The sequence below is a fragment of the Streptomyces sp. NPDC059255 genome, assembly GCF_042752355.1.
Taxonomy (GTDB): domain Bacteria; phylum Actinomycetota; class Actinomycetes; order Streptomycetales; family Streptomycetaceae; genus Streptomyces.
Map to the genome: position 1 here is coordinate 1 of NZ_JBHYZP010000004.1, position 57,671 is coordinate 57,671.

The 57,671-nt window shown below is 72.3% G+C and carries 43 protein-coding genes and 2 tRNA genes (1 of these 45 running past the window's edge); 23 read left to right on the plus strand and 22 right to left on the minus strand.

Annotation, left to right across the window (positions count from 1 at the left end):
* Positions 1–77: 77 nt before the first annotated feature.
* From clpX to ACFXKG_RS07310, 5 genes are all read right to left on the minus strand, one after another.
* Positions 78–1,370, minus strand: coding sequence for an ATP-dependent Clp protease ATP-binding subunit ClpX (gene clpX, locus ACFXKG_RS07290; RefSeq protein WP_365813829.1), 1,293 nt, complete (start codon positions 1,368–1,370; stop codon positions 78–80).
* Positions 1,371–1,538: 168 nt separating this feature from the next.
* Positions 1,539–2,213, minus strand: coding sequence for an ATP-dependent Clp protease proteolytic subunit (locus ACFXKG_RS07295; protein ID WP_384833756.1), 675 nt, complete (start codon positions 2,211–2,213; stop codon positions 1,539–1,541).
* An 86-nt stretch (positions 2,214–2,299) separates the two neighbouring features.
* Positions 2,300–2,905, minus strand: a complete 606-nt coding sequence (locus tag ACFXKG_RS07300; RefSeq protein WP_329827430.1) for an ATP-dependent Clp protease proteolytic subunit — start codon at positions 2,903–2,905, stop codon at positions 2,300–2,302.
* Positions 2,906–3,300: 395 nt separating this feature from the next.
* Entirely contained in the window at positions 3,301–4,779 is a 1,479-nt protein-coding gene (gene tig / locus ACFXKG_RS07305) for a trigger factor (protein WP_384833759.1), read from the minus strand.
* Between the two features lie 181 nt (positions 4,780–4,960).
* Positions 4,961–5,037: transfer RNA gene (locus ACFXKG_RS07310), tRNA-Pro, on the minus strand.
* 140 nt (positions 5,038–5,177) lie between these two features.
* On the opposite strand from ACFXKG_RS07310, the gene ACFXKG_RS07315 reads away from it, so the two are divergent.
* Positions 5,178–5,251 (plus strand) — tRNA-Gly (locus ACFXKG_RS07315).
* An 88-nt stretch (positions 5,252–5,339) separates the two neighbouring features.
* Here the strand turns inward: ACFXKG_RS07315 and ACFXKG_RS07320 are convergent.
* Entirely contained in the window at positions 5,340–5,534 is a 195-nt protein-coding gene (locus ACFXKG_RS07320) for a hypothetical protein (protein WP_365813833.1), read from the minus strand.
* 313 nt (positions 5,535–5,847) lie between these two features.
* Here ACFXKG_RS07320 and ACFXKG_RS07325 point away from each other — a divergent pair, with 313 nt between their 5' ends.
* Positions 5,848–7,104, plus strand: a complete 1,257-nt coding sequence (locus ACFXKG_RS07325) for a cation:proton antiporter (protein ID WP_384833763.1) — start codon at positions 5,848–5,850, stop codon at positions 7,102–7,104.
* Between the two features lie 78 nt (positions 7,105–7,182).
* Here the strand turns inward: ACFXKG_RS07325 and ACFXKG_RS07330 are convergent, their stop codons facing one another.
* A complete protein-coding gene (locus tag ACFXKG_RS07330; RefSeq protein ID WP_384833765.1) occupies positions 7,183–8,364 on the minus strand; it encodes a PP2C family protein-serine/threonine phosphatase in 1,182 nt (393 codons plus the stop codon).
* A 106-nt stretch (positions 8,365–8,470) separates the two neighbouring features.
* Here ACFXKG_RS07330 and ACFXKG_RS07335 point away from each other — a divergent pair, with 106 nt between their 5' ends.
* A complete protein-coding gene (locus tag ACFXKG_RS07335; protein ID WP_384833768.1) occupies positions 8,471–9,718 on the plus strand; it encodes a GNAT family N-acetyltransferase in 1,248 nt (415 codons plus the stop codon).
* Positions 9,719–9,742: 24 nt separating this feature from the next.
* On the opposite strand, the gene ACFXKG_RS07340 is transcribed toward ACFXKG_RS07335, so the two are convergent.
* Both ACFXKG_RS07340 and ACFXKG_RS07345 read right to left on the minus strand, forming a co-directional pair.
* The gene (locus ACFXKG_RS07340; protein WP_384833771.1) at positions 9,743–10,663 is read right to left on the minus strand and encodes an Fpg/Nei family DNA glycosylase; all 921 of its coding nucleotides are present in this window, start codon (positions 10,661–10,663) and stop codon (positions 9,743–9,745) included.
* Between the two features lie 77 nt (positions 10,664–10,740).
* On the minus strand, positions 10,741–11,232 hold the full coding sequence (locus tag ACFXKG_RS07345; protein ID WP_384833774.1) for a ribose-5-phosphate isomerase: 492 nt from the start codon (positions 11,230–11,232) through the stop codon (positions 10,741–10,743).
* Positions 11,233–11,466: 234 nt separating this feature from the next.
* Here ACFXKG_RS07345 and ACFXKG_RS07350 point away from each other — a divergent pair, with 234 nt between their 5' ends.
* Both ACFXKG_RS07350 and ACFXKG_RS07355 read left to right on the plus strand, forming a co-directional pair.
* Positions 11,467–12,897, plus strand: a complete 1,431-nt coding sequence (locus ACFXKG_RS07350) for an amino acid permease (RefSeq protein WP_384833777.1) — start codon at positions 11,467–11,469, stop codon at positions 12,895–12,897.
* A 76-nt stretch (positions 12,898–12,973) separates the two neighbouring features.
* The gene (locus ACFXKG_RS07355) at positions 12,974–14,320 is read left to right on the plus strand and encodes an FAD-binding oxidoreductase (protein ID WP_384833780.1); all 1,347 of its coding nucleotides are present in this window, start codon (positions 12,974–12,976) and stop codon (positions 14,318–14,320) included.
* 49 nt (positions 14,321–14,369) lie between these two features.
* Here ACFXKG_RS07355 and ACFXKG_RS07360 read toward each other — a convergent pair whose 3' ends face one another.
* Entirely contained in the window at positions 14,370–14,954 is a 585-nt protein-coding gene (locus ACFXKG_RS07360; RefSeq protein ID WP_384833783.1) for a biotin transporter BioY, read from the minus strand.
* A 268-nt stretch (positions 14,955–15,222) separates the two neighbouring features.
* Here ACFXKG_RS07360 and ACFXKG_RS07365 point away from each other — a divergent pair, with 268 nt between their 5' ends.
* Entirely contained in the window at positions 15,223–15,864 is a 642-nt protein-coding gene (locus ACFXKG_RS07365) for a superoxide dismutase (RefSeq protein ID WP_384833786.1), read from the plus strand.
* Positions 15,865–16,043: 179 nt separating this feature from the next.
* Here ACFXKG_RS07365 and ACFXKG_RS07370 read toward each other — a convergent pair whose 3' ends face one another.
* The gene (locus tag ACFXKG_RS07370; RefSeq protein ID WP_384833789.1) at positions 16,044–16,682 is read right to left on the minus strand and encodes a DsbA family protein; all 639 of its coding nucleotides are present in this window, start codon (positions 16,680–16,682) and stop codon (positions 16,044–16,046) included.
* A 167-nt stretch (positions 16,683–16,849) separates the two neighbouring features.
* Here ACFXKG_RS07370 and pepN (ACFXKG_RS07375) point away from each other — a divergent pair, with 167 nt between their 5' ends.
* Together pepN (ACFXKG_RS07375) and ACFXKG_RS07380 are read left to right on the plus strand one after the other, a co-directional pair.
* Positions 16,850–19,429 (plus strand): aminopeptidase N, encoded by a 2,580-nt coding sequence (gene pepN / locus ACFXKG_RS07375; RefSeq protein WP_384833791.1) that lies wholly within the window; start codon positions 16,850–16,852, stop codon positions 19,427–19,429.
* A 154-nt stretch (positions 19,430–19,583) separates the two neighbouring features.
* The gene (locus ACFXKG_RS07380; protein ID WP_384833794.1) at positions 19,584–20,843 is read left to right on the plus strand and encodes a hypothetical protein; all 1,260 of its coding nucleotides are present in this window, start codon (positions 19,584–19,586) and stop codon (positions 20,841–20,843) included.
* 35 nt (positions 20,844–20,878) lie between these two features.
* Here the strand turns inward: ACFXKG_RS07380 and ACFXKG_RS07385 are convergent, their stop codons facing one another.
* Positions 20,879–22,063, minus strand: a complete 1,185-nt coding sequence (locus tag ACFXKG_RS07385; RefSeq protein ID WP_384833797.1) for a serine hydrolase domain-containing protein — start codon at positions 22,061–22,063, stop codon at positions 20,879–20,881.
* 89 nt (positions 22,064–22,152) lie between these two features.
* A complete protein-coding gene (locus ACFXKG_RS07390) occupies positions 22,153–22,644 on the minus strand; it encodes an NUDIX hydrolase (protein ID WP_384833800.1) in 492 nt (163 codons plus the stop codon).
* A 257-nt stretch (positions 22,645–22,901) separates the two neighbouring features.
* Here ACFXKG_RS07390 and ACFXKG_RS07395 point away from each other — a divergent pair, with 257 nt between their 5' ends.
* Positions 22,902–26,264 (plus strand): S8 family serine peptidase, encoded by a 3,363-nt coding sequence (locus ACFXKG_RS07395; protein ID WP_384833803.1) that lies wholly within the window; start codon positions 22,902–22,904, stop codon positions 26,262–26,264.
* Positions 26,265–26,457: 193 nt separating this feature from the next.
* On the plus strand, positions 26,458–27,486 hold the full coding sequence (locus ACFXKG_RS07400; protein WP_384833806.1) for an aspartate-semialdehyde dehydrogenase: 1,029 nt from the start codon (positions 26,458–26,460) through the stop codon (positions 27,484–27,486).
* Positions 27,487–27,538: 52 nt separating this feature from the next.
* Here the strand turns inward: ACFXKG_RS07400 and ACFXKG_RS07405 are convergent, their stop codons facing one another.
* A complete protein-coding gene (locus ACFXKG_RS07405) occupies positions 27,539–28,738 on the minus strand; it encodes an MFS transporter (RefSeq protein ID WP_384833810.1) in 1,200 nt (399 codons plus the stop codon).
* Positions 28,739–28,892: 154 nt separating this feature from the next.
* On the opposite strand from ACFXKG_RS07405, the gene pepN (ACFXKG_RS07410) reads away from it, so the two are divergent.
* From pepN (ACFXKG_RS07410) to ACFXKG_RS07420, 3 genes are all read left to right on the plus strand, one after another.
* Positions 28,893–31,472 carry an aminopeptidase N gene (pepN, locus tag ACFXKG_RS07410; RefSeq protein WP_384833813.1) on the plus strand — a complete coding sequence of 860 codons (2,580 nt, stop codon included), beginning with the start codon at positions 28,893–28,895 and terminating at the stop codon, positions 31,470–31,472.
* Positions 31,473–31,923: 451 nt separating this feature from the next.
* Positions 31,924–32,643 (plus strand): hypothetical protein, encoded by a 720-nt coding sequence (locus ACFXKG_RS07415; RefSeq protein ID WP_384833816.1) that lies wholly within the window; start codon positions 31,924–31,926, stop codon positions 32,641–32,643.
* Positions 32,644–32,784: 141 nt separating this feature from the next.
* Positions 32,785–34,392: a ricin-type beta-trefoil lectin domain protein gene (locus ACFXKG_RS07420; RefSeq protein ID WP_384833819.1), complete on the plus strand. Its 1,608-nt coding sequence runs from the start codon at positions 32,785–32,787 to the stop codon at positions 34,390–34,392.
* A 90-nt stretch (positions 34,393–34,482) separates the two neighbouring features.
* Here the strand turns inward: ACFXKG_RS07420 and ACFXKG_RS07425 are convergent, their stop codons facing one another.
* The 3 genes from ACFXKG_RS07425 to ACFXKG_RS07435 form a co-directional block, all read right to left on the minus strand.
* Entirely contained in the window at positions 34,483–34,716 is a 234-nt protein-coding gene (locus ACFXKG_RS07425) for a hypothetical protein (protein ID WP_384833822.1), read from the minus strand.
* A gap of 126 nt (positions 34,717–34,842) precedes the next feature.
* Positions 34,843–37,065: a 4-alpha-glucanotransferase gene (gene malQ, locus ACFXKG_RS07430; protein ID WP_384833825.1), complete on the minus strand. Its 2,223-nt coding sequence runs from the start codon at positions 37,063–37,065 to the stop codon at positions 34,843–34,845.
* 22 nt (positions 37,066–37,087) lie between these two features.
* Positions 37,088–37,321, minus strand: coding sequence for a hypothetical protein (locus ACFXKG_RS07435; RefSeq protein ID WP_384833828.1), 234 nt, complete (start codon positions 37,319–37,321; stop codon positions 37,088–37,090).
* Between the two features lie 315 nt (positions 37,322–37,636).
* Between ACFXKG_RS07435 and ACFXKG_RS07440 the strand changes: the two genes are divergently transcribed.
* A complete protein-coding gene (locus ACFXKG_RS07440) occupies positions 37,637–40,711 on the plus strand; it encodes a beta-N-acetylglucosaminidase domain-containing protein (protein ID WP_384833831.1) in 3,075 nt (1,024 codons plus the stop codon).
* A gap of 50 nt (positions 40,712–40,761) precedes the next feature.
* Here the strand turns inward: ACFXKG_RS07440 and ACFXKG_RS07445 are convergent, their stop codons facing one another.
* The gene (locus ACFXKG_RS07445) at positions 40,762–41,295 is read right to left on the minus strand and encodes an HNH endonuclease (RefSeq protein ID WP_382897608.1); all 534 of its coding nucleotides are present in this window, start codon (positions 41,293–41,295) and stop codon (positions 40,762–40,764) included.
* Between the two features lie 361 nt (positions 41,296–41,656).
* Between ACFXKG_RS07445 and ACFXKG_RS07450 the strand changes: the two genes are divergently transcribed.
* From ACFXKG_RS07450 to ACFXKG_RS07485, 8 genes are all read left to right on the plus strand, one after another.
* The gene (locus tag ACFXKG_RS07450) at positions 41,657–42,721 is read left to right on the plus strand and encodes a mechanosensitive ion channel family protein (RefSeq protein ID WP_384833834.1); all 1,065 of its coding nucleotides are present in this window, start codon (positions 41,657–41,659) and stop codon (positions 42,719–42,721) included.
* Positions 42,722–43,032: 311 nt separating this feature from the next.
* A complete protein-coding gene (locus tag ACFXKG_RS07455) occupies positions 43,033–44,439 on the plus strand; it encodes a hypothetical protein (RefSeq protein WP_384833838.1) in 1,407 nt (468 codons plus the stop codon).
* A gap of 11 nt (positions 44,440–44,450) precedes the next feature.
* Positions 44,451–45,515: a glutamate ABC transporter substrate-binding protein gene (locus tag ACFXKG_RS07460; RefSeq protein WP_384833841.1), complete on the plus strand. Its 1,065-nt coding sequence runs from the start codon at positions 44,451–44,453 to the stop codon at positions 45,513–45,515.
* A gap of 125 nt (positions 45,516–45,640) precedes the next feature.
* The gene (locus ACFXKG_RS07465; protein ID WP_384833844.1) at positions 45,641–46,969 is read left to right on the plus strand and encodes a hypothetical protein; all 1,329 of its coding nucleotides are present in this window, start codon (positions 45,641–45,643) and stop codon (positions 46,967–46,969) included.
* A gap of 55 nt (positions 46,970–47,024) precedes the next feature.
* On the plus strand, positions 47,025–49,859 hold the full coding sequence (locus ACFXKG_RS07470) for a tetratricopeptide repeat protein (protein WP_384833847.1): 2,835 nt from the start codon (positions 47,025–47,027) through the stop codon (positions 49,857–49,859).
* A gap of 3 nt (positions 49,860–49,862) precedes the next feature.
* Positions 49,863–51,245 (plus strand): protein phosphatase 2C domain-containing protein, encoded by a 1,383-nt coding sequence (locus tag ACFXKG_RS07475; protein WP_384833850.1) that lies wholly within the window; start codon positions 49,863–49,865, stop codon positions 51,243–51,245.
* A gap of 179 nt (positions 51,246–51,424) precedes the next feature.
* Positions 51,425–52,783: a VWA domain-containing protein gene (locus tag ACFXKG_RS07480; protein ID WP_384833853.1), complete on the plus strand. Its 1,359-nt coding sequence runs from the start codon at positions 51,425–51,427 to the stop codon at positions 52,781–52,783.
* A 94-nt stretch (positions 52,784–52,877) separates the two neighbouring features.
* On the plus strand, positions 52,878–54,167 hold the full coding sequence (locus tag ACFXKG_RS07485) for an FHA domain-containing protein (protein ID WP_384833856.1): 1,290 nt from the start codon (positions 52,878–52,880) through the stop codon (positions 54,165–54,167).
* On the opposite strand, the gene ACFXKG_RS07490 is transcribed toward ACFXKG_RS07485, so the two are convergent.
* Positions 54,148–55,188, minus strand: a complete 1,041-nt coding sequence (locus ACFXKG_RS07490; protein ID WP_384833859.1) for a methyltransferase domain-containing protein — start codon at positions 55,186–55,188, stop codon at positions 54,148–54,150. The two genes, ACFXKG_RS07485 and ACFXKG_RS07490, sit on opposite strands and share 20 nt — an antisense overlap.
* A 176-nt stretch (positions 55,189–55,364) precedes the next feature.
* On the opposite strand from ACFXKG_RS07490, the gene ACFXKG_RS07495 reads away from it, so the two are divergent.
* On the plus strand, positions 55,365–55,769 hold the full coding sequence (locus ACFXKG_RS07495) for a globin (protein ID WP_382887757.1): 405 nt from the start codon (positions 55,365–55,367) through the stop codon (positions 55,767–55,769).
* 64 nt (positions 55,770–55,833) lie between these two features.
* Here the strand turns inward: ACFXKG_RS07495 and ACFXKG_RS07500 are convergent, their stop codons facing one another.
* The 3 genes in view from ACFXKG_RS07500 to ettA are tightly spaced (at most 1 nt apart) and all read right to left on the minus strand, a layout consistent with a single transcriptional unit that may run on beyond the window.
* Positions 55,834–56,577, minus strand: coding sequence for a hypothetical protein (locus ACFXKG_RS07500; RefSeq protein WP_384833862.1), 744 nt, complete (start codon positions 56,575–56,577; stop codon positions 55,834–55,836).
* Positions 56,574–57,077: an acyl-CoA thioesterase gene (locus ACFXKG_RS07505; RefSeq protein ID WP_384833865.1), complete on the minus strand. Its 504-nt coding sequence runs from the start codon at positions 57,075–57,077 to the stop codon at positions 56,574–56,576. Before ACFXKG_RS07505 ends, ACFXKG_RS07500 begins: the two co-directional genes overlap by 4 nt.
* 1 nt (position 57,078) lies before the next feature.
* Positions 57,079–57,671, minus strand: partial view of an energy-dependent translational throttle protein EttA gene (gene ettA, locus ACFXKG_RS07510; protein WP_384833867.1) — the final stretch only. It continues 1,072 nt past the right edge of the window; 593 of the gene's 1,665 nt are visible here — the last part of the coding sequence; its start codon lies off the right edge, out of view; the stop codon is at positions 57,079–57,081.

Sequence of the window (57,671 nt, forward strand, 5' to 3'; positions counted from 1 at the left end):
ACGGCCCGGGGTACGACTATGGGGCGCCCGGCCGTATCGTTGCCGGCCGGGCGCCCCTTCGTCGTGCGCGGCGTGCGCTACGCGGACTTCTCGTGGCGGCCGTCGTTCTTGACGATCCTCGGCTCGCGCGGGACCAGGGTCGGGTTGACGTGGGAGTGGACCACGTCCTCCGTGATCACCACGCGGGCCACGTCCTTGCGGGACGGGACCTCGTACATCACCGACTGGAGGACCTCCTCCAGGATGGCGCGCAGGCCGCGCGCGCCGGTGCCGCGCAGGATCGCCTGGTCGGCGATGGCCTCCAGGGCCGGGCGGTCGAAGTCCAGCTCCACACCGTCGAGTTCGAAGAGCCGCTGGTACTGCTTGACCAGTGCGTTGCGCGGCTCGACCAGGATCTGGAGGAGGGCGGCGCGGTCCAGGTTGTGGACCGAGGTGAGGACCGGGAGACGGCCGATGAACTCCGGGATCATCCCGAACTTCACCAGGTCCTCCGGCATGACCTCCTGGAACTGGTCGCTCTCCTCGATCTCCCGCTTCGAGCGGATCGTGGCGCCGAAGCCGATGCCCTTGGCGCCCGCGCGCGACTCGATGATCTTCTCCAGGCCGGCGAAGGCGCCGCCCACGATGAAGAGCACATTGGTCGTGTCGATCTGGATGAACTCCTGGTGCGGGTGTTTCCGGCCGCCCTGCGGCGGGACGGAGGCCGTGGTGCCCTCCAGGATCTTCAGCAGGGCCTGCTGGACGCCCTCGCCGGAGACGTCACGCGTGATCGACGGGTTCTCGCTCTTGCGGGCGACCTTGTCGATCTCGTCGATGTAGATGATCCCGGTCTCGGCCTTCTTGACGTCGTAGTCCGCCGCCTGGATCAGCTTGAGCAGGATGTTCTCGACGTCCTCGCCGACATAGCCGGCCTCCGTCAGCGCCGTCGCGTCGGCGATGGCGAACGGGACGTTGAGCATGCGCGCCAGCGTCTGCGCGAGGAGTGTCTTGCCGGAGCCGGTCGGGCCCAGCAGCAGAATGTTGGACTTCGCCAGCTCGATCGCGTCGTCACGGCCGGACGCGCCGCCGTTCTCGCCGGCCTGGACCCGCTTGTAGTGGTTGTAGACCGCCACCGAGAGGGCCTTCTTCGCGGGCTCCTGCCCGACGACGTACCCCTCGAGGAACTCGTAGATCTCGCGTGGCTTGGGCAGTTCCTCCCAGCGGACCTCGGAGGTCTCCGCGAGCTCTTCCTCGATGATCTCGTTGCAGAGGTCGATGCACTCGTCGCAGATGTACACACCGGGACCCGCGATGAGCTTCTTCACCTGCTTCTGGCTCTTCCCGCAGAACGAGCACTTGAGCAGGTCGCCACCATCACCGATGCGTGCCACGAGGTTGCTTCCCCTTCGCCTGGGAGCAGCTTTGGTTCAGCGGCTCCTGTGCCTCATATCCGACGGTACCTTGCCCGGGCCCGGGTTCGGGCCTCCCTTGGCGCGGTTCACATGGTCGCGGGCAATCACCCGCGACCGTCACGAGCCGCGCCAAGGGCGCCGGGTGTGTCAGGCGGCCGCTGCGGCCGTGGTCTTGCGGGTCGACACGATCTGGTCGACGAGGCCGTACGCGAGCGCGTCGTCGGCGGTCAGGATCTTGTCGCGCTCGATGTCGTCGCGGACCTTCTCGATCGGCGTCGTCGAGTGCTTGGCCAGCATGTCCTCCAGCTGGGCGCGCATCCGGAGGATCTCGTTGGCGGCGATCTCCAGGTCGGAGAGCTGCTCCCGGCCGGTCTGGCTGGACGGCTGGTGGATCAGCACGCGCGCGTTCGGCAGGGCGAGGCGCTTGCCCGGGGTGCCGGCGGCGAGCAGCACGGCGGCGGCCGAGGCGGCCTGGCCCATGCAGACCGTCTGGATGTCCGGCTTCACGAACTGCATCGTGTCGTAGATGGCCGTCAGGGCCGTCATCGAACCGCCGGGGCTGTTGATGTAGATGGAGATGTCGCGGTCCGGGTCCATCGACTCCAGGCACAGGAGCTGCGCCATGACGTCGTTGGCGGAGGCGTCGTCGATCTGCACGCCGAGGAAGATGACCCGCTCCTCGAAGAGCTTCGCGTACGGGTCGTACTCGCGCACGCCCTGCGAGGTGCGCTCCACGAAGCGCGGGACGACGTAACGGTTGTCCACCTGCGGGCCGGTGTAGAGGCCGCTCGTGGGGAAGTTGTTCATGTGCGTGTTCACCATCCTGTGGCGTTCGGTGGGCTGGGCCGGGGTCGGAAGGGGCGTCGGGGTGGGTGCCCTCAAGGCGTGTGTCCTCGGGGCGCCTGCCTTCAGGCCCCGGTGCCGCCGCCGCCCGGAACGCCCGAGGCCGCGGTGATGATCTCGTCGATCAGGCCGTAGTCCTTGGCCTCCTGGACGGTGAACCAGCGGTCGCGGTCGCCGTCGCGGATGATCGTCTCTTCGGTCTGGCCGGAGTGGAAGGCGGTGATCTCCGCCATCCGCTTCTTCGTACGGAGCAGGTACTCCGCCTGGATCTTGATGTCCGAGGCGGTGCCGCCGATGCCGGCGGAGCCCTGGTGCATCAGGATGTCGGTGTTGGGGAGCGCGAAGCGCTTGCCCGCGGTGCCGCCGGTAAGCAGGAACTGCCCCATGGAGGCGGCCATGCCCATACCGATGGTGACCACGTCGTTGGGGATGTACTGCATGGTGTCGTACACGGCCATGCCGGCCGTCACGGAGCCACCGGGGCTGTTGATGTAGAGGAAGATGTCCTTGTCCGGTTCGGCGGCAAGGAGCAGCATCTGGGCCGTGATCTTGTTCGCGATGTCGTCGTCGACCTGCTGGCCGAGGAAGATGATCCGCTCTCCGAGCAGCCGGCTGTAGACCTGGTCGCCGAGGCCACCACCGAGGGACGGCTCACCGGCGGCGTAAGGCATCAGATTCGTCACGTATACACCTGCTCGTCTCTGACGGCTGCGGCCGTCTCAGCGTCTTCGTACCGGGGACGGGAGACTCCCCTGCCCTCGTATTCATGGACCCTAACGCGCTGGTCGGCGCGGGCCATCCCGCTTCCGTTGCTGTTCGCTGGGAGCGCAAGGTAGTTGAGGCTCCGGGCGGCCGCCACCGGGTCCTGTACGGGCCTGGGCGGGCCTGTGGGCCCCTCTCCCGGCCTCCGGCCGTCCCCGGGGGCACGGGGGCGCCACGGGGGCTCCGGGCGGCCACGGAGGGGCCCCGGCGGGCCGAGGGTCCGGCGGGGCGGACAGGGCGGGCCCCGGGCGCGTGTCGCGTCCGGGGCCCGATCCGTCGGTTCCGTCGGTCAGAGCGTGACCGCTCAGGCGCCGGGCTTGTCGGCCTTCTCGTCGTCGGCCTTCTCGTCGTCGGCCTTCTCGGCGCTGTCGGCCTTCTCGGCGGCGTCGGCCGTCTTCTCCTCGGCGGCGTCCGCCGCAGGGGCCTCGGCCGTCTCGGTGGCCTCGGCGGCGGCGGTCTCGGCCGCCTCCTCCTCGTCCTCCAGGTCGACCGGGTTGCCGTTGGTGTCGGTGACCGTGGCGGCCTCGACGACCACCGCGAGCGCCTTGCCGCGGGCGACCTCGCCGACGAGCATCGGCACCTGGCCGCCCTCGACGACGGCCTGCGCGAACTGGTCGGGGGACATGCCGGAGGACTGCGCGCGCCGCATGAGGTGCTCGGTGAGCTCCTCCTGGTTGACGTTCAGCTTCTCCTTGTTGACCAGCTCGTCGAGGATGAACTGGGTCTTGATGCCCTTGACCGCCTGCTCCTTGGTCTCGGCGTCGAACTCCTCCTCGGTCTTGCCCTGGATCTCCAGGTACTTCGCGAGGTCGAGGCCCATCTGGCCGAGCTGGTGGTGCTCCAGGTTGTGCTTGCGGGTGTTGATCTCCTCCGCGAGCAGCTTCTCCGGGATCGGCACCTCGGCGAGCTTCAGCAGCTCGTCGAGGACGCGCTCCTGGGCCTGGGTGGCCTGGTCGTACTGCTTGCTGCTCTCGAGGCGCTTGCGGCTGTCGGCCTTCAGCTCGTCGAGGGTGTCGAACTCGCTCGCCATCTGCGCGAACTCGTCGTCCAGCTCGGGGAGCTCGCGGGCGGCGACCTGCGTCACCTTGACGGTGACCTCGGCGGCCTTGCCCTCGGCGGTGCCGCCCTTCAGCTCGGAGGTGAAGGTGGCCTCGCCACCGGCCTCCAGGCCGGTCACGGCCTCGTCGATGCCGTCGAGAAGCTCTCCGGAGCCGATGGTGTACTGCACACCGCTCGCCACTCCGTCGGGCAGGACCTCGCCGTCGACCTTGGCCTCCAGGTCGATCGTCACGACATCACCCTCGGCGGCGGCGCGCTCGACCGGGTTGGTGGACGCGAAGCGGTCGCGCAGCTCCCCGACCGCCTTCTCGACGTCCTCGTCGCTGACCTCCACGGCGTCGACCGTGACCGCGATGCCGGAGTAGTCCGGGATCTCGATGACCGGGCGGACGTCCACCTCGGCGGTGAAGGAGAGCAGTTCGCCGTCCTTCAGCTCCGTGATGTCGACGTCGGGCTGGCCGAGGACGTTGAGCTCACCCTCGTTGACCGCGTCGGTGTAGAACTTCGGGAGGGCGTCGTTGACGGCCTCCTCCAGCACAGCACCACGCCCGAACCGCTGGTCGATGATCCGGGCCGGGATCTTGCCCTTGCGGAAGCCCTTCACCGTGACCTGCTGGTTGATCTTCTTGTACGCCGCGTCGAGGCTGTCCTTGAGCTCCTCGAAGGGCACCTCGACAGTGAGCCGAACCCGAGTCGGGTTCAGGGTCTCCACGGCGCTCTTCACGGTTCGGTCTCCTTGGTGGCTGATTCTGGGGTTCTGCCGGAATTCGCCGCACACGCGGCGCGGCCCGGCGGATTCGGCCCGGTTCTTCAGAGACTCTGCAGACACACGGGCACGCAGTTTGCATAGTAACCGCAAGCGGGAAGAGCCCCACAATGTGACCGGGCGACGTGATCTTGAACGATGGTCGGGGTGGCCGGATTCGAACCGACGACCTTCCGCTCCCAAAGCGGACGCGCTACCAAGCTGCGCCACACCCCGTCGGTGCGACACGAAGGGTACATCCCCGCAGGGGCTCCTCCGTCATCCTTGACCGGCGCTTTACGGGTGTGCGGCGAACGCCCGGGACCCGCTACGATGTTGTGCGTGCCCGGGTCATGCGGACCTGCGGCGCATGCTGTGCGGGCGTAGCTCAATGGTAGAGCCCTAGTCTTCCAAACTAGCTACGCGGGTTCGATTCCCGTCGCCCGCTCCACGGCCCCGGCCCGATCAGGTGCGTACGTCACCGGTCGGGCCGGTGGCGTTTTACGGGACCGGCCGGACCACACGGCCGGGCGGGCCGGTCAGAAGCTGATCTGATTGATGGTGTCGGCTATCGAGTTGAGGAACCGGTTGACCGACGGCGCCATGTTGGTGGACGCGAGGAAGAAGCCGAAGAGGATCGCGACGATCGCCGGACCCGCCTTGATCGAGCCACCGCGGATGAGCACCACGAGGATGACCGCCAACAGAAGCACCACAGACAGTGAGATGGCCACAACTGATCACACCCTCGGTCGGTCCGCCTAGCCCAGCCCCGCGGGGTCGTGTGCGACACCACGTACCCCGTACATCCTGCTCGGACCATCGTGCCATCAACCTTCCCGCGGGTGGGGGTCCGGCACTCCATCAATTCCGGCCAATTGACGTATAGATACCGGTTGTTGACGATTTGTGCTCGACGAACCTCCGCCGTCTTCCGTTACTCGGTAAATCGTTTGGTAAACTAATTACTGACGATTTCTTGACGCACCCTTGACTCGATCTCGACGGAGGAACGATCCCATCGGACACGCAGAGACCCTCATAGCCATGGGTGGCGCCTTCCTGGCCGCCGCCGTTCTCGCCCGACTGGGCGGCCGCATCGGTCTGCCCACGATCCCCCTGTTCATCCTGGCCGGGATCCTCCTCGGCCCGCACACGCCCGGCATCGTGCTGGTCAAGGACCCGCACGAGCTGGAGATGCTCTCCGCGCTCGGCCTGGTGCTGCTGCTCTTCTATCTCGGTCTGGAATTCCACCTCGACGACCTCAAGGCGGGCGGCCGGAAGATGGCGCTCGCCGGCGGCGCCTATCTCGTGCTGAACGTGGGCGCCGGGCTCGGCTTCGGCTTCGCGCTGGGCTGGGGCACCTCCGAGGCGCTGGTGCTCGCCGGTGTGCTCGGGATCTCGTCCTCGGCGATCGTCACCAAGGTGCTCGTCGACATGGGCCGCATCGGCAACCCCGAGACGAAGCCCATCCTCGGCATCATCGTGGTCGAGGACATCTTCCTGGCCCTCTACCTCGCCGCGCTCCAGCCGATCCTGTCCGGCGCCGACAGCGCGTCGGCGGCGATCATGGACGGCGGGAAGGCGTTCGGCTTCCTGCTGCTGCTCGCCCTGGCCGCCCGGTTCGGGACGAAGGTCATCGGCCGGGTCATGAACACCAAGGACGACGAGCTGCTCGTCATCAGCTTCCTCGGCGCGGCGGTCCTGGTGGCCGGTGTCTCCGAGTGGTTCGGGGTCGCGGACGCCATCGGCGCGTTCATGGTCGGCCTGATGCTGGGCGCCACCACGTCGGGCGACCGGATCCGGGAGCTCGTCCACCCCCTGCGGGACGCGTTCGGCGCGATCTTCTTCTTCGCCTTCGGCCTGTCGATCAACCCCGGTGATCTGCCGACCGTCCTGTGGCCCGTCCTCGCCGCCGTCGTCGTGACGCTGGTGATGAACGTCGCCGCGGGGGTGAGCGCGGCGAAGATCTTCGGCTTCGGCGCGGGACCGGCCGCCAATATCTCCACGACCCTGCTCGCCCGCGGCGAGTTCGCGCTGATCCTCGCCACGATGGCGGCGGGAGCGGGCCTCGACAGCCGGCTCGCGCCCTTCATCGCGGGGTACGTCCTGCTCCTCGCCGTCCTCGGCCCGCTGGCCGCCGGCCGCTCGCACTGGCTCGCCCGGATCCTGCCGGGCGGACGCCAGGACGGAGACGGAGACGGTGACGGACCGGGGAGCACCCCGGGGGCCGGTGGCCCGTCCCTCGCCGCCGGCCGGGGCAGCCGGGACGGCATGGACACAGAGGCGGCCGTGACGAGCTGACCGGCGATGCCCGCACTGTTACCGGACACCTGTTCCGCTACCGGATGTCCCTGCTTACCTGACGACCACCACGCCGGCTCAGGCCGGGAGGCCGGGCGGGCTCGACGGAGTCTGCCCGGCCTCTCTGCAGATCAGGAGCAGGGCGCGGTCGTCGTTCACGTCCTTCGCCACCGCCTCGATGAGATGCCAGGCCGCGCCGTCGAACCCCGGGACGACATAGCGGTCGGCCTCGCCGGTGAGGCGGTCGATGCCCTCGCCCAGATCCCGGCCCGGCGCCTCCACCAGGCCGTCCGTGAAGAGCATCAGCACGTCGCCGGGGCGCAGGGAGCCCTTGACCGGGTCGAACTGGGCCCCTTCGTACACCCCGAGCAGCGGGCCCTCCCCCGACTTCTCCTCCCAGCGCCCGCTGCCCGCGTGGAGCTGGAGCGCGGGGAGATGCCCGGCGGAGAGCAGCTCGTAGTCGCCGGAGTCCAGGTCGAGGACGAGGTGGATCGAGGTGGCGAAGCCCTCGTCCCAGTCCTGGCGGAGCAGATAGCCGTTGGCGGCGGGCAGGAAGGCGCCCGGCGGGAGCGAGCCGAGCAGCCCGCCGAAGGCGCCGGACAGGAGCAGGGCGCGCGATCCGGCGTCCATGCCCTTGCCGGAGACGTCGGTGAGGACGACCTCCAGGGTGCGTCCGCCGTTGGTCCTGGCGGCGACCACGAAGTCGCCGGAGAAGGACTGGCCGCCCGCCGGGCGGAGCGCCATCTCGCGGTGCCATCCCGTCGGCAGCCAGGGCAGCGCGCTCTGCACGCGGATCCGTTCGCGCAGGTCGAAGAGCATGGTCCCGCCGCGCCGCCAGGGTACCCCGACCCGCGCCCTGAACTGGGCGATCAGCAGCCCGAAGAGCCCGCAGGCCGCCACCACCAGCACCGTGCCCGGCGTGACCGTGGCCGCTCCGTCCGGGTACGGGCCGAGGACCATCGACTCGACGATCAGCGCGGCCGCGGCCGCCGCGTACAGGCTGAGCAGGCTCGCGGGGCGCAGCACCAGGCCGCCCGCCACGATCGGCAGGACGAGCGCGGAGGGCGCGCACCAGACGGGTATCGCCATCGTGGTCAGCGCGATGGCCGGGACGGTCAGCAGGAGCCCGACGAGCGCGATCCAGTCGGAGCCGTCACCGCGGAAGTAGTCGACGGCGGATCTGCGCACACCGATCCGGGCCCGGTGCAGCCTCCTGCGCATCCGGGCCGAGTACGCGTCCGCTCTTGCGACCTTGGCCATCGTGGTGGACCCTACCGAGCCGCCCGGCCGCCGCGCAGGGGGACCCCCGTGACATTGTGTTCGAAATCGGGTCGCCTCGGCGTCCGAGGCCTGGTACTGATGGCATATGACACTGGATCTGAGGGTGCCGAACCAGTCCGAATACGACTCCTGGCAGGGGGCGTTGGAGCTCGCGTTCGGGGGTGTCGAGGGAAGTGTCGGGGACCCGGACCTGCTGCGCGATCTGGCCGAGATCGAGCGGGCGATCGGTGTCTGGGACGGGGACGAGTGCGTGGGCACGGCCGGGGCGTACAGCTTCCGGCTCTCCGTGCCCGGGGGCGCGCAGGTGCCCACGGCGGGCGTGACGCGGGTCAGCGTCGCGCCCACGCACCGGCGGCGCGGGGTGCTCACCTCGATGATGCGGCGCCAGCTCGACGACGTCCGGTCCTGGGGCGAACCGCTCGCCGTGCTGACGGCGTCGGAACCGGTGATCTACGGACGGTACGGCTACGGCGTCGCGAGCCACGCGCTCACCGCGGAGATCGACACGTCCCGGGTACGGATCCAGGCGCCCGGGGGCGGTGACGGGCACGGCGACGGGATACGTCTGCGCCGGGTACGGCCGGACGACCCGGAGGTACGGGAGGCGTGCGAGGCGCTGTACGCGGCGGAGGTCGCCCGGCGCCCGGGGATGCTCGGCCGCCGCCCCGGCTGGGAGCGGCTGCCCGTCGTCGGCACGGGCGTGGCGCGCGACGGCCGCTCCCCGCTCCAGTGCGTGCTGGCGGAGCGGGACGGCGAGGTGGTCGGGTTCACGCTCTTCCACAACCGCCCGGAGTGGGACTCGGCGGGCCCGAAGGGCACGATCGAGCTGCAGGATCTCCATGCGGCCGACCCGGTGGCCTACGCCGAGCTGTGGCGTTTCCTCTTCGGGATCGACCTGACGTCGGCGGTACGGGTGCGCAGCCGGCCCGTGGACGATCCGTTCCGGTATCTGGTCTCCGACCCCCGCCGGTGCGCGCTGCGGATACGGGACGACCTGTATCTGCGGCCGGTGGAGCTGGCCCCGGCGCTGGAGGCCCGGACGTACCGGACACCGGTGGATGTGGTGCTGGAGGTGACGGACGCCTTCTGTCCCTGGAACGAGGGGCGCTGGCGGCTCAGCGGCGACGCGAAGGGCGCGACCTGCGCGCGGACCGCGGACGCGCCCGACCTGGTGCTCTCGGTGGTCGAGCTGAGCGCCGCCTACCTGGGCGGTACGTCCCTGACCGCGCTGGCGGGCGCGGGGCGGGTGCGGGAGGTACGGGCGGGCGCGCTGGACGCGGCGTCGGTCGCGTTCGGGTCGGACGTCGCGCCGTGGCTGCCGCACGGGTTCTGAGCGCCCGGCCCTCCTGAGCGGGCGCTACCTCCGCTGGCAGCCGGGGCACCAGAAGAGGTTGCGGGCGGCGAGCGTCGCGGTGCGGATCTCGGCGCCGCAGAGCAGGCAGGGCATCCGGGCGCGGCGGTAGACGTACACCTCGCCGCCGTGGTCGTCGACGCGCGGCGGGCGGCCCATCGCCTCGGGGGTGTGCTCGGGGCGGACGGTGTCGATGCGGTTGTGCCGTACTCCCTCGCGCATGAGCGCGACGAGGTCCGCCCAGATCGCGTCCCACTCGCGGCGGGTGAGGTCCTTGCCGGCCCGGTACGGGTCGATGCCGTGGCGGAAGAGGACCTCGGCGCGGTAGACGTTGCCGACGCCCGCGATGACCTTCTGGTCCATGAGCAGGGCGGCGACGGTCGTACGGGAGCGGGAGATCCGGGTCCACGCCTTCTCGCCGTGGCCGTCACCGGCGCCGTCCCGGACGCGCAGCGGGTCGGGGCCCAGCCGGTCGTGTACGGCCTGCTTCTCCGGAGCGGTGATCAGGGCGCAGGTGGTGGGGCCGCGCAGGTCCGCGTAGTGGCCGCCGCCGGCCAGTCGCAGGCGGACGGTGTCGGTGGGCGGCGGGGCCGGGTCCGTACCGAAGCCGAGTTTGCCGAAGAGACCGAGGTGTACATGGACCCAGCCCCAGCCGGCCGCCCCGGTGTGCCCGGTGTGCTCCGGCTCCCCTGCGTCGCCGGGCTCGCCTGTCCCTCCGGGCTCGCCTGTTCCTCCGGGCTCGTCCGCTCCTCCGAAGCCGAGGAAGAGGTGTTTGCCGTGCGCGTCGACGCCGGTCATCACCTGACCGTCGAGGAGGGCGGCGCTGTCGGAGAACTTGCCCTGCGGGCTGGAGACCCGTACCGGCCGGCCGCCGAAGCGGGCGAGATGGTCCTCGGCGAGGCGGTGGATCGTATGCCCCTCGGGCACGGTGGCTCCTCGGCTTCCTCTGTGGCGCGGCATGGCTGTGCCGCCGGGACGGGTCGGTCCCGGCGGCACGGGAAAAGCTACTTCTCCGGCTGCGGGTGGTGGGCCGGGACCGGCGGCAGTTCGTGGGTCGTCTCGTACGCGGTGAGCATGTCGATGCGGCGCGTGTGGCGCGCCTCGCCGGAGTACGGGGTGGCGAGGAAGGTCTCGACGAACTTGGTCGCCTCGTCCTGGGTGTGCATCCGGCCGCCCACGGAGATGACGTTGGCGTTGTTGTGCTCGCGGCCGAGCGCGGCCGTCTGCTCGCTCCAGGCGAGGACGGCCCGGACGCCCTTGACCTTGTTCGCGGCGATCTGCTCGCCGTTGCCCGAGCCGCCGATCACGATGCCGAGGCTGTCGGCGTCCGCGGCCGTGCGCTCCGCGGCGCGCAGGCAGAACGGCGGGTAGTCGTCCTGGGCGTCGTAGATGTGGGGGCCGCAGTCCACCGGGTCGTGGCCCTGGGCGGTGAGCCACTCCACGAGGTGGTTCTTGAGTTCGAAGCCTGCATGGTCGGAACCGAGGTACACGCGCATGGTGCGAAGTGTGGCACGCGTGACGGGGCCCGCGCATGGCTGGGGCACGGATGGGTAGCGGTGCTCCAGATCAACGCTCCATTACGGAGCGCCGGGCCAGGGTAAAGATACGGAATTGCCACTTCCGTCGACAGCCAGGCGAACGCTTGAATGCGGGAGCTCGTCATTCGGGTTACCAGTAGACGTAAGGATTCTCGCATGACCTCCCTGCCGTCCCCCACGAAGGAAGGCGGAATGCCCAGCGAGCCTGGGAATCCGAACTCCTCCGACGGCCTGCACGCCGGTCTCAAGAACCGGCACCTGTCCATGATCGCGATCGGTGGTGTGATCGGCGCCGGCCTGTTCGTCGGTTCCGCCTCCGGCATCGCGGCCGCCGGACCGGCCATTCTGCTCTCGTACGCCCTGGTCGGCGCGATGGTTGTGCTCGTCATGCGCATGCTGGGCGAGATGGCCGCCGCGCGGCCCAGCTCGGGCTCCTTCTCCGCCTACGCGGACCAGGCGCTGGGCCGCTGGGCGGGCTTCTCGATCGGCTGGCTGTACTGGTTCTTCTGGGTGGTGGTGCTGGCGGTCGAGGCGACGGCGGGCGCGCAGATCCTGGAGGGCTGGATTCCGGCCGTTCCGCAGTGGGCGTGGGCGCTGATCGTGATGCTCGTGCTGACCGGGACCAATCTGGCGTCGGTGTCGTCGTTCGGCGAATTCGAGTTCTGGTTCGCCGGGATCAAGGTCGTGGCGATCACCGGATTCGTCGTCGTCGGCCTGCTGGCCGTCTTCGGGCTGCTGCCGGGCTCGGACAACCCGGGTGCCGGATTCGGGCATCTCACGGACGCGGGCGGGTTCTTCCCCCAGGGGCCCGGCGCGATCCTGACCGGGGTGCTGATGGTCGTGTTCTCCTTCATGGGCAGCGAGATCGTCACGCTGGCCGCCGGTGAGTCCGCGAACCCGCAGCGCGCCGTCGCCAAGGCGACCAACAGCGTGATCTGGCGGATCGCCGTCTTCTACCTGGGCTCGATCTTCGTCGTGCTGACGCTGCTGCCCTGGAACGACAAGTCGATCACCAAGGACGGCTCGTACGTCGCGGCCCTGAACTCGATCGGGATCCCGCACGCGGGGCAGGTCATGAACGTCATCGTGCTCACGGCGGTGCTGTCCTGCCTCAACTCCGGCCTGTACACGGCGTCCCGGATGGCGTTCTCGCTCGGCCGGCGCGGGGACGCGCCCGCGTCGTTCGCGCGGACGACCGGACGCGGCGTGCCGCAGACGGCGATCCTGTCGTCGGTGGCCTTCGGCTTCGTCGCGGTCTTCTTCAACTACCAGTGGCCCGACACGGTCTTCGCGTTCCTGCTGAACTCGTCGGGCGCGGTGGCCCTGTTCGTCTGGCTGGTGATCTGTTTCACGCAGCTGCGGATGCGCGCGATCATCCTGCGGGAGTCGCCGGAGAAGCTGGTCGTACGGATGTGGCTCTTCCCGTATCTGACCTGGGCGACGATCGCGATGATCTCGTTCGTGCTGGTCTACATGCTCACCGACGAGGCGGCGCGGGAGCAGGTGCTGCTCTCACTGCTGGTGGCGGCCCTCGTCGTGGCGGTCGCGCTGGTGCGCGAGGCGCGGCAGCGGCGGTCGGACAAGGAGGCCCCCGTGGCAGCCGGTGACCAGGTGAATAGCTGACGGTTCCTGTCAGGTATCGCGTCGAGGCTCTCCGCATCGCATCTGTCCCACCCGAGCGAAGCGGAGAGCCTCACCCATGTCCGAAATCCCTCGCGCCGCCGTTGTCCTGCGCCCCGGCGACCGCGGTCACGACGCCGAACTCGCCGGTTTCCAGACCGGTTTCCCGGTCCGCCCCGAGCTGGTGGTCGGCGCCGCCGACGCCGGGGAGGTGGCGGCCGCGGTGGCCCATGCCGCCGCCCGGGGGCTGCCCGTCGCCGTCCAGGCCACCGGGCACGGGCTGGCGGGCGCGATCGAGGGCGGTGTGCTCATCACCACCCGGCGGATGGACGGCGTACGGATCGACCCGGTGGCGCGCACGGCGCGGATCGGGGCGGGGGTGAGCTGGGCGCGGGTCGTCGCGGCGGCGGCGCCGTACGGGCTGGCCCCGCTGAACGGCTCCTCGCCCGGGGTCGGCGTCGTCTCGTACCTCCTGGGCGGCGGACTCGGGCTGCTGGCCCGGGAGTACGGGTACGCCGCCGACCACGTACGCTCCTTCGGCCTCGTCACCGCGGACGGCCGGTCGCGCCGGGTGACCGCGGTGGACGAGCCGGAGCTGTTCTGGGCGCTGCGCGGGGGCGGGCCGGGGCTCGGGGTGGTGACGGAGGTGGAGACGGTCCTGGTGCCGGTCGCGCGGCTGTACGGCGGTTCGCTGCTCTTCGACTGCTCGGGGAGCGGTGCCGGCACGCGGGCCGACGAGGTCGTGGCGGCGTACCTGGAGTGGACCCGGGGCCTGCCCGACACCCTGACGTCGGGGGTGAGCGTGATGGTCTTCCCGGATCTGCCGATGGTGCCGGAGTTCCTGCGCGGCCGGTACACCGTGTCCGTACGGGTCGCGTACACCGGTACGGCGGCGGAGGGCGAGCGGCTGGTGGCCCCGCTGCGCGCCCTCGGGCCGGTCCTGGCGGACACCCTGCGGGAGATGCCGTACACCGACTCGGCGTCCATCCACAGCGACCCGGAGCAGCCGCACGCGTACTACGGGGACAGCGCGATGATCCGCACCCCGGACGCCGGGACGGTGCGCGAGCTGCTGGCCGCGACGGGGCCCGCGGCGCCGGTGATGTGCGTCGTCCAGCTCAACCACCTCGGCGGCGCGCTGGCGAAGGAGCCCGATGTGCCCGGCGCCGTGCCGCACCGCGAGGCGGAGTTCCTGGTCCGTGTGCTCTCCCCGCTGGCCGGCACGGACCGGGCGGCGCTGCGGGCGCTGTACGGTCCGGTCCTCGGGGCGCTCGCCCCGCTGACGGTGGGGCGCTCGCGCAACTTCTCGTTCGGCGACGGCGCCCGCGCGGAGGGGCTGCACGGGGCCGGAACGGCGGACAGGCTCGCCGGGCTGCGGTCGCAGTACGACCCGGCGAACCTGTTCGGGCGGGGGCTGGGGGTGTAGGCGAGCCCTGGCATCCTCCTGGCATCCCCCCGGCACCTCCTGCCGTCCGTCAGCCCTTGTTGCCGAGGAGCTTCCAGGCGGCGGGCAGCGCGCCCATGGCCAGCGCCGCCTTGAGGGCGTCGCCGAGCAGGAAGGGCACCAGGCCCGCGGAGAGCGCGGCGGCCGGCGACATCCCGGTGGAGAGCGCGAGGTACGGGACGCCGACCGCGTAGATCACGGCGGAGCCCAGCACCATGGTCCCTGCGGTGCGGAGTACGGAGCGGTCGCCGCCGCGGCGGGCCAGGGCGCCCACCACCGTGGCGGCGAGCAGCATGCCGAGGACATAGCCGAAGGAGGCGCCGCCGGGGCCCGAGGAGCCCGCCGAGAACCAGGGGACCCCGGCCATGCCGACCAGGGTGTAGACGGCGAGGGAGAGGAAACCGCGGCGGGCGCCGAGCGCGGTGCCGACGAGCAGCGCGGCGAAGGTCTGGCCGGTCACCGGGACCGGGGAGCCGGGGACGGGCACGGCGATCTGGGCCGCGAGGCCGGTCAGGGCGGCGCCGCCGAGGACCAGGGCGATGTCCCGGGTGCGGCTGGCGGGGAGGAGGTCGGCGAGAACCGCTCCGGTAGGGGGGGCTGCGGCAGCAGTGCTCATGGGGACTCCGCGGATCGGGTGTGGGCGTGGCGGGGCGCCGTGGTGGGCGCCGGGGACAGCCCGACCGTAACCCACGCGTGTCCGGCGTATCACCGTCAGCCGTCCACAAAGCGGAGGTCAGCGCGTTGTCGGAGGTGTCACACCCGCGCACCCGGGGCGCCGGGGGTGTGCCGCGCACCGCCGGCGATTCCCGCGCCCCCTTCCGGACCTCTTGCTGCTAGCGTGCAGTTGCATAAGATGTGCAATAAGAGAGCCGGAGGGGCCCGCCATGGCCGTGTACACACTTCCCGAGCTGCCGTACGACTACGCGGCGCTCGAACCGGTCATCGATCCGCAGATCGTCGAGCTGCACCACGACAAGCATCACGCGGCCTACGTCAAAGGCGCCAACGACACCCTCGAACAGCTGGCGGAGGCGCGCGACAAGGAGTCGTGGGGAGCGGTCAACGGACTGGAGAAGAACCTCGCGTTCCACCTCTCCGGCCACATCCTCCACTCCATCTACTGGCACAACATGACGGGCGACGGCGGCGGTGAACCGCTCGCCGCGGACGGCGTCGGTGAGCTGGCGGACGCCCTCACCGCGTCCTTCGGCTCCTTCGCGGGCTTCAAGGCGCAGCTCACCAAGGCCGCCGCCACCACCCAGGGCTCGGGCTGGGGCGTGCTGGCGTACGAGCCGGTCGGCGCGCGGCTGATCGTGGAGCAGGTCTACGACCACCAGGGAAACGTCGGCCAGGGCTCCGTGCCGATCCTGGTCTTCGACGCCTGGGAGCACGCCTTCTACCTCCAGTACAAGAACCAGAAGGTGGACTTCATCGAGGCCATGTGGAACGTCGTGAACTGGCAGGACGTGGCGAAGCGTTACGCGTCCGCCAAGGAGCGCGCCCACAGCCTCCTGCTCGCGCCGTGACTGCCGTGACTGCCATGACTGCGCGACTGCCATGACGCTGTAGGCACCTATGGACGTCCTGCTCGTGATCGTCTTCTCACCCTTCACGCGCGGACGGAAGGACGAAGGGCCCCCGCGAGGACATGACTCGCGGGGGCCCTTCGGCGATCGTGGACAGTGATCGCGGACGGTGTACGCGGCTACTCGAAGCTGGGGGGCGCCGTGCGGGTGCGCTTGATCTCGTAGAAGCCCGGAATCGACGCGACCATCAGCGTGCCGTCCCAGAGCTTCGCGGCCTCCTCGCCCTTGGGCGCCGGCGTGACCACCGGGCCGAAGAAGGCGATCTGCTCGCCGTCCGCGCCGGGGACCGCGATGACCGGGGTGCCGACCTCCTGGCCGACCTTGTCGATGCCCTCCTTGTGGGAGGCGCGCAGCTCGGTGTCGTACGCGTCGGAGTCGGCGTACTCGATGAGGTCGGCGGGCAGCCCCACGTCCGCCAGGGCCCCGGCGATGGACTCGCGGTTCGTCCCCTCACCCCGGTTGTGGATGCGCGTGCCGAGCGCGGTGTACAGCTTCCCGACGACCTCGTCGCCGTGGAGCTGCTGGGCGGCGACGATCACCCGGACCGGCCACCAGGTCTTGCCGCCGGGACGCATGTTCTCCTGGTAGGCCTCGGAGAGCTGGTCCAGTTTGTCCTCGTTGAGCACCCCCAGACTCATCACGTGCCAGCGGACCTCGATGTCACGGACCTTCTCCACTTCGAGGACCCAGCGGGAGGTCATCCAGGCCCAGGGGCACACCGGGTCGAACCAGAAGTCGACAGGGGTCTTCTCGGACATTTCTCTCCTCCATGGCGGGTGGACGCACCTCGACGTCGTCAACGCGTCGCACGGCCGAGGTCATTCCCCCGCTCCCCGTGCCGCCTCGTTGTCGGCGGCCCGTGCGAGGATCGTTGCTGTTTCGGAGAGCGAGACCCGCGACGAAGCACGCAACAGAGGAGAGACCCGTGCCCGGTGAGAACCTGTCCCGCGACGAGGCCCGCGAGCGGGCCGACCTGCTGTCCGTAGACGGGTACGAGGTGGCCCTCGACCTGCGTTCGGCGGTCGGCGAGACGGACGGGGACGGGCCACGGACCTTCCGCTCCGTGACCACGATCCGCTTCCGCTGCGCCGAGCCGGGCGCGGCGTCCTTCGCCGACCTGATCGCGCCGAGCGTGACGGCGGTGACGCTCAACGGCCTCGACCTGGATCCGGCGGCCGTCTTCGACGGTGCGCGGATCACGCTGGAGGACCTGCTCGCGGAGAACGAGCTGACGGTGGACGCCCAGTGCGCGTACAGCCGTACGGGCGAAGGAATGCACCGCTTCGTCGACCCGGAGGACGGCGAGGTCTATCTGTACACGCAGTACGAGCCCGCCGACGCCCGTCGAGTTTTCGCCAACTTCGAGCAGCCGGACCTGAAGGCGCCGTACCGCTTCGAGGTGACCGCGCCCGAGGGGTGGACGGTACGGAGCAACGGGGAGGGGACGCTCACCGACGGTACGTGGCGGTTCGCGGATACGAAGCCGATCTCGACGTACATCACGGCCGTCCTGGCGGGTCCGTACCACGAGGTGGCCGACTCCTACCGGCGTACGTTCGCGGACGGCACGGTGCTGGAGATCCCGCTGGCCGCGCTCTGCCGCAAGGGGCTGGCCCGGTACTTCGACGCGGAGGACGTCTTCCTCGTCACCAAGCAGGGGCTGGACTTCTTCCACGACCACTTCGACTACCCGTACCCCTTCGGGAAGTACGACCAGGCGTTCGTGCCCGAGTACAACCTCGGCGCAATGGAGAACCCGGGGCTGGTGACCTTCCGCGAGGAGTACATCTTCCGCGGCCAGGTCACCTCCGCGTCGTACGAGCGCCGGGCCAATGTGATCCTGCACGAGATGGCGCACATGTGGTTCGGCGATCTCGTCACGATGACGTGGTGGGACGACCTGTGGCTGAAGGAGTCCTTCGCCGACTTCATGGGCTCCTTCTCGATGGTGGAGGCGACCCGCTTCACCGACGGCTGGATCACCTTCGCCAACAACCGCAAGTCCTGGGCGTACCGCGCCGACCAGTTGCCCTCCACGCACCCGGTCACGGCGGACATCCGCGACCTGGAGGACGCGAAGCTCAACTTCGACGGGATCACGTACGCCAAGGGCGCGTCCGTGCTGAAGCAGCTCGTCGCGTACGTCGGACGGGACGCGTTCCTGGAGGGCGCCCGGCGTTACTTCAAGCGGCACGCGTACGGCAACACCCGGCTGGGCGATCTGCTCGCCGTCCTGGCGGAGACGTCCGGGCGGGAGCTGGCGGGCTGGTCGCGGGCCTGGCTGGAGACGGCCGGGGTCAACTCGCTGACGCCGCAGCTCACCTGTGACGCCGAGGACCGGATCACGGAGCTGGCCGTCGTGCAGGACGCGGCCCCCTCGCATCCGCAGCTCCGACCGCACCGGGTGGCGGTCGGGCTGTACCGGCGGACGGCCGACGGCGACCTGGTGCGGTACGCGCGCGCCGAGGCCGATGTGGACGGGGCACGTACGGTCGTCAAGGAGCTGGCGGGGGCCGAGCGGCCCGAGCTGGTCCTCGTCAACGACGACGACCTGACGTACTGCAAGATCCGCTTCGACGCCGGGTCGCTGGACACCCTCCGCGACCACCTCGGCGATCTCACGGATCCGCTGGCGCGCGCCCTGTGCTGGTCGGCGCTGTGGAACCTCACCCGGGACGCGCTCATGCCGGCCCGGGACTTCATCGGGCTGGTGTTCCGGCACGCGGGCCGCGAGTCCGACATCGGTGTGCTCCAGATGCTGCACGCGTGGGCGCGGTCGGCGCTCACCCACTACGCGGCGCCCGCCTGGCGCGAGGAGGGCGCGCTGCTGCTGGCGCAGGGCGCGCTGAGCGAGCTGCGGACGGCGGAGCCGGGCAGCCAGCACCAGCTCACGTGGGCGCGCTTCTTCGCGGCGGTCGCCGAGTCGGAGTCGGACCTCCAGCTCCTGCGGGGCCTGCTGGCGGGCACGGCGAAGATCGACGGGCTCAGCGTCGACCAGGAGCTGCGCTGGGCCTTCCTGGAGCCGCTGGCGGCGCACGGGCAGGCCGACGAGTCGGTCATCGACGCCGAACTGGCGCGGGACGACACGGCGTCGGGCAAGCGCCACCAGGTGCGCTGTCTGGCGGCGCGCCCGTCCGCGGCGGTCAAGGCGCAGGCGTGGGCGCAGGTCGTCGAGTCGGACTCGCTGTCGAACGCGCTGGTGGAGGCGACGATCGCGGGCTTCGCCCGGCCCGGTCAGCGCGAGCTGCTGGCGCCGTACGCGGCGAAGTACTTCGCGGCGATCGAGCGGGTGTGGACGGAGCGTTCGATCCAGATCGGCATGTACGTGGTGCGGGGGCTGTTCCCGGCGCTCCAGGACGACCGTACGACGCTGGAGGCGACCGAGTCCTGGCTCGCGGCGCACCGGAACGCGGCCCCGGCGCTGCGCCGGCTGGTCCTGGAGGCGGCGGACGACATGGCGCGCTCCCTGCGCGGCCAGGAGTGCGACGCGGCGGCCGCGGGCTGAGGGACGGTCCTGCCCGGGGCTGGGCAACGGGTGGAAAGACGGTCTGTCTGATCGGCAGTCGAACACCCTTACTTTAGTACGAGGTTGTCCGGATTTGCCGACAGATTCGTCACGGCGGTTAGTCCCCCCGCCTCGCGGGGGGAGACACCCGGACATGAACAACAACACCCCGGTCTCCCCCCGCCCCTTCCCTCCCAGCCCGCTCCCCCTGCTCTCCGCCGATGTGCGCTCCCGCGTGCTCTCGTCGGCGCAGCTCAGGGAGTACGGCGTACCGGCCGGGCGGGCGGCCGCGCGGTGCCGGGCCGGTGGCCCCTGGCAGCAACTGCTGCCGGGGGTCTTCCTGTTGCACGCGGGGCCGCCGACCGCGGAGGAGCGGCTGCACGCGGTGCTGCTGTACGCGGGCCGGCCGACCGCGGCGGCCGCCGGGGAGGTGCCCGTACAGCCGGGGCCTTCCGCCGCGCAGGCCACGGCTCCGGCCACGGCTCCCGGCCCGGCCCCGTACAGCACGGTGATGGTCACGGGGCTCGCGGCGCTGGCGCTCTACGGGTTCACGTCCGCTCCGCCGCTGCTCGCGCTGGAGCGGATCGACGTGCTCGTGCCGCGCACGCGGCGGCTGCGCTCCACCGGGTACGCCCGGCTGATCCGCGCCCATGTGCTGCCGCTGCCCGAGCTGATCGACGGGCGGCCGGTGGCGCCCGTGGCGCGCGCGGTGGCCGACGCGGTCGCCCATCTCTCGGACGCGCCCTCCGTGGTGGAGGTGCTCACGGAGGCGGTACGGAGCGGGCACTGCGACCCGGCGACGGTCGTACGGGAGCTGAGCCAGTCAGGGCTGCTCTCCCGTCAGCATGTGGTGGACGCGGTGGACACGCTTCTCACGGAGGGGCGGGCGCTGGCCGAGGGGCGGCTGTACGAGCTGGTGCGGTCGTACGGGCTGCCGGAGCCGGTGTGGAACGTCGATCTGCGGCTGCCCGGCGGCCCGCACCTCGGCGGGGTGGACGCCTACTGGCCGGAGCGGGCGGTCGCGATCGAGCTGGACACGCGGGCGCCGCGGCCGGGCGGCCGCCGTCCGGGCCCCGGGCGGGAGTTCCCGGCGCCGGACCTCCCGGCGTCCGGCCTCCCGGTGTCCGGTTCCGCGGTGTCCGGTCCCGCCGGACCTGACCTGCCCGGATCCGATCTCCCGGGGCCCGATCTCCGGGGGCCCGATCTCCGGGGGCCCGATCTCTCGGACGACGAGCAGTGGTCGGCGACGGTACGCAAACGCGAGCACCTGGAGCTGCTGGGCATCACCGTCGTCCATCTCACGCCGAAGAAGCTCCGTGAGTCGCTGGAGCAGCAGGCCACGGTGGTCCGTACGGCGCTGATGGCGGCGGACGACCGGGATCCGGCGGCGCGGGTGGTGGTCCTGCCGCGGTGAGCCCCGCGCCGGGGAGGGCCTGCCGCGGTGGGCCCTCAGCCGCAGAACTCGGCGTCGTTGACCTTCTGGATGTCCCCCGCCCAGTCGGCGTTGAAGTTGAGGGCGAGCGCGTGCCGGCCGTCCTCGGTCGTGACCGCGCTGGACTGCGAGCCGTGGATCTCCCCGTCGTGGCCCCAGACCTCCTTGCCGCAGGAGAGCTCCAGCCGCATCAGGCCGAGCCCGTAGCCCGGTCCCGAGGTGTTCGGCTTCCCGTCCGTCACCGACACGGTCTCCCGCATCTCGGCGAGCTGGCGCGCGGGCAGCAGTTCACCCTTGAACAGTGCGGTGACGAAGGTGTTCAGATCGGCCGTGTTCGAGATCATCTCGCCGGCCGCGCCCGCGACCGAGGGGTTCAGCTCGGTGACGTCCTCGACCTTCGGCACCGGGTCGGCGGTGAGGACGGCGTAGGCGCGGCCCGAGGGCATGGGCAGCCGGACGGCGGTGCCCGGCAGGCTGGTGGCGCGCAGCCCGAGCGGGCGCAGGACACGCCGCTCGACCTCGTCGGCGTACGGGCGTCCCGTCACCTTCTCCACGATCATCCCGGCGAGGACGTAGTTGGTGTTGGAGTACTTCCAGCCGGTACCGGGGGCGAAGTCCGGCCGGTGTGCCAGGGCGAGGTCGGCCAACTGGCGTGGCGTCCAGGTCTCGTAACGGTGGACCAGGAACTTCCCGGTGAAGATCCTGTCGCGGAACTCCGGGTCGGCGGTGTAGTTGAAGAGCCCGCTGGTGTGGTTGAGGAGTTGGCGGACGGTGACGGCGCGTCCGTCGTTGCCGTTGCCGCGCACGACGCCGGGGAGCAGCGATTCCACGGTGCCGTCGAGATCGATCCGGCCCTCCGCCTCCAGTTGGAGGACGACGGTGGCGACGAACGTCTTGGTGAGGGAGCCGACGCGGAAGCGGTCCGGCGCCCGGCGTTCGCGGCCGGTGGCCAGATCGGCGGTGCCCGCGACGCCGTACCAGGCGCCGCGCCGGTCCCTGACCTGCGCCAGTACCCCGGGCATGCCCTCCTCGACGAGGTCGTCGAGGGCGCGCTGGGTGGCGCGGTGCCCGGGGCCGCCGGGGCCCGTTCCTCCGCTCCCGGGGGGCGGCGCGGCCACGGCGGAGCCCGCCTGCGCGGTGCCGGCGAGCACTGCGGCCACCAGGGTCACGACGGAGGCGTAACGGACCCTACGTAATCTCATGCGAACTCCTCGTGTCTGCGGGCGCGGTCGGCGATCAGGACCCGGTCGGCACCCGACCGGCTGCCCGCCCAGCCGAGGTTGACCCGGTTTCAGCCGTTTTCCGCCCGACCCGGTTCGGCGGGGGTGTGCTCCGAACCGGTGACCCGGCCGACGGCCGGCCGTTCGCGCCAGAGGCGTACGCCGACGTCGACGAGCTCGACCCGGTCGAGGGCGCCGAGCGCGTCCAGCGCGTGCCAGGCGGCCAGATCGGTGGATCCCTGCGCCTCGGGGCGGAGTTCGCCCCCGGTGATCCGGCCCTCGTAGATGATGCGCAGCCCCTGGAAGTCGGCGAAGGCGCCCAGTTTGCGCGGGTAGCGGCGGCGGATCGAGTCCATTCCCAGGAGCGCCGTCATCTCGCTGAGGTGGCCGGTCTCCTCCTCCACCTCGCGTACGGCCGCGTCCACGGGGTCCTCGCCGTGGTCCATGCCACCGCCCGGGAGGGTCCAGCGTTTGGTGCCGTCCTTCGCCACCCAGCGCGCGAGGAGGATCTGTCCGTCGTGGACGCACACGGCATACGCGGCCACTCGTAGCTCCTGGTTCATTCCGTGAGCCTAGTGCCCCTCCCCGAGCAGCTCCGGCCGGTCGCGGCGCCCGTAGCGCGACCGGCCGCGCACGCGGCGCCGGTTGACCTGGTACCGATCGCCCGTTTGTTCCACCCTTTGGCGCAAGTGACGCGGTGGCGGATCTCCGCCATGACTCAAACGCGCCCCTGGCAGCTCTCCACAAAACCCCGACTTATACGAAAAGCTGATCGGTCATCCGGTACCGAAATCCGGACTGCCTCTTTCACCGAACAAGGATGCTGATGACCATCGAATCCAACAGCTCCATATCCGGGCCGAGACGCGTGGCCCGGGTCGCGGCGGCAGCCGGCCTGGTGGCCGCGCTGATGGCCGCCGGCACGGTGCCCGCGTTCTCCGCGACGGGCGCCGACGACCCGGCCGCCCCCGCGCCCGTGAAGTCGTCCGCCGGCTCCGACAAACTGGGCGCGGCCGACGCCGATCTGCTCGCCAAGGCGAAGGCCGAGGGCGAGAAGAACGTCACCGTGATGATCGCCACGGCCCCCGGCGCCACCGAGCAGGTCGTCGGCCAACTGGACGCCGTCGACGGCGTCGTGGTCGGCAAGACGTACGACAAGCTCGGCTACGTCCGCGCGACACTGCCCACCGGCAAGGCCGACGCGGCGATCAAGGCGGCGCAGAAGCTCTCGTCGGTCCACGGCATCGATCTCCAGCAGGAGATCGAGCTGGACGACCCGCGGCCCGCGGCGGACACCGCGCCGGGCTCCGCGTCCAAGAGCTCCGCGGCCAAGAACTCCGCGAAGAGCCCGGCCGTGAAGAAGTACCCGGCGCCGGACCGGAAGACGCCCGCGAAGAACCCGTACAACCCGTCCTTCGAGACCGGCGCGGTCGACTTCGTCAAGAAGCACCCCAAGGCCGACGGACGCGGCGTCACGATCGGCATCCTGGACACCGGCATCGACCTGGGCCACCCCGCGCTCCAGAAGACCACCACCGGTGAGCGCAAGGTCGTCGACTGGGTGACCGCCACCGACCCGGTCTCCGACGGCGACGGCACCTGGCTGCGGATGAACGGCGCGGTCAGCGGCCCGTCGTTCACGGCGGCCGGCCGTACGTGGAAGGCCCCCGCGGGCTCGTACAAGTTCACCACCTTCGCCGAACGGGCCACCCTCGGCGGCGACATGGCCGGTGACCTCAACCGCGACGGCGACACCACCGACGTGTGGGGCGTGCTGTACGACCCGGCGACCGGCACCGTACGCGTCGACCTGGACAACGACGGCGACTTCACGAACAACGCCGCGATGAAGCCGTACAAGGACGGTTTCCAGATCGGCTACTTCGGCACGGACGACCCGGCCACCCCGGTGGTCGAGCGCATCCCGTTCACCGTCGAGATCCGCAAGGACGTCGTTTACAACGCCGCGGGCGCAACGTCCGACTACGTCAGCATCGGTGTCATCGAGGGCTCGCACGGCAGCCATGTCGCGGGCATCACCGCGGCCAACGGGCTCTTCGGCGGCACGATGAACGGCGCGGCGCCCGGCGCCAAGCTGGTCTCCTCGCGCGCCTGCACCTGGAGCGGCGGCTGCACCAGCGTCGCGCTCACCGAGGGCATGATCGACCTCGTCGTCAACCGCGGCGTCGACATCGTCAACATGTCGATCGGCGGTCTGCCGCCGCTCAACGACGGCAACAACGCCCGTGCCGAGCTGTACAACCGGCTCATCGACACCTACGGCGTCCAACTCGTCATCTCGGCGGGCAACGACGGCCCCGGCACCAACACCATCAGCGACCCGGCCCTGGCCGACAAGGTCATCTCCGTCGCCGCGTCGATCTCCAAGGAGACCTGGGCCGCCAACTACGGCTCCGGCGTGTCGAAGAAGTACGCGCTGCTCCCCTTCTCCTCCCGGGGCCCGCGCGAGGACGGCGGCTTCACGCCGACCCTGACCGCGCCCGGCGCGGCCATCAACTCCACCCAGACCTGGGCGCCCGGCGGCCCGGTCGCCGAGGCGGGGTACGCGCTGCCCCCCGGCTACTCGATGCTCCAGGGCACCTCGATGGCCTCCCCGCAGGCCGCGGGCGCGAGCGCGCTGCTGATCTCCGCCGCGAAGCAGAAGAAGATCGAGCTCTCCCCGGCGAAGCTGCGCACGGCGCTCACCAGCACCGCGTCGAAGATCTCCGGTCTCCAGGCGCACGAGCAGGGCGCCGGTCTCATCGATGTCGTGGACGCGTGGAAGTCGATCGAGCGCGCCTCCGGCAAGCACGCGGTCGCCGCTCACGAGTACGGCGTGAAGGCACCGGTCGACACCGCGCTCGACCAGTTCCTGAAGACCCCGGGCTTCGGCACCGGTGTGTACGACCGCGAGGGCGGGCTGAAGGCCGGCCAGAGCCGTACGTACGACGTCGTCATCACCCGGACCACGGGCGGGCAGGGCGCGCTGGAGCACCGGCTGAAGTGGAAGTACGACGACGGTACGTTCCGGCTGCTCGGCAGTGACCGGATCAAGCTGCCGCTGAACCAGCCGGTGACCGTCAAGGTCCAGGCCCGACCCGGTTCCGCCGGGGTGCACAGCGCGATCCTGGAGGTCGACGACCGGCGCACGGAGGGTGTGGACAAGCAGATCCTCGCCACCGTGGTCGTCGCGAAGGAGCTGACGGGCGCGTCGAAGCCCGCGTACACCGTCACGGCGAAGGGCTCGGTGCAGCGCAACAGCTCGACGTCGTACTTCGTCACCGTGCCGGAGGGCGCCAAGACGCTGGAGGTGGCGCTCGGCGGGCTCGCCAAGGACAGCCAGACCCGCTTCATCTCGCTGCACCCGTACGGCGTGGCGATGGAGAACAGCTCGACGGTCAACTGCTACCCGAACTACCCGAACCCCAACAACACCTGCCGCCCCGACGTGCGCTCGTACGCGGACCCGGCGCCCGGTGTCTGGGAGATCGAGGTGGAGTCGCGCCGTACGTCGCCGCTGCTGGACAACCCGTACACCCTGGACGTGACGCTGATGGGCGCCTCCTTCGACCCGGCGGTCACCTCGATCCCCGAGGCGAAGATCGGCACCGCGACGCCGGTCACCTGGAAGGTCACCAACGGCTTCGCGGCGATCGACGGCACCCTCGGCGGCGGCTCGCTGGGCTCGGCGAAGGTCACCCGCCCGACGATCTCGGACGGTGACCAGCAGACGACGACCGTCACCCTCGGCGCGGGCGTCGAGCGGCTCGACGTGGCCATCGGCGGCACCTCGGACAACGGCGCCGACCTGGACCTCCTGGTCTACCGGGACGGCGTGCAGCTCGGCGCGTCGACCTCGGCGGGCTCGGAGGAGGCCGTCAGCCTGGCCAACCCGGCCGCCGGCACGTACACGATCCTGGTGGACGCCTACTCGGTCCCGGCCGGGACCACGGCGTACGACTACCGCGACGTGTACTACTCGGCGTCCCTGGGCTCGGTCACGGCCGACGCCTCCAAGCCCGTGAAGCTCCCCACCGGCGCGTCGGCCGAGGTCTCGGCGAACGTCCTGGTGAGCAGCGCGGCCCCGGCGGGCCGGCAGTTCTTCGGCGAGGTCAAGCTGCTGAACGCGCGCGGTACGGCCGCGGGCACCGGCAGCGTGATCATCGAGAGCGTCACACCGTGACCTCTGCGTGACAGCCGGTAAGGGGCGGGCGTCCGAACGGGCGCCCGCCCTTCGCGTTGCCGGCGGTCCGCGCTTCGCGTCGTCCCCGGTCCGCCCGTCCCGCTCCTCGGACAATGGATTGGACAAACCGACCGGGGACATACGCATCATGAGAGAACGCGTTCCCGGGACAGTCGCGAGTGAAGGAGCCCCAGTGAAGGTCGGAATCGTCGGAGCCACCGGTCAGGTCGGCACGGTCATGCGCAGCATCCTGGCCGAACGGAACTTCCCGGTCACCGAGCTGCGGCTGTTCGCGTCCGCCCGCTCCGCGGGCTCCACCATCGAGTGGGGTGGCACCCCGATCACCGTCGAGGACGCCGCCACGGCCGACTACGCGGGGCTCGACATCGTGCTCTTCTCGGCCGGCGGCGCCACCTCGAAGGCGCTCGCCGAGAAGGTCGCCGGTCAGGGCGCCGTCGTGATCGACAACTCCTCCGCCTGGCGCCGTGACCCCGAGGTCCCGCTCGTCGTCTCCGAGGTCAACCCGCACGCGATCGCGGACCGCCCCAAGGGCATCATCGCCAACCCGAACTGCACCACGATGGCCGCCATGCCCGTGCTGCGCCCGCTGCACGCCGAGGCCGGGCTGACCGCGCTGGTCGCCACGACGTACCAGGCCGTGTCCGGCTCGGGGCTGGCCGGCGTCGCCGAGCTGCACGGGCAGGCGCAGAAGGTCGTCGCCGAGGCGGACAAGCTGACGCACGACGGCGGGGCCGTGGACTTCCCCGAGCCCTCCGTCTACCAGCGCCCCATCGCCTTCAACGTGGTGCCGCTCGCCGGCGGCATCGTGGACGACGGCTCCTTCGAGACCGACGAGGAGCAGAAGCTCCGCAACGAATCCCGCAAGATCCTGGAGATCCCGGAGCTGAAGGTCTCCGGCACCTGCGTGCGCGTGCCGGTCTTCTCCGGCCACTCCCTCCAGGTCAACGCCCGCTTCGCCCGTCCGCTGAGCGTGGCCCGCGCGTACGAGCTGCTGAAGGACGCGCCCGGCGTGGAGCTGTCCGAGATCCCGACGCCGCTCCAGGCCGCGGGCAAGGACGTGTCGTACGTCGGCCGCATCCGTACCGACGAGACGGCGGAGAACGGGCTGGCGCTCTTCCTCTCCGGCGACAACCTGCGCAAGGGGGCGGCGCTGAACGCGGTGCAGATCGCGGAGCTGGTGGCGGCCGAGCTGTCGGCGTGACGGCGTAGCACGGCGCCCGGCGGCGGGGCGGGTGCCCCCGTGCCTCCCGGTCTCAGTGACCGGTGGTACGGGGCACCCGCCCCGCCGTCATTCCCGCCCCCAGGACGACGGCGAGCGCGGCCAGCGCGCCGCCGAGCCCGAAGGCCCCGGCGACCTCATGGCGGTCCACGGCCCGGCCGCCGAGGAGCGCGCCGAGGGCGATGGCCGCGTTGAACACCCCGGTGAAGAGCGCGGAGCCCGCCTCCCGGTGCTCCGGGACCACCGTCATCAGCCAGCTCTGGGCGCTGACCGGCACCCCGCCGTACGCCACGCCCCACACCAGCAGCAGCGCCACGGCGGCGGCCGGCGAACCGCCCGCCGGAACGGTCAGCAAGACCGTCGTGGCCAGCAGCGCCGCGAGGCCGAGCAGCGCCCGGCGCGGGGCGCGGGCGGCGGCCGCGCCCGCCAGGAAGGTCCCCGCGAGGGCGGCGGCCCCGTACCCCAGCAGCAGCCCGCTGACCGGCCCCGGGCCGATCCCCGCCACCCGCTCCAGCGCCGGGCGCACATAGGTGTACGCGGCGAAGTGCCCGGTGACCAGCAGCCCGGCCGCCACCAGGACGGCCCGTACTCCCGGCGTACGGAACAGCCCCGCGACCTCCCCGAGCCGTACCGCCTCCCGCGCGGGCAGGGGCGGCAGCACGGCGAGCAGCGCGGCCGCCGCGACGGCCAGCACCGCCATCGCGCCGAATGCCCAGCGCCACCCGGCGAGACCCCCCATCAGCGTCCCGGCCGGCACCCCGAGCACGGACGCCACCGCGGTCCCGCTGAAGATCACGGCGGTGGCCCGCCCCACCCCGGCCCCGCCGACGAGGCGCGCGGCGAGCCCGGCCGCGATCGCCCACACGCCCCCGACACAGACCCCGACCAGGCCGCGCGCCAGCAGCAGCCAGCCGAAGGCGGGCGCGAGCGCGGAGAGCACGTTGGCCGCGGCGAGCAGGAGCAGCAGCGCCCGGAGCACGGTCCGCCGGTCGGCGCGGCGCGCGGCGACCGGCAGCAGGGGCGCGGCGAGCGCCGCGACGAGCCCGGGCAGGGTGACGGCGAGCCCGGCCGTACCGTCGGAGGCGCCCAGCCCCCGGCCGAGGGGGGTGAGCAGCCCGACGGGCAGCATCTCCGTCGTGACGACACAGAAGGTGGCGGCGGCGACGGCGAGGACGGACGGGGGTAACGCGCTCTTCTCCGGGGGCGGTCCTGATGCCTGAGCCATCCGATGCATAGGACAAGCGTTCGCCTGCCGGCGCCCCGGATCAACACCCGCGCGCCCCCGGCCCTCCGCCGGAGACCTGGGCAGCCATACATATGCCACCGCATCTCCCGTACCCGCCGTGGAAGGATGACTCCAAACGTCACATACCGAGGAGATGAACCGGGTGCCTGGCACAAATCTGACCCGCGAAGAGGCACAGCAGCGCGCACGCCTCCTCAGCGTTGACTCGTACGGGATCGACCTCGATCTCAGCGGCGCACAGGAGGGCGGCACCTTCCGGTCCGTGACCACCGTGCGGTTCCGCAGTGCCGAGGCCGGGGCGGAGACCTTCATCGATCTGGTGGCGCCCGCCGTGCACGAGGTGGTGCTGAACGGCACCGCGCTGGACACCGCCGCCGTCTTCGCCGACTCGCGGATCGCGCTCAAGGAGCTGCACGAGGGTCCGAACGAGCTGACGGTCGTCGCGGAGTGCGCGTACACCAACACGGGCGAGGGGCTGCACCGCTTCGTCGACCCGGTGGACGAGCAGGCGTACCTCTACACGCAGTTCGAGGTCCCGGACGCGCGGCGCGTCTTCGCGTCCTTCGAACAGCCGGACCTGAAGGCCACCTTCCAGTTCACCGTGAAGGCGCCCGAGGGCTGGACCGTCATCTCCAACTCGCCGACGCCGGAGCCCCGGGACCACACCTGGGTCTTCGAGCCGACGCCGCGCATCTCGTCGTACATCACCGCGCTGATCGCCGGCCCGTACCACTCGGTGCACAGCTCGTACGAGAAGGACGGGCAGTCCGTGCCGCTGGGCATCTACTGCCGGCCCTCGCTCGCCGAGTACCTGGACGCGGACGCGATCTTCGAGGTCACGCGCCAGGGCTTCGACTGGTTCCAGGAGAAGTTCGACTACGCGTACCCCTTCGCCAAGTACGACCAGCTCTTCGTCCCGGAGTTCAACGCGGGCGCCATGGAGAACGCGGGCGCGGTGACCATCCGCGACCAGTACGTCTTCCGCTCGAAGGTGACGGACGCGGCGTACGAGACGCGGGCCGAGACGATCCTGCACGAACTGGCGCACATGTGGTTCGGCGATCTGGTCACCATGGAGTGGTGGAACGACCTGTGGCTGAACGAGTCGTTCGCCACGTACACGTCGATCGCCTGCCAGGCGTACGCGCCGGGCTCGCGGTGGCCGCATTCCTGGACGACGTTCGCCAACTCCATGAAGACGTGGGCGTACCGGCAGGACCAGCTGCCCTCCACGCACCCGATCATGGCGGAGATCCGCGACCTGGACGACGTGCTGGTCAACTTCGACGGCATCACGTACGCCAAGGGCGCCTCCGTGCTGAAGCAGCTCGTCGCGTACGTCGGGCAGGACGAGTTCTTCAAGGGCGTGCAGGCGTACTTCAAGGCGCACGCCTACGGCAACACGCGCCTGTCGGACCTGCTGGGCGCGCTGGAGGAGACCTCCGGGCGTGATCTGAAGACCTGGTCGAGGGCGTGGCTGGAGACGGCCGGCATCAACATCCTGCGCCCGGAGATCGAGCTGGACGAGGCGGGGAACGTGACCTCGCTGGCGGTACGGCAGGAGGCCCCGGCGCTCCCGGCGGGCGCCAAGGGCGAGCCCACTCTGCGCCCGCACCGGATCGCGGTCGGCTGCTACGACCTCGACCCGGACAACGACGGCAAGCTCGTCCGTACCAGCCGGATCGAGCTGGACGTCGACGGCGAGCGTACGGAGGTGCCGTTCCCGGCGGACACCCCGCGCCCGGCCGTGATCCTGCTCAACGACGACGACCTGTCGTACGCGAAGGTCCGGCTCGACGAGGAGTCGCTGCGCGTGGTCACCGCGCACCTCGGGGACTTCACGCAGTCGCTGCCGCGCGCGCTGTGCTGGGCGTCGGCGTGGGACATGACGCGCGACGGCGAGCTGGCGACCCGCGACTACCTGGCGCTGGTGCTGTCCGGCATCGCGAAGGAGTCGGACATCGGCGTCGTCCAGTCGCTGCACCGCCAGGTGAAGCTGGCCCTCGACCTGTACGCGGCGCCCGCGTGGCGCGAGGCGGGGCTGACGCAGTGGACGGAGGCGACGCTGGCCCACCTCAGGGCGGCGGAGCCGGGCAGCGACCACCAGCTCGCGTGGGCACGGGCCTTCGCGGCGACCGCCCGTACCCCGCACCAGCTCGACCTGCTGCAGGGACTGCTGGACGGCACGGAGTCGGTCGAGGGCCTGGCGGTCGACACGGAGCTGCGCTGGGCGTTCGTCCAGCGGCTGGCGGCGGTCGGGCTGCACGACGAGGAGGAGATCGCGGCGGAGTACGAGCGCGACCGCACGGCGGCGGGCGAACGCCACGCGGCCGCCGCCCGCTCGGCCCGCCCGCTGGCCGAGGCCAAGGCGGAGGCATGGGCGTCGGTCGTGGAGAGCGACAAGCTGCCCAACTCCCTCCAGGAGGCGGTGATCGGCGGCTTCGTCCAGACCGACCAGCGCGAGCTGCTGGCGCCGTACGCGGAGAAGTACTTCGCGGCGGTCGCGGGCGTCTGGGACGCGCGCTCGCACGAGATGGCGCAGCAGGTCGCGATCGGCCTCTACCCGGCGATCCAGGTCTCGCAGGCGACCCTGGACGCGACGGACGCCTGGCTCGCCTCGGCGGGACCGAACGCGGCCCTGCGCCGCCTGATCTCGGAGTCCCGCTCGGGCGTGGAACGCGCCCTGCGGGCCCAGGCGGCGGACGAGGCGGCGGGCGCGTAGCCGGCTGACGCCGGGGGCTTGTCGGCCGTGAGCCGATCCCGGTTGCCCGATGAGCCCGGCGAGCCCGGCACGCCTGGTGTGCCCGGTGGTCACCTGCGGGTGGCCACCGGGCGCGGGGCCACGTGGCGGCCGGGAGCGGTTCCCCAGGAGCGTCCCCGTCTCCGGTCGGGGCGGGATGTGCACCCGTCGCCCGCACCGCCCCGCCCCGGTGCGGTCCGGGGACGCGGGTTCGGGCAGGGTGCCCGTAGGGACCTCGTGCGCTGCCCCGTGGGGCGCGGGCGGTGCCCGCATAGCCTCTGACCTGGGGTTCGTTCGGATCCGACGCGTTTTCATGGAACCGGTTCGCTGAGACAGAACCCGGACATTGACGGGATCATTTCAGGATCGAGTCGGCCCTAATGTCATCGGTGTCAGCAGGAAACACCGCAACCGACAGCCGCTGGAGATCAAGATGCGTTCGCGTCTCGCCGCCCGTTCCGCCCGCCTCGTCCTCGCCGCCGCCACGGTAACGGCCCTCGCCGCGACCATGACCGCCTGCGGCCCCGAGGAGGACGGCGCCACGGACTCCGCGGCCACCTCCGCCGCCACCTCCGGCTCCAGCGGTGGCAGCTCCACCACGGGCGGTTCCGGCGACTCCGGCTCCGACTCCGGTTCCAAGGACTCCGGTTCGAAGGACTCGGGATCCGGTGGCTCCGGCTCCAAGGACTCGGGCTCCTCCGACTCGGCCGGCGGCTCCGACGACCCCAAGAAGGACGGCTACGGGCAGTCCTGCGGCAACAACGACGTGGACTTCAAGGTCACCGTGGAGACCCAGGCCGGCGGCTACTACCTCGTCACCGCCAAGGCCAAGCCCGGCATCACCTGCACCCTCGACGTCAACACCCCCAACGTGTCCTTCGGTTCCCGCACGGAGGGCATCGCCTCCCCCATCGGGCAGGGCGGCGAACCCCCCATCAAGCTCACCGGCTCCGCCGTCGCCTACGCCGGCATCAACCCCAAGACCACCGAGGACGTCGACAACTACATAGAGTTCGAGAGCGTCATCATCTCCCTCTCCGACGACGACCCGGACCCGGTCGAGATCAAGCTTCCCGACACGGCCCAGATCGACAAGCCCGTCGTCACCAACTGGAACAAGGAGATCGCCGGGGCCGTCCCGAACCTCGTCTGACCCACCCGCGGTTCCCCTCCAGGCGCTGCGACCGGGCGGGTGCCGGTCCCGGCCCGGCGTCGCCGGCCGCCCCCGGCCCCGGCCCGGTCGCAGCGCCCACCCAGTTCAACTCCTGTGCGGTGTATATGAGATGGTCCGGTCGTGAATCAGCTGCGTACCACTGACCCCACCAAGCTCGGCCACCACACGATCCTCGCGCGCATCGGCGCGGGCGGCATGGGACAGGTCTACCTGGGGCGTTCGCCCGGGGGACGGCTGCTCGCCATCAAGGTGGTCAGGGACGACTTCGCCGATTCCGCCGACATCATGACCCGGTTCCGCCGCGAGGTGGAGACGGTGGGGCGGGTGCGCAGCGCGTACACGGCGGCACTGGTCGAGGCGGAGGTCGACGCCCGGCCGTACTGGCTGGCGACGGAGTACGTGCCGGGCCCCACGCTCGCCGCGGCGATCCGGTCGCAGGTGCCGGGCGGGCTGCCGCACCGGTTCTGTCTGCTGCTGTTCGCCGCCCTCGCCGAGGCGCTCGCGGACGTGCACCTGCGCGGGGTCAGCCACCGCGATCTGAAGCCGCAGAACATCATTCTGTCGCCCGACGGGCCCCGGCTGATCGACTTCGGCATCGCCCGTACGACGGACCAGACCGCGCTCACGCAGGTCGGACAGACGGTGGGCAGCCTCGGTTACACCGCGCCCGAGGTGATCACCGAGAGCCTGGTCGGCCCGGCGGCCGACGTGTTCGCCCTCGGGGCGACCATGGCGTACGCGGCGACCGGGCGCGGCCCCTTCGGGGACAACGCGGCGGGGGTGGTCTACCGCAGCCTCAACGGGGAGATCGACGTCGACGGCGTCGATCCGGACCTCGCGGAGCTGATCACCGCATGTGTCGAGGTGACGCCCGAGCGGCGGCCGGATCCCGCGGAGATCATCCGGCGGTGCGACGTGCGGTCCGCGCTCACCGAGGACCCGGTCTACCGGCAGCTCGTCGCCGCACAGAGCCCCGTCCCGACGGTCCTGGACGGGGTGGCGGGCCACCCGGTCCCCTCGCGGTCACCGGACACGCCGCCCGTCGCCGCCGCGCACACCCCGCAGACGCCGCACGAGGACCCGACGGTCGCCGCCGCGCCCCGGACGCTGCTCGCCCCGGCACGGCCCGTCCCGGCGGCTCCCCCCGCGCGGGACGCCGGGCGGCGGGCCGCCCTGGTGTCGGCGAGCGCCGCCCTGGTCGTGGCGCTCGTCGGTGCGGTGTTACTGGTGGTCAGACCCGACTGGGGCGACACCGAGGCCCTCGGCGCGGGCGGGCAGTCCTCGCCCACGGGGGCGGCCGAGTCCCCGGTCGCGCTGCCGCCCAAGGACGACACGCCGGCGGAACCGGAGGGCGCGGTGACCGGGATGGACTCCAAGTGCCTGCATGTCGCCAACTCCGACACGGAGAACGGTGCCGGCCTTCAGCTGTGGACCTGCAACAACACCGACGCCCAGCGCTGGAAGGTGCTCGGCGAGGGCCGGATCCAGGCGCTGGGCAAGTGCATGGACGTGGAGTGGAGCGGCACGGACAACTGGACGCCCGTACGGCTGTGGGACTGCAACGGAACCCCGGCGCAGCAGTGGGAGAGCCAGGCCGACGGGACGCTCAAGAACGTGGGGTCGGGCCGGTGCCTGGACCTGAAAGAGGGAAAATCGGACAACGGCACGCCGCTCATCATCTTCGACTGCCACACCGGCGTGAACCAGCGATGGCAGCTCCCCACGTAGCGCCTGCCGCCCTGGGGTCACCGGACACGCGCGAAGGCGCCGCCCGGGCACCGAACTGTGGTGCGGGCGGCGCCTTCGGAGGCGGAGGCGTCAGGCGTGCTGCTTGCGGGACTTGTCGAGCACCATCACCAGACCGGCGATGACGCCGAAGATCACCAGCGGCGTGACCACGAACAGGCCGAGCGTCTCGGCCACACTCAGGCCCGGGCCGGGGTCGTCGCCGTCGTCCCGGGTCAGCGCGAGGGCCGGGGACGTCATGAGCAGCATCATCAGCGTCGTACCGGCCGCCAGGGCGCCGGCGCGCAGAGTGTTCTTCTTGTCCACGGTGCAAACGTAGCGAACGCCCCTGAGCCCCGCGCGGGCGGGGTGCCGTACGAGCCCGACCGCCGGGTCCGTACGAGCCCGCCCCCCGCGGTGCCGGACGGGCCCGTACGCGGATGACGCCCGGGCTCATCCGGACCGCAGCACCTCCGTCAGGCGGTGCAGGCGCGGCGAGGCGGCCAGCTCCTCCAGCGTCATCGGGCGGCCCCGCGCGTCCGCGACGGGCAGCCGCCAGTTGGGGTACTGGTCCCAGGTGCCCGGCAGGTTCTGCGGGCGGCGGTCGCCCACCGCGTCCGGCAGCCAGACCCCGACCATGCGCGCCGGGGTGCGCAGCAGGAAGCGGTAGACCGCGCGGATGGCCTCCTCCTCGTCGTCGTCACCGCCGTAGCCACCGGGCAGCAGCCCGAGCCGGGCGAGGCAGCCGAGCCACTCGGCGACCTCCGCGTGCTCCTCCGACTGCTCCTGCGCCAGCGGGCGGGTGAGCAGGCCGAGGCGGTGGCGCAGTTCCACGTGCTCGCCGGTGAGCCGCGCGGCGGTGGACGGCAGGTCGTGGGTGGTGGCGGTGGCCACGCACCCCTCGCGCCAGCTCTCGGGCGGCAGCGGGCGCCCCGTACCGGCCCAGTCGCGCTCGAACCAGAGCACCGAGGTGCCGAGCACGCCGCGCCGCTCCAGCGTCTCGCGTACGCCGGGCTCGACCGTGCCCAGGTCCTCCCCTATGACCACGGTGCCCGCCCGGTGCGCCTCCAGGGCGAGGACGGCGAGCATGGCCTCCGCGTCGTAGCGCACGTACGTGCCGTGCGTGGGCGGCCGTCCCCGCGGCACCCACCAGAGCCGGAACAGCCCCATGACATGGTCGATCCGCAGCGCCCCCGCGTGTCGCAGCAGGCCTTGGAGCAGTCCGCGGTACGGGGCGAAGCCGGACGCGGCCAGGATGTCCGGGCGCCAGGGCGGCAGCCCCCAGTCCTGGCCCAGCGCGTTGAAGGCGTCCGGCGGGGCGCCGACGGAGATGCCGTCCGCGAACGTGTCCTGCTGCGCCCAGGCGTCGGCGCCGTCCGGGTGCACCCCGACGGCGAGGTCGTGGACGATCCCGACGGGCATTCCGGCGTCCCGGGCCGCCCGGGAGGCATCGGCGAGCTGGCCGTCCGTGAGCCAGGCGAGGCGGCAGTGGAAGTCGATGCGGTCGAGCAGCCCGGTCCGGGCGGCGGCGGTCTCGGCGGAGCGCGGGTCGCGCAGCCCGTCCGGCCAGTCGCGCCACCGGGGGCCGTGCACCTCGGCGAGGGCGCACCAGGTGGCGTGGTCCTCCAGGGCACGGCCCTGGGCGGCGAGGAAGTCGCAGTAGTCGGCCTGCCGGCCGGGGCCGAGCGGGACGCGGTCCAGGATCTCCAGGGCCGCGCGCTTCAGCTCCCACACGGCGTCACGGTCGATCAGCCCGCCGCCCTCCGGGGCGTCGGGCCTGCCCCTCTTGCCCAGGACGGCCTCGCGGAGCGCGGCGGCCTTCTCCACCAGCGCGTCGAGCCGCTCGCGGTCCGGGCCGCGTACGTACGCGTACTCCGGCACGGCCTCGATCCGCAGATGGACCGGGTCGGGGAAGCGGCGCGAGGAGGGGCGGTACGGGGAGGGGTCGGCCGGGGCGCCGGGCACGGCGGCGTGCAGCGGGTTGATCTGGACGAAGCCCGCGCCGAGGGACCGGCCCGACCAGGTGGCCAGTTCGGCGAGGTCGCCGAGGTCGCCCATGCCCCAGGAGCGGGCGGAGAGGAGGGAGTAGAGCTGCACCAGGAAGCCGTGGGTACGGGCGGGGGCCTCCGGCACCCGGTCGGGCGCGACGACGAGCACGGCCCGTCCCGTACGGCCGTCGGGGGCCTCGACGGAGAGCCGGTGCACGCCGAGCGGCAGCCGGGCCCACCCGGAGGGGGTGGCGGGCACGCAGGCCGCGGCGGGCGCGGGGGCAGCGCACGGCAGTTCGATCGTCTCCCCGCGCGCGCTCCGCCAGTACTCGACCTCCACGCGGAGCGTCGAGCCCGCGGGGAGGGCCGTCAGGGCGGCCGGCAGCGGCCGGTCCGTACCCGCACCGGTGCTGTCGCCGCCCTCGACACCGTCGGCACCGTCAGGGGGGCCGGTCCCGGATCCTCGGGGCGGGTGCCACAGGACGAGCGTGGGTGGGAGCAGACGGCTCCCGTCGGCGGACTCGGCACCGCTCAGGGCGGCGCTCACCGCCGCGGGTGTGGACGCGTCGACGCCCAGCGCGGCGAGCACGGAGACGACCGTGTCGTCGGGGACCGGGACCTCGGTGCCCGGTGCGGGTGAGTACGCGGTGGCGACACCGTGCAGCTCGGCGAGCCTGGCCAAGCCCATGCGGACTCCTTGGTTCAGACGGTCATACCCCTGGGGACTCCGTACCGCCGGCGGTGCCGGGCGCGGTCGGCTCACTGGTCAGCGGGGCGGTGTCGGCGAGGGGCGGTTCGCTGGTGAGAGGGGCGGCGTCGGCGAGCGGGGGCTCGCTGGTCAGGGGGCCCGCGAGGTCGGCGGCGAGCGGAGGCTCGCTGGTCAGCGGTGCGGGCTGGGCCTGTTTGGAGAATGCGGAGAGCAGGAGCTGAGCGGATGCGGCCATGACGGCGCCTCCAGATGACAGGGAACAGGACACCGCAGCCCTACCCAGCGGACGGGACCGCAGACGTCCACACCCCGTAAACGTGTGTCGAGTCACGATCTGTTCCTCGAACCTGCGGGCCCGCTCGAACGTATTGACGCCCAGCGGAGATCATCACCGCCCGGTGCGGGGTCCTGCTTACCACAACGGGCAAATGCGACACAACGGCCGCATGCATTGACACCCTCACCACGGGGGTGGTGGGCTCGTTGGCGCTCGGCGCCGGGTTGGCAGCGGTACCGGTGGTACCGGCAAACAGCAGGAGGGGAGTCGGGCATGCAGCTCGGGCACAGCGGGCACCGGAGGGGGACCGCGACCGCCGTGGCCGTCGCCGTGATCGGCGGTCTTCTCGGTGCCGCGCCGGGCGCACTCGCCGCCCCCCGAGACCCGGGGCCCCCCGCGGCCTCGTCACCCGAACGGGCGAGCCGGGACAAGGTTCCCGCCGTCTGGCCCCGGCCGCAGACCATCCGGGCCGCCGGGAAGGCCGTCCCCCTCGGGGACGAGGCGACCGTCGTCGCGGGCACGGGCGCCGATCCGTACGCCGTACGGGAGCTGGTGGCGGTGCTGCGCTCCGCGGGCGTCCGTACGGTGCACAGCGTGACGGCGTCCGCCACCGGAGCCCTTCCCGGGAAAGGCCCGGTCGTCCTCGCGGGCGGGGCGGGAGCGCGGGCCGCGCTCGACGCGCTGCGCGCCCCCGAGCAGGCCGACATCCCCTCCGGGGGCTACCGGCTCGCGGTGGGCACCGTCGCGGGCCGGTCCACCGTCGCCCTGGACGGCATCGGTCCCGACGGCCTGTTCCACGCGGCCCAGACCCTGCGCCAGCTCGTCTCCCCGAACGGCCGGGGCAACGGCGACAAGCGGCCCGCCGTACCCGGTGTGGTCGTACGCGACTGGCCGGGCACGGCCGTACGCGGTACGGCGGAGGGTTTCTACGGCCGCCCCTGGAACCACACGCAGCGTCTCGCGCAGCTCGACTTCATGGGACGCACCAAACAGAACCGCTATCTGTACGCGCCCGGCGACGACCCCTTCCGGCAGGCGCGCTGGCGCGATCCGTACCCCGCGGCGCAGCGCGCGGACTTCCGCGAGCTGGCCGAGCGCGCCCGGCGCAACCATGTGACGCTCGCCTGGGCCGTCTCCCCCGGCCAGGCCATGTGCATGTCCTCCGAGCGGGACCTCACGGCGCTCCAGCGCAAGATCGACGCGATGTGGGCGCTGGGGGTGCGCGCCTTCCAGCTCCAGTTCCAGGACGTCAGCTACAGCGAGTGGCACTGCCGGGCGGACGCGGAGACGTTCGGCTCCGGCCCCGAGGCGGCCGCCAGGGCGCAGGCGCGGGTGGCGAACGCGGTCGCGGCCGGGCTGGCCGAGCGGCACCCGGACGCCCAACGGCTCACGGTGATGCCCACGGAGTACTACCAGGACGGTGCGACGGAGTACCGCGCGGCGCTGGCCGGGGCACTCGGCCCGCGCGTCCAGGTGGCGTGGACCGGCGTCGGGGTCGTGCCGCGCACGATCACCGGCCGGGAGCTGAAGGAGGCGCGGACCGTCTTCAAGCACCCACTGGTCACCCTGGACAACTATCCGGTCAACGACTACGAGCAGAGCCGGCTCTTCCTCGGCCCGTACACCGGCCGGGAACCGGCGGTCGCCACCGGCTCGGCCGCGCTGCTCGCCAACGCGATGGAACAGGCGTCCGCCTCACGCATCCCGCTGTTCACGGCCGCCGACTACGCGTGGAACCCGCGCGGCTACCGGCCCCAGGAGTCCTGGCGGGCCGCGATCGCGGATCTCGCGGGCGGCGACGGCCGGGCCCGCGACGCACTCGGCGTGCTGGCGGGCAACGGGGCCTCGTCCATCCTCGGTGAGCCGGAGTCCGCCTATCTGCGTCCGCTGCTGGACGAGTTCTGGCGCTCGCGCACGAATTCGGACGGCCGGGCGCGCACGGCCGCGGCGACCGCGCTGCGGAGCGCGTTCACGGCGATGCGCGAGACCCCGGAACGCCTCTCGGGCACGGCCGGCGGCCTGCTGGAGGACGAGGTACGGCCCTGGCTCGACCAGCTCGCGCGGTACGGCGAGGCGGGCGAGCTGGCGGTGGACATGCTGGGCGCCCAGGACCGCGGCGACGGCGCGGGCGCGTGGCGGGCCTCGGTGGACCTGGCGCCGCTGCACTCGGCGGCCGGGGCGAGCCAGGCGACCGTCGGCAAGGGGGTGCTGGGCGCCTTCCTGGACCGGGCGGTGAAGGAGGCGTCGGCGTGGACGGGCGTGGCGCGCGCGAAGGGCCAGTCGGTCACGGAGGACACCGGCGAGGACGGCCGGCGCACGTACACCGTCAGCGTGGGGCGGCCCCGGCCCGTCGAGACGCTGAACACGCTGACGGCGCCGGGGACGGGCGCGGGCGCCGCCGTCGAGGCCCATGTGCCGGGGCAGGGCTGGCGGCCGCTGGGGCCGCTGTCGCCGAGCGGCTGGACCGAGCCCGCCGGGCCGGCGCTGAAGGCGCTGAAGGGGCAGCCGGTGGACGCGGTACGGATCGTCTGGTCGGGCGGCCGCGCCGGTCCCGCCGGGTCCGCCGCGGCGGCCCCGCCGGCCGACGTGGCGTTCGTACCGTGGTTCGCCGACGAGCCCCGGGCCGGGCTGACCCTGGCGCGGGGCGAGACGGACGCGCGGATCGGCGGCGGTCCCGAACGGGTGGAGGCGCGGCTGACGTCGCTGCGCCCCGGCGGGGTGAAGGGCAGCCTGACGGCGAAGGCGCCCTCCGGCATCAAGGTGACGGCGCCGAAGGGGACGACGGTGCCGCGCGGCTCGCAGCGGACCGTTCCCGTCGAGGTCAGCGTCCGCTCGGGCACTCCCGCGGGCACGTACGAGGTGCCGCTCTCGTTCGCGGGCGAGGAGCGCACGCTGACGGTACGCGCCGCACCGGACACCGCGGGGCCGGACCTGGCCCGTACGGCCACGGCGTCGTCCTCGGGCGACGAGACGCCCGACTTCCCGGCCGCGGCGGCGGTGGACGGCGACCCGGCGACGCGCTGGTCCGCCCCGGTCGAGGACACCGCCTGGCTCCAACTGGAACTGGCCCGCCCGGCGCGGGTCGGCCGACTGGTGCTGCGCTGGGAGGACGCGTACGCGAGCCGCTACCGCGTCCAGGTCTCCGAGGACGGGCGCACATGGCGTACGGCGGCGACGGTGCGGGACGGCAGGGGCGGGCGGGAGGCGGTAGGCCTGGACGCGAAGGACACCCGGTACCTCCGGATCCAGGCCGACGCCAGGGGCACCCGCTTCGGGTACTCACTCTTCTCGGTCGAGGCGTACGCGGTGCGCGGCGGGCCCGCCGGTAAGGACCGGGCCCGCCCCTGAGTGGGCCGGTTCTCCTCAAGGAAGGAGCCGGTTCTCCTGAGCCGGCTCTCCTAAAGGAAAGAGTCGATGCGGGCCACCGCGTCCTCCGCTCCGTACGGCTGCAGGTACGGCATCCAGCGCGGGTCGCGGTGGCCGGTGCCGATGATGCGCCAGGCCAGGCCGGACGGCGGGGCGGGCTGGTGGTTGAGCCGCCAGCCCAGTTCCCTCAGGTGGCGGTCCGCCTTGACGTGGTTGCAGCGGCGGCAGGCCGCCACCACGTTGTCCCACACGTGCTGTCCGCCACGGCTGCGCGGAATGACGTGGTCGACGCTGGTTGCGACGCCACCGCAGTACATGCAGCGTCCGCCGTCACGGGCGAAGAGCGCCCGGCGGGTCAACGGGACGGGCCCCCGGTAGGGGACCCGCACGAAACGCTTGAGTCGTACGACGCTGGGGGCCGGGATGACTCGGGTCTCGCTGTGCATATAGGCGCCGGATTCCTCAAGACAGAGGGCCTTGTTCTCCAGAACGAGGACGAGCGCGCGGCGGAGCGGTACGACGCCGAGCGGCTCGTACGACGCGTTGAGGACCAGGACATGCGGCACGGATGCCTCCTATTACGCCGGCGGCACGTGGCTCGCGCCGGGACGATCTGCTCTCAGTCTCTCCTCATGCCTGGTCGAAACGCCACCACGTCCAGGTAACGGGCTCGGAGTGTTTTCTGCCACAGGAGGCACCGGGAGGCCCCGCGGAAGGGGTCCTGCCCGCCCCGGGCCTCACCGGGGCCGTACGGGCACGCCGCGGGGCCCACGTGAGGCGCGTCTCTCCGTCGCGCGGGGCGGCGGACGGGCCGCGTTGCCCCGTTAGTGTGGTTCATCCGGTCGCGTACACGTGGCCGGATGTCGCGTTTCCGCCGTACCGCTCGCGCCGCACCACCGTCCGGCCCGCATCTGGAGGTTCCCTGTCGTGTCCTGGTCCGTCCCACTGGCCGCCGGCTCCGCGTCCGACCCCGTCACGCTCGACGAGGCGGCGGACCGGGCGGGGGACGCGGCGAGCTGGGTGGAGGAGAACTGGGCCACCTGGCTGAGCATCGGCTTGCGGATGACGCTGATCCTGGTGATCGCGCTGGTGCTGCGCCATGTGATCCGCCGGGCGCTGACCAAGCTGATAGACCGGATGAACCGCAGCGTCCAGACCGTCGAGGGCACCGCCCTGGGCGGGCTGCTGGTCAACGCCGAGCGGCGCAGGCAGCGCTCGGAGGCCATCGGGTCGGTGCTGCGGTCGGTGACCTCGTTCCTGATCCTGGGCACGGCCGCGCTGATGATGCTCGGCGCGCTGAGCATCAACCTGGCCCCGCTGCTGGCGTCCGCCGGGGTCGCCGGGGTGGCGCTCGGCTTCGGCGCGCGCAACCTGGTGACCGACTTCCTCTCCGGTGTCTTCATGATCCTGGAGGACCAGTACGGCGTCGGGGACACGATCGACGCCGGGGTGGCCTCCGGCGAGGTGATCGAGGTGGGGCTGCGCGTCACGAAGCTGCGCGGCGACAACGGCGAGATCTGGTACGTACGCAACGGTGAGGTCAAGCGGATCGGCAACCTCAGCCAGGGCTGGGCGACGGCCGCCGTGGACGTGATGGTCCGGCCGACGGAGGACCTGGAGCGGGTCCGTACGGTGATCCAGCAGGTGGCCGAGAAGCTCGCCAAGGACGATCCGTGGAACGAGCGGCTGTGGGGTCCGGTGGAGGTGCTGGGCCTGGACTCGGTGCTGCTGGACTCGGTGACGGTACGGGTCTCCGCGAAGACCATGCCCGGCCAGGCGCTCCGGGTGGAGCGCGAGCTGCGCTGGCGGATCAAGCTGGCCTTCGACGAGGCGGGCATCCGGATCGTCGGGGGCGTCCCGGCCCCGGTCGAGGAGGAGTCCGCGCCGGACCCGTCGGCGGGCGTCTCGGCCCCGTCGGCGCTGGCGAGCCCGACGTCCCCGCAGTCCCTGGCGGCGTCCCCGCTCGCGCCGCCGCCGAATCTGGCCAAGTAGGGTCAGCCGAGCCGGCGCGTGGGTGCGGGGAACCCGGGTTACCGGGGAACGAGGGGTACGGGGGGAAGAAGCCGGGTAGCCCGGTCCTGAGTCATCCGAACGCGTACGAACTGCCGTGAAGGGGAACCGATCACCGGGCCCCGGCGTATTCATGGTGGGGAGAGCGGGCGGCTGCGCCGGGCGGTTCGTCAATCAAGATCCAGTCAGCTCTTGCGCAGTTGTCGGTACCTGCGGCCATACTGCTGGCCGAGAGCTGTCCCCCGGCCCGCAGGGGGCGGGCCGCCGTCGTCCATGACCGAGGGGGAGGTCACGTGACATACCCGCCGAATGTGCGCACAGCGCCACCGTCGGCTCCGCAGCACGCGCCGGCGCCACCGTCCGCGCCCCCGGGCGCGCCGCGGCCGCCCGCGCGACGTGCGGTGTGGTGGGAGACGACGGACCGGCTGCGCGCCGCGGCGACGACGGAGCCGGGCCGGCTGCGGATCATCGGCGCGGCCCTGGCGCTGCTGGTGGTGGCGTTCGGCGCGGTGACGGCGTGGGAGGTCGCCGACCGGCACTCCGCCGCGGGCGACGTGGTGAGCCGCAGTCAGCCGCTGAGCGCGGACGCGGCGAACATCTACCGCTCGCTGGCCGACGCCGACACGGCCGCGGCGAGCGGCTTCCTGGCGGGGGCCCAGGAGCCGGCCGCGGTGCAGGAGCGGTACCGGAAGGACATCGAGACGGCGTCGGGGCTGCTGATCACGGCGGCGACGCACACGGACAGCGGGAGCGAGTCCGGCCGGCAGATAAGAACGCTCAACGAAGGTCTGCCGCGCTACACCGGACTGGTCGAGCGGGCCCGCGCCAACAACCGGCAGGGGCTGCCGCTGGGCGGCGCCTATCTGCGGTACGCCAACGAGCAGATGACCAGGGAACTGCTGCCCGCCGCCGAGAAGCTGTACGCGGCGGAGACGGAGCGGCTGGCGCGGGACAACGACGACGCGCGGCTGTGGCCGTTCGTCTCGCTGGCGGTCGGTGTCGTCGCGCTCGGCGTGCTCGTGTGGGCGCAGCGGCGCAACTACCGCCGGACCAACCGCGTCTTCAACCACGGCCTCCTCGCGGCCACCGCCGGGGCCACGGTCCTGCTGCTGTGGCTGGCCGTCGGCCAGACCGTCGCGCGGACCGAGCTGAACAACGCCCAGACGCAGGGTCAGGAATCGCTGAAGGTCCTCAACGAGGCGAGGATCAACTCGCTCAAGGCGCGCGCGAACGAGAACCTCACCCTGGTGGCCAGGGGCGCGGTCCTCACGGCGGACGGCAAACACGACAAGTACGAGACGGACTACACAACGGGCATGGACAAGCTCAGCACCGCGCTCGGCGAGGCGAAGAAGCTCGCCGACGACAGCGCGGGCGGCAGACCGGTGGACGAGGCGATCTCGGCGGTCACCCAGTGGCGCGAGCGCCACAAGTCGGTCAGCGCGATCGACCAGACCGGTGACTACAGCGCGGCGGTGCGGAAGGTCATCGGCGACGACGGTTCGACGGGGCAGTCGTTCGACAGGGTGGACAAGGCGCTGGGGACGGCGGTCGAGGAGGAGCAGAAGGAGTTCAAGCGGGCGGCGTCGGACGGCAGGGACGCGCTGACGGGGCTGGCGGTCGGCGCGGGGGTGCTGGCCCTGCTGGCGGCGGTGGGCGCGATCCTGGGCATAGGCCGCAGGCTTTCGGAGTACCGGTGAGAGGGAGCGGGATGACTGCCAGGGACAGGCTCGACCGGTTCCGCGGGACGCGCGGTCCCCGGTCGTTCGACAGGCTGCGCGGCTGGGGCGGTGTCTCGGCGATGGCGGGCGCCTGTGTGCTGACGGCGTCGCTCACCCTGCTTCCGCTCTCCCATTCCGTCGCGGAGCGCCCGGACGGCGGGGCGGAACGCACGGCCACGGCCGTTCCGGCGGTGACGGCGGAGGAGTGCCGGGAGCCGGAGCGCAGCGTGCCGGCCTCGAACGAGGACGGTCCCTCCATCCAGGAGATCAAGGCGCGGGAGAACCGGAAGCTGATCATCGGGGTGGACCAGAACAGCTACCGGTGGGGTTATCTCAACCCGGACACCAAGGAGCCCCAGGGCTTCGACATCGATCTCGCCCGTGCCATAGCGAAGGACATACTCGGCAGCGAGAAGGACGTCATCTTCCGCGCCATCCCCACCAATCAGCGGGTCGCCGCGCTGGACAACGACACGGTCGACCTGGTCGTCAGGACGATGACGATCAACTGCGCCCGGATCAAGCAGGTCGCGTTCTCCACGGCCTACTTCGAGACGGGGCAGCAGGTGCTCGCCCCCAAGGGCTCGACGATCACCGGGTTCAACAGGACTCTCGCGGGCAAGCGGGTCTGCACGGCGAACGGATCGACGGCGTACAACGCGCTGGAACAGCAGTCCTACGGCGCGATATTCAAGGACGAGCACGACAACACGGCCGGCGACGAGGACCGGCTGACGGTGCCCAACCAGCTCGACTGCCTGGTCAGGCTCCAGCTCGGCGAGGTGGACGCGGTGGTCACGGACAACGCGCTGGCGGCCGGTCAGGCGGCCCAGGACCCGGCGGTCGAGCTGGTCGGGGAGCCGCTCACGTCGGAGTACTACGGCGTGGCGGCCAAGCTCGGCAACGATGATCTGGTGGCCCGGGTGAACAAGGTGCTCGACGGGTATCGCGCGGGTGGGGCGAACAGCCGCTGGATGCTCTCGTACGACAAGTGGCTGAAGGCGGCGCTGCCGGGCATCAGCGCTCCGCCGACGGCGAAGTACAAGGACGGCTGAGGGCAGCTGCGGCGGCAGCGGACGACGGCGGCAGCGGACGACGGTGGCAGCGGTGGCGGAACGGGATCGGACAGCGCCGGCAGGCACGCGCCACGGCGGCGTACGGCGGAGCGGAGAGGTGATCGATGGGCAGCACGGGCTCCTTTCCCGAGGCGACGGGAAGGCCACCGGGACCGGTGATGGACCGGGACGAGGTGGACCGTGCCCTGGCGCGCCTCGAAGCGGAGCACGAGGCGATCGAGAGCTCGCTCCTCGCCCTCCAGGACCACGCGGGGCGCCGCCTTCTCGAAGGGGCGGAGCTGACCGGGGTCACGAAGGACCGCTGGGCCACCGCCGAAGGCGCGATCACCCTGCTCTGGTCGTACTTCGACAGCTACACCGCCGCGCTGACCGGCGCCCGTGAGGCGCGCGCCCGGCGTCGCTGGCCGAACCGCGACGATCTGGTGGAGCTGACGGAGACGCTGCGCGGCCGGGGTGTCACCGTCGCGGGCCCCGCCCGGCCGCTGCCGAACCTCACCGGCCCGGCCCGGCTCTCCGAACACTTCACGCTCGCCGAGCTGGTGACGCGGATGAACAAGCTGTACGCGAGTTCGCTGGACATGGTCGTGACCGCGGACTCCGTGTGGTCGGCGCTGCCCGCCCGGATCGACCTGCTCTCCGCGGAGCTGCAGCGCACGCGTTCGCTGGCGCACTCCGTGGGCGTACGGCCCGGGGAGCATCCGGCGGGCGACGACCTGGAGTCGATCACCCACGAGCTGTCCACGCTCCGCGCCCAGGTGATCTCCGACCCGCTGGCCTTCTGGCGCCCCGCGCCCGGCAGTTCGGCCCCGGGCGGCGGCCGGCCCGACACCGAGCGGTACGACCGGGCGGCCCGCGCGCTGGAGGACGTGCGCGGCGAGATCGAGGCGGTCCTGCGGGTGCGCCAGGACTCGGAGGAGCGGCTGATGCGGCTGCGCGACGTGCTGTCGCGGGCCGACCGTACGCTCGCCGAGGCGCGCACGGCCCGCGGTGAGGTGCTGGCGAAGATCGCCGCCTCCGAGGTGCCCGCGGTGAGCGGTCCGCCGACCGTGCTCCACGAACGGCTGTCGGCCGCCGCGGAGTACCGCAGGCACGCCCAGTGGCACCGGCTCTCGCCGCTCCTGGAGTCGCTGGAGCGGGAGGCGGAGGACGAACTGCTGCGGGCCCGCGAGTCCCTGACCGCGGTCACGGCGCCGCTCGCGGTCCGCGCCGAACTGCGCGGCCGGCTGGACGCGTACAAGGCGAAGGTCGCCCGGCACGGCATGGCCGAGGACCCCTTCCTGATCGAGCGGTACGACGCGGCGCGCCGGATGCTGTGGAGCGCGCCCTGCGATCTGCGCGTCGCCGAGCAGGCCGTCCTGCGGTACCAGCGGGCCGCGGCGGACGTCCTCGTGCCCGGCCCGCCGGGGCCGGCCGACCGCGGGGGTGGCGCGTGAGGGTGAACGGCTCCGGCACGGAGAGCGGCATGACAGCAGGCGAGCAGGGGGACGGATGAGCGGGAACACGGCGTGCCAGCGCCCCGGCTGCGAGGGCTCGTACGAGGACATGGGCGGCGGTGAGCTGTACTGCGACACCTGCGGTCTCGCCCCCGTCGTCTCCCCCAACGGCTCGCTCTCCTCGCCGCCCACGGGCATCACCGGCGGCGGCCGGGGCGGCAGCGGCTCCGGGGGCGGCTCGGGGAAGGGCTCGGGCAGCGGGGACTCCTCGCGCTCGTCGCGTTCTGCGCGCTCGGCGCGCTCGGCGCGCTCGTCAACAAGCCGCTCCTCCCGGTCCTCGACCTCCCGCCGGTCCGTCTCGGGCCGGCTCTCCCGCTCGCTCTCGGGGCGGGTGTCGTCGCGGTCGGTCTCGGTCCGCAGCTCCGGCTCCTCCACCAGCGCCTCGGGGCGGGGCAGGCTGGGCGCGGGCCTGGTCTCCGTGCCGGACGTGCCGCGCCCCGATCCGCGCTCCGCCGTCATGGAGCGCCCCGAGGTGCCGGAGCGCAAGCGATACTGCTCGCGCTCGGACTGCGGGGCGCCGGTGGGCCGCGCGCGCGGTGACCGCCCGGGCCGTACGGAAGGGTTCTGCACGAAGTGCGGGCACCCGTACTCTTTCGTGCCCAAGCTCCACGAGGGCAATGTGGTGCACGGCCAGTACGAGGTCGTGGGGTGTCTGGCGCACGGCGGTCTCGGCTGGGTCTATCTGGCCATCGACCGCGCCGTGTCGGACCGCTGGGTGGTCCTCAAGGGCCTGCTGGACACGGGCGACCAGGACGCCATGGAGGCGGCGATCTCCGAACGGCGCTTCCTCGCCGAGATCGAGCACTCCAACATCGTCCGCATCTACAACTTCGTGGAACACCTCGACCAGCGCACGGGCTCCATGGACGGCTACATAGTCATGGAGTACGTGGGCGGCAAGTCGCTCAAGGAGATCGCCAACGAGCGCCGTACGAGCGCCGGCAAGCGCGACCCGCTCCCCGTCGAGCAGGCGTGCGCGTACGGCATCGAGGCGCTGGAGGCGCTGGGGCATCTCCACAGCCGGAACCTGCTGTACTGCGACTTCAAGGTCGACAACGCGATCCAGACCGAGGACCAGCTCAAGCTGATCGACATGGGCGCGGTCCGCAGGATGGACGACGAGGAGTCGGCGATCTACGGCACGGTCGGCTACCAGGCCCCCGAGGTCGCCGAGACCGGTCCGTCGGTCGCCTCCGACCTGTACACGGTCGCCCGCACCCTGGCGGTGCTGACGTTCGACTTCCAGGGCTACACCAACGTGTTCGCGGACTCGCTCCCGGATCCGGACAACATCGACGTCTTCCGTACGTACGAGTCGTTCTACCGGCTGCTGGTACGGGCCACGGACCCCGATCCGGCCCGGCGGTTCTCCTCGGCCCAGGAGATGGCGGAGCAGCTCACGGGTGTGCTGCGGGAGGTCGTGGCACTCCAGACGGGACGTCCTCGCCCCGCGCTGTCCACGCTGTTCGGCCCGGAACTGAGGGTCACGGACACGGAGTTGTTCGCGGAGCTGACGGAGGACGTCTCACGGCTGGGGGTACGGGCGGAGCCGAAGGGCGGCCTGTTCGGCCGGCGCGTCAAGGCGGCGGCCGGGGCGGGTGAGGCAGGCCGGGCGGGTGGCCCGGCCACTGCCGCCGCCGCGCTGCCCGCTCCGGGCGCCAGACCGGGCGCCGCCGGGTACGGCGGCCTCGACCCGGCCGCGCTGCCGGCCGCGCCCGCGGGACCACCGGCGCCCGCGCTGCCCGCGCTGCCCGCGCTGCCCGTGCAGGCGGCGCAGTCCGCCCTGCCCGCCGAAGCCGCCTTCGGCGCGCCCGCGGGCGGGAGCGGCGCGCCCCGGCTCGCGCCGCTCGACGCGGCGGCGACCGCGCTGGCCCTGCCCGTGCCGCGGGTCGACCCGAACGATCCGAACGCCGGGTTCCTCGCCGGTCTGCTGGCCTCCGCGCCCACCGAGCTGATCACCGCGCTGGCCGCGGCTCCCACCGACTCCGTGGAGCGCGGGCTGCGCGAGCTGCGGGCCCGGCTGGAGATGGGCGAACTGGCCACCGCCGCCGAGGCGCTGAACGTACTGGAGGAGCGCCGCCCGGACGACTGGCGGGTCGTCTGGTACCGGGGGATCGCCTCGCTGGCGAGCGGCGACCACGAGGTCGCGGCGCTCTCCTTCGACGCGATCTACGACGCGTTCCCCGGCGAGCCCGCGCCGAAGCTGGCGCTCGGCGTCTGCGCCGAGGTGCTGGGTCAACTGGACAACGCGGCCGAGTACTACCGTCTGGTGTGGACGACGGACCCGAGCTACGTCAGCTCGGCGTTCGGGCTGGCGCGGGTGCAGCTCGCCGCCGGGGACCGGACCGGCGCCGTACGGACCCTGGAGTCGGTGCCCGAGGCGTCGATCCACTACACGGCGGCACGCGTCGCCGCCGTACGGGCGCGGCTGCGCGAGCGGGGCGTACCGGCGCCCGCGCCCGCCGTCGCCCCCGGCCCGGGTCAACCGTCCGGGCAGGGGCGGGGCTTCGGTACGGAGCCGGCGCTGATCGACGATCTGACGGCCGCGGCGCAGCAGGTCTCCGCGCTCCAGCAGTTCGATCTGGACGCCGTCCGGCGCGAGCAGTTGTCGACGGAGGTTCTGGGCACCGCTCTGGACTGGGTACTCTCCGGTGGACCGGGGTCGGGTCCCGCCCGGAGCGCGCTGCTCGGCAGCGAACTGGACGAGCGTGGTCTGCGTCTTGGACTGGAACGCTCGTACCGGGTACTCGCCCGGCTCGCTGAGCCCGGCGAGGAGAGGATCGAACTGGTGGAGCGGGCCAACCGTTTCCGCCCCCGGACGTGGGTGTGATTGATGTCCCAGATGCACCGGTCGGCCGACCAGCCGACCTGCCCGAGCTGCGAGGAGCCGCTGGAGTCCGGCGACCTGTTCTGCGGCGGATGCGGCTACGACCTGTCGGCCGTCAGGGAGCGCCCGGACGATCACCCCACGCTGGTCATGCACGGCGCGGGGCGGACGGAGCCGCGCGCTCCCGGTACTCCGGCCGGCCCCGGCGCACCGGTGGGCGGGGTGGAGTGGCCCCCGGCGACCGGCGTGGACAGCTCCGGCACGCCCGTACCGGTCCATCTGCCCGAGGAGGTGCCCGGTGTCGACTCGACGGGGTCGCGGCTGCCCGAGCACCCGGGCGACTTCGAACTCCCCGCGCCCGCGGGGGTGAGCGCCGTACCGCCCGTCCCCGCCGCGTCGCCGGCCCCGTCGGCACCGCAGCCCCCACCGGTCCCGTCGGCCGATCCGCGCAGGGGCGCCGTGGCGGCGCCGGCCGGGGTGAAGATCTGCGTCGCCTGCCGCGCGGGCCGCGTCGACACGGACGGCTACTGCGAGAACTGCGGCCACGCCCAGCCGCGCGAACGCGACCACATGGAGCAGGAGCTCTGCTCGGTGGCCGCGGTCAGCGACCGCGGGCTGCGCCATCACCGTAACGAGGACGCGTTCGCCGTGTCGTCGGCCGCCCTGCCGGACGGTTCGCCCGCCGTGGTGGCGGTCGTCTGCGACGGGGTGTCGTCGGCGACCCGTCCGGACGAGGCGTCGGCCGCGGCGTCGTCGTCGGCCAACGAGTCGCTGCTCGGCGCCCTGGAGCGCGGTACGCATCCGCAGCAGGCGATGCACGACGCGATCGTGGCCGCCGCCGAGGCCGTCAACTCCCTTGCCGGGGCGGTGGCCACGGAGCACGAGCACCACCACCAGAACGCGCCGGCCTGCACGATCGTCGGCGCGGTGGTGGCGAACGGGCTGCTGGTCATCGGCTGGATCGGCGACAGCAGGGCGTACTGGGTCCCCGACGACCGCGGCGGACCGCCCGCCCGGCTCACCGAGGACGACTCGTGGGCCGCCCAGATGGTCGCGGCGGGGCTGATGAGCGAGGCGGAGGCGTACGCGGACGAGCGCGCCCACGCGATCACGGGGTGGCTCGGCGCCGACGCGTACGAACTGGAGCCGCACACGGCGTCGTTCAAGCCGGACCGGCCCGGTGTGGTGGTGGTCTGCACGGACGGGCTGTGGAACTACGCGGAGGGCGCGGACGAGATGGCGCGGGCGCTGCCCGCCGATGCGGCGGAGCGCCCGCTGCACGCCGCCCAGGTGCTGGTCGGGCACGCGCTCGACGGCGGGGGCCACGACAACGTAACAGTGGCCGTCGTGCCGTTCGCCGTACCACCGCAAGGGGCAGGATCCGCCTGAGCGCGGTGCGGGTCCCGCGCTGCCCGCGCCGTCACCGCACCCGCCGTACGCGCCTCACGCGCTTCCCTTACCTCTTGACACCTCTTGACTCCCCTTGACTCTTTTCTTCTCCCACCGATCTCACTCACCGACTTCTCCCACGGATCTCCGCTGTGTGGAGCGTCAAGGAGCCGATACAGATGGCGAACTTCTCCAAGTCGAACGTGCCGCAGTTCTCCGTCGACGTGTACCAGAACGCCTATCTGCCGGAGGGCGGGCGGGAGGTCAACGCGATCGTCACGGTCACGTCGACGGGTGGCGGGACCACCGGCGGCGTGACGTTCGCGGGAGCCTCGCCGGCCTCAGCCACCCTCCCCGGGCAGAGCCCGAACGCGGCCGTGGTGATCATGGTCGACTGCTCGGGTTCGATGGACTATCCGCCCACGAAGATGCGGAACGCGCGGGACGCCACGGCCGCCGCGGTCGACACGCTGCGCGACGGTGTCGCCTTCGCGATCGTCGCCGGTACGCATGTGGCCAAGGAGGTCTACCCCGGCGACGGACGGCTGGCGGTCGCCGACGCCCGCACCCGGGCGGCGGCCAAGGAGGCGCTGCGCAGGCTCGGCGCGGGCGGCGGTACGGCGATCGGCACCTGGCTGCGTCTCACCGACCGGCTGCTGGCCTCGGCCGATGTGGCGATCCGGCACGGCATCCTGCTCACCGACGGCCGCAACGAGCACGAGTCGCCGGAGGATCTGCGGGCCGCGCTCGAAAGCTGTGCGGGCCGGTTCACCTGTGACGCCCGGGGTGTCGGTACGGACTGGGAGGTGAAGGAGGTCACGGCGATCGCCTCCGCGCTGCTCGGGACGGCCGACATCGTCGCGGATCCGGCCGGGCTGGCCGTGGACTTCACGCGGATGATGGAGAACGCGATGGGCAAGGAGGTCGCGGATGTCGCGCTGCGGCTCTGGACGCCGGTCGGCGTGGAGATCGTCTTCGTCAAGCAGGTGGCACCGACGGTCGAGGAACTGACCGGCAGGCGTACGGAGTCGGGGCCGCGGGCCGGGGACTATCCGACCGGTTCCTGGGGCGACGAGTCCCGCGACTACCACGTGTGCGTACGGGTCCCCGAGGCGGGCATCGGCCAGGAGATGCTGGCCGCGCGGGTCTCGCTGATCCTGCCCGCGCCGGGCGGCGGCTCCCCGGAGGTGCTGTCCCAGGGGCTGGTACGGGCGGTGTGGACGGACGACATGGCCGCCTCCACCTCGATCAACCCCCAGGTCGCCCACTACACGGGCCAGGCCGAGCTGGCCCAGGTCATCCAACAGGGCCTGGATGCCCGTAAATCGGGAGATTTCGACGGCGCCACCGCCAAGCTGGGACGGGCCGTCCAGCTCGCCGCGTCCTCCGGGAACGCGGATACCGCGAAACTGCTTTCGAAGGTGGTGGACGTGGTCGACGCGGCGACAGGTACTGTGCGACTGAAGGCGAAAGTCGCGGATGCGGACGAGATGACCCTCGAAACGCGCTCCACCAAGACGGTTCGCGTCAAGAAATGACCGCCGGCAGCGGCCCCGTGGCCGGACCGGACAGTGGCCTGCGGGCCCGATGAGAACGCGGCCCGAGGGCCGGACGAGAGGAGGAAGCGCCGACATGCCGACCTGCCCGAACGGACACCAGTCGGGTTCCGAGGACTGGTGCGAGGTCTGTGGCCATCGCATGGCCGGCCCCGGCGCCCCGGTGGGCGGCGCCCCGCCGCCGCCTCCCCCACCGCCCCCGGCGCCCGGCTACGGCTATCCGCCGCCGGGCGGTGCCGACGCCACCGGACAGGCGGAGCTGTGCCCGCAGTGCCGCACGCCCCGGGAGCAGATGGCGCCGTTCTGCGAAGAGTGCCGCTGGAACTTCCTGACGAACACGGCGACGTCGTACACCCCGCTGGCCCCGCAGCACCAGAACCCCGGCGGTTTCGGTGGCCCGGGTGGCCACGGCGGTCCTGGCGGCCACGGCGTTCCTGGCGGGGCGGGCGGCCCGGTGACCGGGCTGAATCTGCCGCCCGGCTTCCAGGCGCAGCCGCCGTCCCGGCCGCAGGAGCCGTTCGAGTACCAGAGTTCGCGCCCTTCGCAGCTCAACCGGCCCGCGGAGCCCCTGTCGCCCGACCAGTCGGCGCCGCCCGGCGGAGCCTCCGCGCCGCCGGCGCCCGTGCCGGACTACGCGCGTCCGGACTACGCGCGTCCGGACTACCCTCAGCCGGACTACCCGCAGCCGGGCCCGCCGCACCCGTCGCCGTACCAGCAGCAGTCGCCCCCGCCCTACCAGCAGGAGGGCGCGCCGTCGCCGTACCAGCAGGAGAGCGCGTCGCAGCTGCCGGTCTCGCCGATCTTCCAGCAGTCGTCCGCTCCCCCGGCCCCGCCGGGACCCCGGCAGAGCGACGACGACTGGATGCTGCCGCCGCCCTCGTCCTCGATTTCCCAGCCACCGGCGCCACAGGGCCCGCAGGAGTCCCAGCGGCACGAGGCGGCGCCGCAGTACCAGCGCCCGGCGACCTGGACGGCGGTCATCGGTCCCGACCGTGACTACTTCATGGCGATGATGCAGCGCAGCGGCCCCGAGGCCACCGGGCTGAACCTGCCCGCGTACTCCCCCGAGCAGCGTCTGTCGCTGACCGGCAACCAGATCGCGATCGGCCGCCGCCGGCACTCCACCGGCGAGTCCCCCGAGATCGATCTGTCCGTGCCGCCGGAGGACCCGGGCGTCTCGCACCAGCACGCGGTCCTGGTGCACCAGCCGGACGGGAGCTGGGCGGTCGTCGACCAGAACTCCACCAACGGCACGACGCTGAACGGCGCCGAGGATCCGATACAGCCCTTCGTCCCCGTCCCGCTCAAGGACGGTGACCGGGTGCATGTCGGCGCCTGGACGACGATCACGATCCGCCGCGACTGACCCCTCGGGTCCCCGGTCCGTGCGTCTGCCCGAGCGGCCAGACGTACGGGCCCGCGGGGTCGTCCAGCCAGGCCCACTGGCCGCCCTCGCCGACGGTGACGCCGTACCGCTCCCGTTCCGGGCGCCGCTCGCGCTCCCAGAGCGAGAGCGCCTCGCGCGGATCGAGCCGGCCCGCGGTCAGGGTCAGCAGGAAGCGGAACAGATCGTTCTCGCTCGCGCGGCGCGGGAGCCCGCCGAGGGAGCGGTACGTGCCCGCCCGCCTGGCCGGAACGCCCCGCAGCGGTACGAAGTAGGCGGAGGTGTGCAGGAAGCGCCCCTCCGCGTACCGGCCGTGCGGCGAGTCCGTGACCTCCAGCGCGATCAGCCCGGTGGCGAGCGGAGCCAGGATCCGGGCCCCGGGGCGGCACTGCGCCGTCCAGACCTGCGGCACCGACGGCAGGGTGCAGGTCGCGATGATCCGGTCGAACGGCGCGCGCCCGGGGCAGCCCCGCGCCCCGTCGCCGGTGATGACGGCGGGCCGGTATCCGGCCGCGGCGAGATGCGTGCGGGCCGACTCGGTGATCTCCGGTTCCAGATCGATGGTGGTCACGTTCGCGTCGCCGACCCGGTGGGAGAGCAGGGCCGCGTTGTAGCCGCTGCCCGCGCCGATCTCCAGGACGCGGTGGCCGTCCCGTACGTCGAGCTCCACCAGCATCCTGGCCATCAGGGAGGGCTGGCTGCTGGACGAGATCAGCTCGCCGTCGCGGACCCGGGTGGCGAGCGGGGCGTCCGCGTACGCGCCGCGCAGCCAGCGCCGGCGGCGCCCGGGGTCGGGGTCGCCGTTCCAGAGCCGGTCCCAGCCGCCGGGACGGCTGGTGAAGTAGTACGGCACGAAGAGGTGGCGCGGCACCTCCTCGAACGCCGCCCGCCAGGCCGGATCGTCCAGCGCGCCGGTCACCGCGATCTCCCGGACCAGCCCGGCGCGCGCCTCGGCGGCGGCCGCGTCGTCGGGGCCGTACGGCTCTGCCCGGTGTGCGCCCATCTCTCCACTGTCCTGGCTGACGGCCCGGGAAGCGAGCGGACCCGCGCGGTACGGGGCCGGTGGTCTGGGCCCGGGGGCCGTGGGAGTCCGGGCCCGGGTCCCGGGTCCCGGGTCCCATGGGGACGGCTGGTCCTAGGACCGGGGTCCTCGGCCGTCGCGTCTGAGACGATGGACGGGTGAACGATATTCCGCACGGCACGCTTCAGGAGCAGACCTTCTACGAGCAGGTCGGCGGCGAGGAGACCTTCCGGCGCCTGGTCCGCCGCTTCTACCAGGGGGTCGCGGAGGACCCGCTGCTGCGGCCGATGTACCCGGAGGAGGACCTGGGCCCGGCCGAGGAGCGCTTCGCGCTCTTCCTCATGCAGTACTGGGGCGGCCCCCGCACCTACAGCGACCGGCGAGGCCACCCGCGGCTGCGGATGCGGCACGCCCCGTTCGCGGTGGACAGCGCCGCGCACGACGCCTGGCTGCGGCACATGCGGGTGGCGGTGGACGAGCTGGGGCTGTCGGAGGCGCACGAGCGGCAGCTCTGGGACTACATGACGTACGCCGCCGCCTCGATGGTGAACACCGCCGGCTGACCGCCCCGGCCCGGGGCCCGTCCCGGCCCGTGCCCGCCTGAGCCCGCCCTCCGGGAGGGCGGGCTCAGGTCGGCGTGACCGTCAGACCGCCGAGTCCGGACCGCCGTACCGCGATCGAGCCGAAGGGGGTACGGAGCCGGAGCCAGCCGCCGGACTCCAGCAGCGCCCACGGCTCCTCGGGGGCGGCTCCCGCGGGCACCAGCGCGCGCACCGGGCGCAGGAAGCCCAGCGACTGCGCGGCGTGCACGGCGCGCAGCGGCAGATGGGTGTCGCCGAGGGTGCGGGACCAGATCTCCCGGCCGATCCGGTCGCGCGCGGAGCGCGTCCGGTCGCCGGGCGCCAGTTGTTCGTCCCTGGCGCGGAACTCCGCGACCGCCACGGCCAGCGCGCGCCGGACGGACTCCGCGCCGGGGAGCCCGGCCACCTGGCGCCAGCCGCCGCGTGGCGGCAGCACCCCGGCCCACGGCGGACCGGTGACGGCGGCCGGCACGACCGCCGTGCGCGCGGTGTCCTCGGCGGAGCCCGCGTCGATGGCGTCCAGGAGTTCCCCGGCGGAGACCGTGACGTCCAGCGGGGCCTCCGCCCGTGGGGCGTACGGGGCGCCGAGCCGGGCCGTACGGATGGCCAGCACCTCGAAGGAGGCGGGGCGGCCGAAGACCGCGAGCGCTCCGCCGCCCGCGGCCCCGCCGCCGGCCTGGAGCCGGACGGCGGCGGCACGGTCGTAATGGATCAGCCGGGCGAGGAAGGCGCCGAGGTCGGCGGCCTCCCGCGCGTCGGCGAACTCCAGGGTTCTGACTGGCATGGTCATGCCGCGAGAGCGTCCTTGCCGTCGTCGTCCCTGCCGTCGGCGCGGCTGCCCTCATGGCCGTCGTCGCTGTCGTTGCTGTCGGCGCGGTCGTCGCCGTCGTCCAGGTAACGCTGGAGGTGGGCCTTCTCCTCGGCGCTGATCCGCCGGGGTCTGGCCGCCTCCAGGTCGTAGGGCACGACGACCGTCGAGGCCCGTACGTACACCTGGTCGCCGTCCTTGATCTCGTACGCGATCGTCAGCGACGCGGCGTTGATCTTCGTCACCCAGGACTCGACGGTCACCGGCTGGTGCCGGTGGACGAGCGGGCGCTTGTAGTCGATCTCGTGCCGGGCGACCACGGACCCGCCGGAGAACGACGGCGAGCCGTCCCCCGGCGCGAGCCGGAACATGAAGTCGATGCGGGCCTCTTCGAGGTAGCTGATGAAGACCGCGTTGTTGACGTGCCCGAAGGCGTCCATGTCCGACCAGCGCAGGGGGCAGCTGTAGAAGTGACGCGCCATCTCAGCCCCGCGTGAGCTTCTTGTAGGTGGCCCGGTGCGGGCGGGCGGCGTCGGCGCCGAGCCGCTCGACCTTGTTCTTCTCGTACGACTCGTAGTTGCCCTCGAACCAGAACCACCTGGAGTCGCCCTCGTACGCCAGGATGTGCGTGGCGACGCGGTCCAGGAACCACCGGTCGTGGGAGACGACCACGGCCGCGCCCGGGAACTCCAGCAGCGCGTTCTCCAGCGAGGAGAGGGTCTCGACGTCGAGGTCGTTCGTCGGCTCGTCGAGGAGGAGCAGGTTGCCGCCCTGCTTGAGGGTGAGCGCCAGGTTGAGGCGGTTGCGCTCACCGCCGGAGAGCACCCCGGCGGGCTTCTGCTGGTCCGGGCCCTTGAAGCCGAAGGCGGAGACGTAGGCGCGCGAGGGCATCTCGACATGGCCGACGTTGATGTAGTCCAGCTCGTCCGAGACGACCGCCCACAGCGACTTCTTCGGGTCGATGTTGCCGCGGCCCTGGTCGACGTAGCTGATCTTGACGGTGTCGCCGACCTTGATGGTGCCGGAGTCCGGCTCCTCGAAGCCCTGGATCATCTTGAACAGCGTGGTCTTGCCGG

Bases quoted from the DNA above. Each gene is read 5' to 3' on its own strand.
- ACFXKG_RS07295 (WP_384833756.1), bottom strand. From the start codon at position 2,213: ATGGTGAACACGCACATGAACAACTTCCCCACGAGCGGCCTCTACACC.
- ACFXKG_RS07300 (WP_329827430.1), bottom strand. From the start codon at position 2,905: ATGCCTTACGCCGCCGGTGAGCCGTCCCTCGGTGGTGGCCTCGGCGAC.
- ACFXKG_RS07325 (WP_384833763.1), top strand. From the start codon at position 5,848: ATGGGTGGCGCCTTCCTGGCCGCCGCCGTTCTCGCCCGACTGGGCGGC.
- ACFXKG_RS07330 (WP_384833765.1), bottom strand. From the start codon at position 8,364: ATGGCCAAGGTCGCAAGAGCGGACGCGTACTCGGCCCGGATGCGCAGG.
- ACFXKG_RS07335 (WP_384833768.1), top strand. From the start codon at position 8,471: ATGACACTGGATCTGAGGGTGCCGAACCAGTCCGAATACGACTCCTGG.
- ACFXKG_RS07345 (WP_384833774.1), bottom strand. From the start codon at position 11,232: ATGCGCGTGTACCTCGGTTCCGACCATGCAGGCTTCGAACTCAAGAAC.
- ACFXKG_RS07350 (WP_384833777.1), top strand. From the start codon at position 11,467: ATGCCCAGCGAGCCTGGGAATCCGAACTCCTCCGACGGCCTGCACGCC.
- ACFXKG_RS07355 (WP_384833780.1), top strand. From the start codon at position 12,974: ATGTCCGAAATCCCTCGCGCCGCCGTTGTCCTGCGCCCCGGCGACCGC.
- ACFXKG_RS07360 (WP_384833783.1), bottom strand. From the start codon at position 14,954: ATGAGCACTGCTGCCGCAGCCCCCCCTACCGGAGCGGTTCTCGCCGAC.
- ACFXKG_RS07365 (WP_384833786.1), top strand. From the start codon at position 15,223: ATGGCCGTGTACACACTTCCCGAGCTGCCGTACGACTACGCGGCGCTC.
- ACFXKG_RS07370 (WP_384833789.1), bottom strand. From the start codon at position 16,682: ATGTCCGAGAAGACCCCTGTCGACTTCTGGTTCGACCCGGTGTGCCCC.
- ACFXKG_RS07380 (WP_384833794.1), top strand. From the start codon at position 19,584: ATGAACAACAACACCCCGGTCTCCCCCCGCCCCTTCCCTCCCAGCCCG.
- ACFXKG_RS07385 (WP_384833797.1), bottom strand. From the start codon at position 22,063: ATGAGATTACGTAGGGTCCGTTACGCCTCCGTCGTGACCCTGGTGGCC.
- ACFXKG_RS07390 (WP_384833800.1), bottom strand. From the start codon at position 22,644: ATGAACCAGGAGCTACGAGTGGCCGCGTATGCCGTGTGCGTCCACGAC.
- ACFXKG_RS07395 (WP_384833803.1), top strand. From the start codon at position 22,902: ATGCTGATGACCATCGAATCCAACAGCTCCATATCCGGGCCGAGACGC.
- ACFXKG_RS07405 (WP_384833810.1), bottom strand. From the start codon at position 28,738: ATGCATCGGATGGCTCAGGCATCAGGACCGCCCCCGGAGAAGAGCGCG.
- ACFXKG_RS07415 (WP_384833816.1), top strand. From the start codon at position 31,924: ATGCGTTCGCGTCTCGCCGCCCGTTCCGCCCGCCTCGTCCTCGCCGCC.
- malQ (WP_384833825.1), bottom strand. From the start codon at position 37,065: ATGGGCTTGGCCAGGCTCGCCGAGCTGCACGGTGTCGCCACCGCGTAC.
- ACFXKG_RS07435 (WP_384833828.1), bottom strand. From the start codon at position 37,321: ATGGCCGCATCCGCTCAGCTCCTGCTCTCCGCATTCTCCAAACAGGCC.
- ACFXKG_RS07440 (WP_384833831.1), top strand. From the start codon at position 37,637: ATGCAGCTCGGGCACAGCGGGCACCGGAGGGGGACCGCGACCGCCGTG.
- ACFXKG_RS07460 (WP_384833841.1), top strand. From the start codon at position 44,451: ATGACTGCCAGGGACAGGCTCGACCGGTTCCGCGGGACGCGCGGTCCC.
- ACFXKG_RS07465 (WP_384833844.1), top strand. From the start codon at position 45,641: ATGGGCAGCACGGGCTCCTTTCCCGAGGCGACGGGAAGGCCACCGGGA.
- ACFXKG_RS07470 (WP_384833847.1), top strand. From the start codon at position 47,025: ATGAGCGGGAACACGGCGTGCCAGCGCCCCGGCTGCGAGGGCTCGTAC.
- ACFXKG_RS07475 (WP_384833850.1), top strand. From the start codon at position 49,863: ATGTCCCAGATGCACCGGTCGGCCGACCAGCCGACCTGCCCGAGCTGC.
- ACFXKG_RS07480 (WP_384833853.1), top strand. From the start codon at position 51,425: ATGGCGAACTTCTCCAAGTCGAACGTGCCGCAGTTCTCCGTCGACGTG.
- ACFXKG_RS07485 (WP_384833856.1), top strand. From the start codon at position 52,878: ATGCCGACCTGCCCGAACGGACACCAGTCGGGTTCCGAGGACTGGTGC.
- ACFXKG_RS07490 (WP_384833859.1), bottom strand. From the start codon at position 55,188: ATGGGCGCACACCGGGCAGAGCCGTACGGCCCCGACGACGCGGCCGCC.
- ACFXKG_RS07500 (WP_384833862.1), bottom strand. From the start codon at position 56,577: ATGACCATGCCAGTCAGAACCCTGGAGTTCGCCGACGCGCGGGAGGCC.
- ACFXKG_RS07505 (WP_384833865.1), bottom strand. From the start codon at position 57,077: ATGGCGCGTCACTTCTACAGCTGCCCCCTGCGCTGGTCGGACATGGAC.